The 57,671-nt window shown below is 41.5% G+C and carries 53 protein-coding genes, 1 tRNA gene and 1 other annotated feature (2 of these 55 cut by a window edge); of the genes, 17 read left to right on the plus strand and 37 right to left on the minus strand.

Translation table 11 applies throughout. The annotated features are described in order from the left end of the window. Nucleotides 1-1,046, plus strand: partial view of a GGDEF domain-containing protein gene (locus D6853_RS11680; RefSeq protein WP_158588745.1) — the 3' portion only. It extends 646 nt beyond the left edge of the window; 1,046 of the gene's 1,692 nt are visible here — the last part of the coding sequence; its start codon lies beyond the left edge, outside the window; it ends in the stop codon at nucleotides 1,044-1,046. Nucleotides 1,047-1,120: 74 nt separating this feature from the next. Here D6853_RS11680 and proS read toward each other — a convergent pair whose 3' ends face one another. From proS to murI, 6 genes are all read right to left on the minus strand, one after another. Next, nucleotides 1,121-2,554 carry a proline--tRNA ligase gene (gene proS, locus D6853_RS11685; protein ID WP_092245235.1) on the minus strand — a complete coding sequence of 478 codons (1,434 nt, stop codon included), beginning with the start codon at nucleotides 2,552-2,554 and terminating at the stop codon, nucleotides 1,121-1,123. An 85-nt stretch (nucleotides 2,555-2,639) separates the two neighbouring features. Then, nucleotides 2,640-2,849, minus strand: a binding site (T-box leader). A 165-nt stretch (nucleotides 2,850-3,014) separates the two neighbouring features. After that, entirely contained in the window at nucleotides 3,015-4,091 is a 1,077-nt protein-coding gene (locus D6853_RS11690) for a hypothetical protein (protein WP_120658190.1), read from the minus strand. A gap of 126 nt (nucleotides 4,092-4,217) precedes the next feature. Continuing rightward, nucleotides 4,218-4,889: a DNA alkylation repair protein gene (locus tag D6853_RS11695; RefSeq protein ID WP_120658191.1), complete on the minus strand. Its 672-nt coding sequence runs from the start codon at nucleotides 4,887-4,889 to the stop codon at nucleotides 4,218-4,220. A 10-nt stretch (nucleotides 4,890-4,899) separates the two neighbouring features. Next, complete coding sequence (nrdG, locus tag D6853_RS11700) at nucleotides 4,900-5,451, minus strand: anaerobic ribonucleoside-triphosphate reductase activating protein (protein WP_120658192.1); 552 nt, start codon at nucleotides 5,449-5,451, stop codon at nucleotides 4,900-4,902. Nucleotides 5,452-5,578: 127 nt separating this feature from the next. Further along, nucleotides 5,579-7,810 (minus strand): anaerobic ribonucleoside-triphosphate reductase, encoded by a 2,232-nt coding sequence (gene nrdD / locus D6853_RS11705; protein WP_120658193.1) that lies wholly within the window; start codon nucleotides 7,808-7,810, stop codon nucleotides 5,579-5,581. A 124-nt stretch (nucleotides 7,811-7,934) separates the two neighbouring features. After that, nucleotides 7,935-8,753, minus strand: a complete 819-nt coding sequence (gene murI / locus D6853_RS11710; protein ID WP_120658194.1) for a glutamate racemase — start codon at nucleotides 8,751-8,753, stop codon at nucleotides 7,935-7,937. A gap of 41 nt (nucleotides 8,754-8,794) precedes the next feature. On the opposite strand from murI, the gene D6853_RS11715 reads away from it, so the two are divergent. Beyond that, nucleotides 8,795-9,244: a hypothetical protein gene (locus D6853_RS11715; protein WP_120658195.1), complete on the plus strand. Its 450-nt coding sequence runs from the start codon at nucleotides 8,795-8,797 to the stop codon at nucleotides 9,242-9,244. Here the strand turns inward: D6853_RS11715 and D6853_RS11720 are convergent. The 3 genes from D6853_RS11720 to trmB are packed head-to-tail and all read right to left on the minus strand — an operon-like array spanning nucleotide 9,230 to nucleotide 11,147. Next, nucleotides 9,230-10,141 (minus strand): SH3 domain-containing protein, encoded by a 912-nt coding sequence (locus D6853_RS11720; protein ID WP_120658196.1) that lies wholly within the window; start codon nucleotides 10,139-10,141, stop codon nucleotides 9,230-9,232. The two genes, D6853_RS11715 and D6853_RS11720, sit on opposite strands and share 15 nt — an antisense overlap. A gap of 33 nt (nucleotides 10,142-10,174) precedes the next feature. After that, on the minus strand, nucleotides 10,175-10,495 hold the full coding sequence (gene trxA, locus D6853_RS11725) for a thioredoxin (RefSeq protein WP_120658197.1): 321 nt from the start codon (nucleotides 10,493-10,495) through the stop codon (nucleotides 10,175-10,177). A gap of 1 nt (nucleotide 10,496) precedes the next feature. After that, nucleotides 10,497-11,147, minus strand: coding sequence for a tRNA (guanosine(46)-N7)-methyltransferase TrmB (gene trmB, locus D6853_RS11730; protein WP_120658198.1), 651 nt, complete (start codon nucleotides 11,145-11,147; stop codon nucleotides 10,497-10,499). 141 nt (nucleotides 11,148-11,288) lie between these two features. Here trmB and D6853_RS11735 point away from each other — a divergent pair, with 141 nt between their 5' ends. Beyond that, nucleotides 11,289-12,698 (plus strand): D-alanyl-D-alanine carboxypeptidase family protein, encoded by a 1,410-nt coding sequence (locus D6853_RS11735; protein WP_243108346.1) that lies wholly within the window; start codon nucleotides 11,289-11,291, stop codon nucleotides 12,696-12,698. A gap of 55 nt (nucleotides 12,699-12,753) precedes the next feature. On the opposite strand, the gene D6853_RS11740 is transcribed toward D6853_RS11735, so the two are convergent. Then, on the minus strand, nucleotides 12,754-13,689 hold the full coding sequence (locus tag D6853_RS11740) for a 3'-5' exonuclease (RefSeq protein ID WP_120658200.1): 936 nt from the start codon (nucleotides 13,687-13,689) through the stop codon (nucleotides 12,754-12,756). 145 nt (nucleotides 13,690-13,834) lie between these two features. On the opposite strand from D6853_RS11740, the gene D6853_RS11745 reads away from it, so the two are divergent. Next, nucleotides 13,835-14,377, plus strand: a complete 543-nt coding sequence (locus D6853_RS11745) for a glutathione peroxidase (protein WP_120658201.1) — start codon at nucleotides 13,835-13,837, stop codon at nucleotides 14,375-14,377. Between the two features lie 4 nt (nucleotides 14,378-14,381). Here D6853_RS11745 and D6853_RS11750 read toward each other — a convergent pair whose 3' ends face one another. Genes D6853_RS11750 through D6853_RS11760 form a run of 3 tightly spaced genes read right to left on the minus strand, consistent with a single transcriptional unit; the run spans nucleotide 14,382 to nucleotide 18,296 of the window. Continuing rightward, nucleotides 14,382-15,191, minus strand: coding sequence for a YlmH/Sll1252 family protein (locus D6853_RS11750; protein ID WP_120658202.1), 810 nt, complete (start codon nucleotides 15,189-15,191; stop codon nucleotides 14,382-14,384). A 57-nt stretch (nucleotides 15,192-15,248) separates the two neighbouring features. Next, nucleotides 15,249-15,761 (minus strand): NUDIX hydrolase, encoded by a 513-nt coding sequence (locus D6853_RS11755; RefSeq protein ID WP_120658203.1) that lies wholly within the window; start codon nucleotides 15,759-15,761, stop codon nucleotides 15,249-15,251. A 48-nt stretch (nucleotides 15,762-15,809) separates the two neighbouring features. Continuing rightward, complete coding sequence (locus tag D6853_RS11760; protein ID WP_120658204.1) at nucleotides 15,810-18,296, minus strand: clostripain-related cysteine peptidase; 2,487 nt, start codon at nucleotides 18,294-18,296, stop codon at nucleotides 15,810-15,812. A gap of 201 nt (nucleotides 18,297-18,497) precedes the next feature. Here D6853_RS11760 and D6853_RS11765 point away from each other — a divergent pair, with 201 nt between their 5' ends. Continuing rightward, the gene (locus tag D6853_RS11765) at nucleotides 18,498-18,758 is read left to right on the plus strand and encodes a GlsB/YeaQ/YmgE family stress response membrane protein (RefSeq protein ID WP_120658205.1); all 261 of its coding nucleotides are present in this window, start codon (nucleotides 18,498-18,500) and stop codon (nucleotides 18,756-18,758) included. Between the two features lie 72 nt (nucleotides 18,759-18,830). Here D6853_RS11765 and D6853_RS11770 read toward each other — a convergent pair whose 3' ends face one another. The 7 genes from D6853_RS11770 to D6853_RS11800 all read right to left on the minus strand — a co-directional run bounded on the left by D6853_RS11770 (nucleotide 18,831) and on the right by D6853_RS11800 (nucleotide 27,831). Further along, complete coding sequence (locus D6853_RS11770) at nucleotides 18,831-20,477, minus strand: ABC transporter ATP-binding protein (protein ID WP_120658206.1); 1,647 nt, start codon at nucleotides 20,475-20,477, stop codon at nucleotides 18,831-18,833. Between the two features lie 2 nt (nucleotides 20,478-20,479). Then, entirely contained in the window at nucleotides 20,480-22,306 is a 1,827-nt protein-coding gene (locus tag D6853_RS11775) for an ABC transporter permease (RefSeq protein ID WP_120658207.1), read from the minus strand. A gap of 77 nt (nucleotides 22,307-22,383) precedes the next feature. Next, complete coding sequence (locus tag D6853_RS11780; protein WP_243108347.1) at nucleotides 22,384-23,787, minus strand: hypothetical protein; 1,404 nt, start codon at nucleotides 23,785-23,787, stop codon at nucleotides 22,384-22,386. 146 nt (nucleotides 23,788-23,933) lie between these two features. After that, the gene (locus tag D6853_RS11785) at nucleotides 23,934-24,701 is read right to left on the minus strand and encodes a response regulator transcription factor (protein WP_120658208.1); all 768 of its coding nucleotides are present in this window, start codon (nucleotides 24,699-24,701) and stop codon (nucleotides 23,934-23,936) included. A 21-nt stretch (nucleotides 24,702-24,722) separates the two neighbouring features. After that, nucleotides 24,723-26,426 (minus strand): sensor histidine kinase, encoded by a 1,704-nt coding sequence (locus D6853_RS11790; RefSeq protein ID WP_120658209.1) that lies wholly within the window; start codon nucleotides 26,424-26,426, stop codon nucleotides 24,723-24,725. A gap of 2 nt (nucleotides 26,427-26,428) precedes the next feature. Further along, nucleotides 26,429-27,484: an extracellular solute-binding protein gene (locus D6853_RS11795; protein ID WP_120658210.1), complete on the minus strand. Its 1,056-nt coding sequence runs from the start codon at nucleotides 27,482-27,484 to the stop codon at nucleotides 26,429-26,431. Between the two features lie 2 nt (nucleotides 27,485-27,486). Beyond that, the gene (locus D6853_RS11800) at nucleotides 27,487-27,831 is read right to left on the minus strand and encodes a phenylpyruvate tautomerase MIF-related protein (protein ID WP_120658211.1); all 345 of its coding nucleotides are present in this window, start codon (nucleotides 27,829-27,831) and stop codon (nucleotides 27,487-27,489) included. A gap of 175 nt (nucleotides 27,832-28,006) precedes the next feature. Here D6853_RS11800 and D6853_RS11805 point away from each other — a divergent pair, with 175 nt between their 5' ends. From D6853_RS11805 to D6853_RS11815, 3 genes are all read left to right on the plus strand, one after another. Continuing rightward, nucleotides 28,007-28,534 (plus strand): hypothetical protein, encoded by a 528-nt coding sequence (locus D6853_RS11805; protein WP_120658212.1) that lies wholly within the window; start codon nucleotides 28,007-28,009, stop codon nucleotides 28,532-28,534. A 12-nt stretch (nucleotides 28,535-28,546) separates the two neighbouring features. Beyond that, nucleotides 28,547-30,289 (plus strand): carbon starvation CstA family protein, encoded by a 1,743-nt coding sequence (locus tag D6853_RS11810; protein ID WP_120658213.1) that lies wholly within the window; start codon nucleotides 28,547-28,549, stop codon nucleotides 30,287-30,289. 71 nt (nucleotides 30,290-30,360) lie between these two features. After that, nucleotides 30,361-30,434: transfer RNA gene (locus tag D6853_RS11815), tRNA-Arg, on the plus strand. Nucleotides 30,435-30,727: 293 nt separating this feature from the next. Here the strand turns inward: D6853_RS11815 and D6853_RS11820 are convergent. From D6853_RS11820 to rpmH, 16 genes are all read right to left on the minus strand, one after another. Next, nucleotides 30,728-31,522: a TraX family protein gene (locus tag D6853_RS11820; RefSeq protein WP_120658214.1), complete on the minus strand. Its 795-nt coding sequence runs from the start codon at nucleotides 31,520-31,522 to the stop codon at nucleotides 30,728-30,730. Nucleotides 31,523-31,585: 63 nt separating this feature from the next. Continuing rightward, complete coding sequence (locus tag D6853_RS11825; protein WP_120658215.1) at nucleotides 31,586-31,948, minus strand: GntR family transcriptional regulator; 363 nt, start codon at nucleotides 31,946-31,948, stop codon at nucleotides 31,586-31,588. A 185-nt stretch (nucleotides 31,949-32,133) separates the two neighbouring features. After that, entirely contained in the window at nucleotides 32,134-32,841 is a 708-nt protein-coding gene (gene deoD / locus D6853_RS11830) for a purine-nucleoside phosphorylase (protein ID WP_120658216.1), read from the minus strand. Nucleotides 32,842-32,868: 27 nt separating this feature from the next. Beyond that, complete coding sequence (locus D6853_RS11835; RefSeq protein WP_120658217.1) at nucleotides 32,869-33,750, minus strand: DUF3881 family protein; 882 nt, start codon at nucleotides 33,748-33,750, stop codon at nucleotides 32,869-32,871. Nucleotides 33,751-33,794: 44 nt separating this feature from the next. Beyond that, nucleotides 33,795-35,084 (minus strand): serine--tRNA ligase, encoded by a 1,290-nt coding sequence (serS, locus tag D6853_RS11840; protein ID WP_120658218.1) that lies wholly within the window; start codon nucleotides 35,082-35,084, stop codon nucleotides 33,795-33,797. Nucleotides 35,085-35,147: 63 nt separating this feature from the next. Continuing rightward, nucleotides 35,148-35,669, minus strand: a complete 522-nt coding sequence (locus D6853_RS11845; protein ID WP_120658219.1) for a DUF4446 family protein — start codon at nucleotides 35,667-35,669, stop codon at nucleotides 35,148-35,150. Nucleotides 35,670-35,684: 15 nt separating this feature from the next. Continuing rightward, nucleotides 35,685-36,584, minus strand: a complete 900-nt coding sequence (locus tag D6853_RS11850) for a ParB/RepB/Spo0J family partition protein (protein ID WP_120658220.1) — start codon at nucleotides 36,582-36,584, stop codon at nucleotides 35,685-35,687. A 13-nt stretch (nucleotides 36,585-36,597) separates the two neighbouring features. After that, nucleotides 36,598-37,374: a ParA family protein gene (locus tag D6853_RS11855; RefSeq protein WP_120658221.1), complete on the minus strand. Its 777-nt coding sequence runs from the start codon at nucleotides 37,372-37,374 to the stop codon at nucleotides 36,598-36,600. A gap of 281 nt (nucleotides 37,375-37,655) precedes the next feature. After that, complete coding sequence (gene rsmG / locus D6853_RS11860) at nucleotides 37,656-38,399, minus strand: 16S rRNA (guanine(527)-N(7))-methyltransferase RsmG (RefSeq protein WP_120658222.1); 744 nt, start codon at nucleotides 38,397-38,399, stop codon at nucleotides 37,656-37,658. Next, on the minus strand, nucleotides 38,389-40,317 hold the full coding sequence (gene mnmG / locus D6853_RS11865) for a tRNA uridine-5-carboxymethylaminomethyl(34) synthesis enzyme MnmG (protein ID WP_120658223.1): 1,929 nt from the start codon (nucleotides 40,315-40,317) through the stop codon (nucleotides 38,389-38,391). Before mnmG ends, rsmG begins: the two co-directional genes overlap by 11 nt. 3 nt (nucleotides 40,318-40,320) lie before the next feature. After that, nucleotides 40,321-41,742, minus strand: a complete 1,422-nt coding sequence (mnmE, locus tag D6853_RS11870; RefSeq protein WP_120658224.1) for a tRNA uridine-5-carboxymethylaminomethyl(34) synthesis GTPase MnmE — start codon at nucleotides 41,740-41,742, stop codon at nucleotides 40,321-40,323. 93 nt (nucleotides 41,743-41,835) lie between these two features. Then, nucleotides 41,836-42,591 (minus strand): RNA-binding cell elongation regulator Jag/EloR, encoded by a 756-nt coding sequence (gene jag / locus D6853_RS11875; protein WP_120658225.1) that lies wholly within the window; start codon nucleotides 42,589-42,591, stop codon nucleotides 41,836-41,838. A gap of 23 nt (nucleotides 42,592-42,614) precedes the next feature. Further along, complete coding sequence (locus D6853_RS11880) at nucleotides 42,615-43,925, minus strand: YidC/Oxa1 family membrane protein insertase (protein ID WP_120658226.1); 1,311 nt, start codon at nucleotides 43,923-43,925, stop codon at nucleotides 42,615-42,617. A gap of 20 nt (nucleotides 43,926-43,945) precedes the next feature. Beyond that, the gene (gene yidD, locus D6853_RS11885) at nucleotides 43,946-44,155 is read right to left on the minus strand and encodes a membrane protein insertion efficiency factor YidD (protein ID WP_120658227.1); all 210 of its coding nucleotides are present in this window, start codon (nucleotides 44,153-44,155) and stop codon (nucleotides 43,946-43,948) included. Next, nucleotides 44,156-44,503: a ribonuclease P protein component gene (rnpA, locus tag D6853_RS11890; protein ID WP_120658228.1), complete on the minus strand. Its 348-nt coding sequence runs from the start codon at nucleotides 44,501-44,503 to the stop codon at nucleotides 44,156-44,158. Nucleotides 44,504-44,564: 61 nt separating this feature from the next. Beyond that, nucleotides 44,565-44,699, minus strand: a complete 135-nt coding sequence (gene rpmH / locus D6853_RS11895; protein ID WP_013282343.1) for a 50S ribosomal protein L34 — start codon at nucleotides 44,697-44,699, stop codon at nucleotides 44,565-44,567. Nucleotides 44,700-45,245: 546 nt separating this feature from the next. Between rpmH and dnaA the strand changes: the two genes are divergently transcribed. The 9 genes from dnaA (at nucleotide 45,246) to D6853_RS11940 (ending at nucleotide 57,173) form a co-directional block, all read left to right on the plus strand. After that, nucleotides 45,246-46,646 (plus strand): chromosomal replication initiator protein DnaA, encoded by a 1,401-nt coding sequence (gene dnaA, locus D6853_RS11900; RefSeq protein ID WP_120658229.1) that lies wholly within the window; start codon nucleotides 45,246-45,248, stop codon nucleotides 46,644-46,646. Nucleotides 46,647-46,949: 303 nt separating this feature from the next. After that, complete coding sequence (gene dnaN / locus D6853_RS11905) at nucleotides 46,950-48,059, plus strand: DNA polymerase III subunit beta (protein WP_120658230.1); 1,110 nt, start codon at nucleotides 46,950-46,952, stop codon at nucleotides 48,057-48,059. Between the two features lie 20 nt (nucleotides 48,060-48,079). Next, the gene (locus D6853_RS11910; RefSeq protein WP_120658231.1) at nucleotides 48,080-48,295 is read left to right on the plus strand and encodes an RNA-binding S4 domain-containing protein; all 216 of its coding nucleotides are present in this window, start codon (nucleotides 48,080-48,082) and stop codon (nucleotides 48,293-48,295) included. Continuing rightward, on the plus strand, nucleotides 48,292-49,395 hold the full coding sequence (recF, locus tag D6853_RS11915) for a DNA replication/repair protein RecF (protein ID WP_120658232.1): 1,104 nt from the start codon (nucleotides 48,292-48,294) through the stop codon (nucleotides 49,393-49,395). The genes D6853_RS11910 and recF overlap by 4 nt, the downstream gene beginning before the upstream one ends. A gap of 15 nt (nucleotides 49,396-49,410) precedes the next feature. After that, nucleotides 49,411-51,348 carry a DNA topoisomerase (ATP-hydrolyzing) subunit B gene (gene gyrB, locus D6853_RS11920; RefSeq protein ID WP_120658233.1) on the plus strand — a complete coding sequence of 646 codons (1,938 nt, stop codon included), beginning with the start codon at nucleotides 49,411-49,413 and terminating at the stop codon, nucleotides 51,346-51,348. Between the two features lie 26 nt (nucleotides 51,349-51,374). Continuing rightward, a complete protein-coding gene (gene gyrA / locus D6853_RS11925; protein WP_120658234.1) occupies nucleotides 51,375-53,927 on the plus strand; it encodes a DNA gyrase subunit A in 2,553 nt (850 codons plus the stop codon). A gap of 25 nt (nucleotides 53,928-53,952) precedes the next feature. After that, nucleotides 53,953-55,410, plus strand: a complete 1,458-nt coding sequence (locus tag D6853_RS11930) for a GGDEF domain-containing protein (RefSeq protein ID WP_120658235.1) — start codon at nucleotides 53,953-53,955, stop codon at nucleotides 55,408-55,410. Nucleotides 55,411-55,412: 2 nt separating this feature from the next. Continuing rightward, a complete protein-coding gene (locus tag D6853_RS11935; protein ID WP_199713031.1) occupies nucleotides 55,413-56,174 on the plus strand; it encodes an exodeoxyribonuclease III in 762 nt (253 codons plus the stop codon). A gap of 24 nt (nucleotides 56,175-56,198) precedes the next feature. Continuing rightward, the gene (locus tag D6853_RS11940) at nucleotides 56,199-57,173 is read left to right on the plus strand and encodes an AEC family transporter (RefSeq protein ID WP_120658236.1); all 975 of its coding nucleotides are present in this window, start codon (nucleotides 56,199-56,201) and stop codon (nucleotides 57,171-57,173) included. 67 nt (nucleotides 57,174-57,240) lie between these two features. Here the strand turns inward: D6853_RS11940 and D6853_RS11945 are convergent, their stop codons facing one another. Then, nucleotides 57,241-57,671: the end of an alpha/beta hydrolase gene (locus tag D6853_RS11945; protein WP_120658237.1), read on the minus strand. Its footprint extends 496 nt past the window's final position; the window shows 431 of its 927 coding nt (coding positions 497-927); the start codon falls outside the window, past its right edge — the gene reads right to left on this strand; its stop codon occupies nucleotides 57,241-57,243.

Raw genomic sequence — 57,671 nt, forward strand, 5'->3', positions numbered from 1 at the left:
TTTTGCTGGGTGTATGGCTCCTTACGAAATTTGACTGCTTCACGTTCCTACTTGATAAGTCAACGGCGACGTTTATAGGTTACTCAGCATTGTATCTGCTTGTTCCGACGATATATTCGCTGATATACTGCCTGCACAAACGCTACGACGGAACCGTCCTTACCGTAACGGGATATGGCTCGCTTGCTTTCAGCTTTTTGTTTATCGCTTTGCACCTGACAGACAAAGTTCATATTCACCACTTTATAATCCCGTATTATCTGCTTGCGGTGATAAGCTTCCTGTTCCTTGCGATATATGATTTTATCGATATAAAAGCCAAGTCCAAGAATCCGACCACTCAGATCCTTATGTTTGGTCTTACGCCTCTGTCCATATCACTGATTCTTACCGCATGTACCGATGTTATGAGGCATAATCTGGACTGCAGAGAGAGCTTCCTCATGACCAACGTAATTCCTGCAACTGCGATGTTTTTTGTTATCACGCAGCTGCTTAATCACTTCGTCTTCATGACAAGAATTTATGCCCAGAGAAAAGAGTATGCTTCTCTTGCTCAGATTGCTTTTGAAGATGCGCTTACTCAGCTTCCCAACAGAGCAAGCTCAGATAAAAGACTCGCGGATCTCGATGAATCCGATTCCGATTTCTGCATAGTGAGTCTTGACCTAAACGGACTGAAAGAAGTTAACGACAACGACGGTCATCCTGCGGGAGATAAGCTTCTTAAGAGTTTTTCATCCGCACTTTCGGAAGTATTTAAAAATATCGGAGAATGCTTCAGGATCGGCGGCGATGAATTCATGGTAATCTTGGAGTCATCAGAAAAAGATAAAGTTATTGAGCTCCTTGATCTTTTGGATAAAAAGCTTTTGGAACTCGATAAAGAAGATCCCGGCATCAACCACAGCGTTTCTCACGGCTTCGCTTTTAGGTCGGAAGCGGAAGATAAAGATACGCATACGGTATTCATGCTTGCAGACCAGAGAATGTACAACAACAAAAAGACTTATTACGCAAGAAAAAACGTAAGTAAAAATAAGTAATAAAAATAAGGCAGTGTGGAATGCTGAAACTCCACACTGCCTTTATTATTGTTATTGTCGGTCTGTTATCCGGATCAATATGCTCTTCCCCAGTAAACCATCTTCTTCGCAGGCTTGCCGCAGATAGGGCAAACGTCTGAGATGTTCTCCTGCTCGAAAGGCATACAACGGCTCGTTACGTTGAACTCTTCCTTGATCTTGTCTTCGCACTCGCGGTCTCCGCACCACATAGCCTTTACAAAGCCCTTAGTCTCCTTGAAGTTCTCTGCAAACTCTTCTTTGTTGTGAGCAACGAATGTGTGCTCCTCAAGGTGCTTCTTTGCTCTTGCAAGCATATCATTCTGGATCTGATCAAGAAGCTCTCCGACTTTAGCTGCTACATCTGAGATCGCACACTCGATCTTTTCTCTTGTATCTCTTCTTACAAGTACGCACTTGCCTGCCTCGAGGTCCTTAGGTCCGATCTCAACACGGATCGGAATTCCTCTCATCTCCTGCTCGGCAAACTTAAATCCGGGTGTTCTGTCTGTATCGTCTGTCTTTACCCTGTAATCTGAAAGGCTCTTGGCGATACCGTATGCGGCATCAAGAACGCCTTCTTTCTTCTGCTGGATAGGAATAACAACAACCTGGATAGGAGCGATCTTAGGAGGAACAACGAGTCCTGAGTTGTCTCCGTGTACCATGATCATAGCTCCGATAGTACGTGTTGTAAGTCCCCATGAAGTCTGATTTACATAGTGAAGCTGATTGTCTTTACCTGCATACTGGATACCGAATGCCTTTGCAAATCCGTCACCGAAGTTGTGGCTGGTAGCGCTCTGAAGAGCTCTTCCGTCATGCATAAGTGCTTCTACTGTGTATGTAGCCTCTGCTCCCGCAAACTTCTCTTTATCTGTCTTCTGTCCTTTGATAACGGGGATGGCCATATCATTCTCAAGGAAGTCAGCGTATACGTTGAGCATCTGTTGTGTACGCTCTTCAGCCTCTTCGAATGTTGCGTGTGCTGTATGGCCTTCCTGCCAAAGGAACTCACGGCTTCTAAGGAAAGGTCTTGTCTCTTTTTCCCATCTTACAACGCTGCACCACTGGTTAAGAACCTGAGGAAGGTCTTTGTATGAATGAATCTCGCCCTTGTAGTAATCGCAGAAAAGAGTCTCTGATGTGGGACGAACACAATATCTCTCTGTAAGAGGCTCCATTCCTCCGTGTGTAACCCATGCAACTTCAGGTGCAAATCCCTCTACGTGATCCTTCTCCTTCTGAAGAAGTGACTCGGGAATGAACATGGGAAGATAAGCGTTCTGAACTCCCGTTGCCTTAAATCTTGCATCAAGGTGCTTCTGAATAAGCTCCCAGATTGCGTAGCCCGCGGGCTTAATTACCATACATCCCTTGATGTTGGAATAGCTTACGAGGTCTGCCTTGATACATACGTCGGTATACCATTGTGTGAAATCTTCATCCATGGATGTGATCTCTGATACAAGTTTCTTGTTGTCAGCCATTTTGGTTCTCCTTTTTTTGCAATTAAGTGTTTCCGGGAACTTTGAGAGATATTTTTTCAAAAATAAAAGAACCCTCAAATCCCATAACAGGGACCGAAGATTCTCGGCGGTACCACCCTATTTAAACCAAGCATATTCTGCTGTGGTCTCACTCAATTTAACCCTTAACGCGGGATACGCCGTATTTTCATACGGGACTCCAAGGTAGGTTCGCTGTTTGGTCGTAAGAGCCTCGCACCAACGGCTCTCTCTCTGAAACGCTTACGCAGTTACTGATCCTCTTCAACGTCATATTATTTTAAAAATGATTTTATTAACATTTATGTACCTTGTCAAGGGGAGACGCTCTCCACCTATATTTCACTGCCAAGACAAAACAATCTCTTTAAATCTGGGAAGACATATTTCGCATAAGCCATATTCTTCCGTAGATACAATTCCGCCACGACCAAGCCTTCTTCTATACGGAGACATCGATTCCTACGGTAGACATGGGTGCTACTGTTGTTCCTCCTGCTGCCGCTCCGGGCATGGAGATTATAGGAGTAACTGACTGAGCACCTGCTTTAAATACAGGCGCGGAGCCTCCCGAAACCACGCTGCTTGCAGCATTTGAGGAACTGTTCTTCTTAGATTCTTCATAGGCAAAGAGCTTTTTAAGATATTCTTTGTCGGCTTCAGCTATTTCTTTCAGTTCCTTGGTACGATGCTTGATCTTGAGCATCTTAAGATCGTCTTCGGACATGTTTGGATCGGGAGCGTACATAGTTTCTGCAAGATCTGTAAGATCCATTTCTTCCATCATACTCTCCATCTCTTCCGAAAACTCACTCATAAGCTCTGTTAATGCTTCACCTTCTGACTCCGGAACATCTACCGGAACATCCTGAATTTGAGGACCTTCCATGATGAATTCTTCCTCATACTCCATATCATCAAAAGGCTCTTCGATCATTTCCTCTTCATCTATCTCCTCTTCTGATGCTTTCTCATCTTCAGAAGCACTGTCGTCTTCACGCTCTTCAAGCGCCTCTCCAATACCCACGGAGCCGCGTTCTATCATCTCTTCCTGCTCAAGGTGATGAACTTTCTTTCTGGCGACCTTTACCATGGAATTAGCATGATCTATAGCAAGCTGTATTTCTTCTTCGTCGTACTCGCCGCTTCCTTTAAGGCGCTTTAATCTCATCACTTCGCGTCTTGCGGATTGCACGGCTTTCCTTGCACTTACGCTATTTTTACTTCGTATTATCATCGAAGATATCTTTTTGAAATTATATTGGAGTTTCTTTTTCTGAAGGGATGTTGCCTTGGATTTATTTCTGGCTGCGCGCAGTTTCTCTGCATAGCACATACTCTGATCCGCTACGCTCTTTTCTCTCTCCGCTTTTCTCATCTCATATTCTAATTTCGCAAGGGATTCCTCGGGTTCAGACTTAGGCTCTGCTTTCCTATTAACCCGCATAGTGTACGCATTAGATATCGATTCAACTACTTTTTCATTTGAAAATAAGTCTCTCATGATCTCGATAGACATATGCATCCTCCTTGACGCTTTTTGGCAACTCCGTTTGTCAAAACTATCTCATATCATATATCGACATTTTTTGAATATAATTAAGGGCCATACTGATTATTATGATCAGTATGGCCCCGGTTTATCTCATCTGAATGTTTTAAGGTATTCCTTATGCTCGTCGGTAACTCTAAAACTCTCAACAGCTTTCTGAATTGCCTTTTTGTGGACCCATTCATCGAGCTTTCGATCTTCAAAATATTTAACGCTCGCGTCGTATTGTTTGGCAAGTGCTGTCGCGAAATACCAAGCCACCATCATCTTAAGGTAATAGTCTTCGCCTTTTTTGGACGCAACAAGCTCAAGATATTCCTCTTTGAAATCCTCATCCAGAAATTCATTCATAAGCATGCGCATGCCAAAACGCGCAGTGTAGACATGGTCTGACGCAATCCACTTCTTGATATACGGAAGGAGCTTTCCATGATTCTTTTTAAAGCATTTTGGCGTAGCCTGATCTGAAACCGGCCAGCAATCCACATACGGAAGGAACTTCTCCACTTCCTTGATGCACTCATCAAAATCCTTTATAAGCGAAACAACAAAGAAATGAACGAGATTCTCTTCGTAGTATTTATGCGGAAGCTTGCTTAAAAACTCACCCCTTATATCGCTCTTAAAGACTTCTTTTGCGACCTCGCGCATCTTGGGCGTTCTGACCCCGATGATTGTCTCGGGCGCTATATTGGGTACAAGCTTAGCCTGAAATTCCTTGTATTTAGAATCTTTTTCTTTTAATAGCATCTCATAAACTGTCATGATAGCAACCTCAGCTCAGTCTTGATTCCTCTTTGTCGTTATACTTAGAAAGGACAATTTCTCCTTTTTTTAGACTTTCGGGAACATCGATAACTCTTTGGTTTGACGATCCTCGGAATCTAAGAAGAAGGCTTCTTTTTTCAAGCTCGAACTTGCCGTCAACGAGAACATCGATCATTGAAAGGATTGCATCTGTATCTTCTCCGTGGCATCTCTTGTTGTCTTTATCGTTAAGCTCTTCCCATGTGTATCCGGAGTAGATCCAGATTGTGGCGTGGGGAACTTCTTTTTTCACCCGCTCGATAAGAGGTCTTATCTCTTTTTGATTTACAATCTCCATAGGCTCTCCGCCAAGGATAGAAAGACCGCTTACATACTCGGGTTTTAATGACTCTACGATCTCATCCTCTACCTCTTTGGTATATTTGTTTCCGTACATGAAATCCCAAGTCATTTCATTAAAGCAGCCCTTGCAGTGGTGCGTACATCCGCTTACAAAGAATGCCGTTCTACAGCCTATTCCGTTTGCAACATCATTAAAATATATTTGTCCGTAGTACATATCGCCTCTTCTTTTATTCAAAACAAAATCTTGTTTATGGGCAAAACAAGGTCGGATAATTCCGACCTTGCTGTTTATTGTGGTATTATTTGTTGTTCCTTTGTCAGGACCGAAACTTTGGTTTGTATCAGCACTTAGGTGTTGCGAGGTGGAGAACTCTTTCTTTGATCTCCTGGGTGCGTCCCTGGTTCCAGAACTGTGTTCCGATGTAACCACAGGTACGTCTTGCAACATTCATCTTGTTCTGATCTCTGTTACCACAGTTAGGGCATTCCCAGATGAGCTTGCCGTCTGTATCTGTAACGATCTTGATCTCCCCATCATAACCGCAACACTGGCAATAATCAGACTTGGTGTTGAGCTCTGCGTACATGATATTGTCGTAGATGTACTTCATAACTGATATAACCGCATCGATATTGTTGGTCATATCGGGAACCTCAACGTAGCTGATAGCTCCTCCGGGTGACAGAGCCTGGAACTCAGACTCAAATTTAAGCTTGGTAAATGCATCTATCTGCTCTGTTACATGAACATGATAGCTGTTTGTGATATAGTTCTTGTCTGTAACTTCCGGAATGCTTCCAAAACGCTTCTGAAGGCACTTAGCAAACTTGTAAGTGGTTGACTCAAGAGGTGTTCCGTAAAGTGAGAACGAAATATTGGTCTCTGCTCTCCACTTAGCGCACTTGTCGTTAAGGAACTGCATTACCTGAATTGCAAAATCTTTACCCTTGGCATCGGTGTGTGATACACCCTTCATGTACTTGGTACATTCGCAAAGTCCGGCATAGCCAAGTGATATTGTCGAGTAGTTACCAAACAAAAGCTTGTCTATGTTCTCGCCCTTCTTAAGTCTTGCAAGGGCTCCGTTCTGCCAAAGGATAGGTGCCACATCGGAAGGTGTTCCGAGAAGTCTCTCATGTCTGCACATAAGTGCTCTCTTACAGAGCTCGGTTCTCTCTTCCATAAGCTCCCAGAACTTGTCGATATCCTTGTTTGATGAGCAAGCTACATCTACAAGATTGAGAGTTACGACACCCTGGTTGAATCTTCCGTAGTACTTGTGCTGGCCTTCCTCATAATTGAGAGCGCCTGCCTTGTTGCCCTTGTTGCAAAGCCCCTCTGCAACCTTCTCATTGTCGGGAGTAAGGAAGCTTCTGCATCCCATGCAAGGATATACGTCGCCAGCCTTAAGCTCTCTCATCTTCTTAGCTGAGATGTAATCGGGAACAAGTCTCTTTGCCGTACATTTAGCGGCAAGTTCTGTCAAATACCAGTACTTGGAATCTTCATGTATATTGTCTTCGTCGAGTACATAAATGAGCTTGGGGAAAGCGGGTGTTATGAGCTGACCCTTCTCATTCTTTACGCCGGTAATTCTTTGTTTAAGCATTTCCTCGATGACCATAGCCAGATCTTCTCTTGTCTGACCTTCCGGGACCTCATCGAGGTACATATACACGGTTATGAAGGGCGCCTGTCCATTGGTAGTCATAAGAGTGATTACCTGGTACTGAATTACCTGACATCCTCTCTCGACCTCTTTCTTGACGCGCATCTCTGCGATCTCGTTGACCTGCTTCTTGTTGATCTTCATTCCGGCAGTCTCAAACTCGAGCGCAACTTCCTTACGGAACTTCTGTCTGCTGACGTCCACAAAAGGTACGAGGTGGGAAAGAGTGATACTCTGTCCGCCGTACTGTGAGCTTGCAATCTGTGCGATCGCCTGAGTTGCGATGTTGCATGCAGTTGAAAAGCTCTTGGGACGCTCGATCATGGTCTCGGAAATAACTGTTCCGTTCTGAAGCATATCCTCCAAATTAACCAGACAGCAATTGTGCATATGCTGAGCAAAATAGTCCGAATCATGGAAATGGATAAGCCCTGCTTCGTGTGCCTTGACTACATCCTCGGGAAGAAGGAATCTTCTTGTGATATCTTTGCTCACTTCGCCCGCCATGTAGTCTCTCTGAACGCTGTTGACTGTAGGGTTCTTGTTGGAATTCTCCTGCTTAACTTCTTCGTTATTGCACTCAATAAGAGACATGATCTGCTCGTCAGTCGTGTTGGACTTTCTGACAAGAGCATGCTTATAACGATATGTGATGTATTTTCTGGCAACCTCGAATTTACCGGATTTCATAAGGCCGTCCTCGACCATGTCCTGGATTTCCTCGACGCTTGCCGCACGAGTTAATGAAGCGCACTGCTTCTCGACTCCCATCTCGATGTCACTGATTTGGCCTGCTGTCAGTTTTTTCTCTTCAGTAACCTCGTTGTTAGCCTTCTCGATAGCCGCAAGAATCTTATTGCCGTCAAACGCCACTTCCTTACCGCTTCTCTTAATGATCTTCATAAGAACCCCCTTGCAATTTACAATCCCTTTAAATCAATCACATAGATAAAATGAACCACAACTATATCTTGTGGTTGCAAATTAATGATAATACATTATATTGATTAATTCAAGAGAATTAATATTATTTTTTTCGTACTTCTTCAAGCCTGTTATGCAGTCTTTTCAAGTGTTCCAGAGTTTTCTCATCCGAAATGCTCTTTCCGGAGAAAAAATATTCCGTATTCGACTCACACAACATCTTGTGTACGCTATCAAAGTATACCACATTATCGGGGGAATTGGTTAAGGAAAGTCCCAAAACATCCGCTAGATGTCGAATTGTCCCGTGATTTCCGTCGATCAGAAGGGTTTCTTTTCCAAAAAATTCTCTGTAAAGCGGTTTAAAATAATTAAAATGTGTACATCCAAGAACAAGAGCGCAGTAATTCTCAGTGTTGTAGTCCGAAAACTGCTCTCTTAAATATTCTCTGACATTATCTGTATCAAACTCTTCTCTTTCGGCAAACTCAACAAGTCCCGGCATCGGCAAAAGATCTACTCTGTGCTTCTCATCAACCCTGTGGAGAAGATCTCTTAATTTATCCTCTCTAATGGTAACGGGGGTAGCTATCACCATGATCCTCTTTTGCTCGGTTCCCTCAACCGCAGGCTTGACGGCGGGCTCCATTCCAAGGATCGGTACGTCGTATCTTTTCCTAAGTTCCTTGATGGCTACGCTGGTAGCTGTGTTGCACGCTACAACGATCGCTTCCGCTCCCTTGTCCAAAAGAAATTTCGTAATCTCTTCGGAATATCCCAGAATCTCTTCGGGAGTCTTGTTGCCATACGGAACGTGCTCAACGTCGGCATAGAATATGTAATTTTGCTCGGGCAAAAGATGGTATGCCTCGTGAAGAACAGACAGGCCACCTATTCCCGAATCAAAAATTCCAATCTTCATTATTTTGTCTGATTTCCTTTATATTATGTTATACTTACAGCATGAGCGATAGAAAAATAGACGAACTGCAAAAACTCTATGATAACCCAAAGGTAGGAACTCTCGTACAGGAGATCTGCGAATACTACGCAACTCAGGACGGCTATGAAGACAACTCATACCGCGATGAGATCGAACCTCACGAGATAGTCGAGTCCGTTTATGGTCTTTTTTGCCTTCAGAGCAGAGAGCAGATTCTCGACGAATTTGCCGTTGTACAAAAAAGATATCCTGCGCTCTATGAGAGCGTCAGAAATCTAAGCTCAACTCTGCTCATCAACATGGATTATCATTCTTTGGAAGAAGAATACGCCAGAAAGATTGCAGACTATGCCAAGGACACCTCCAAAGAGGAAGTCTTAAGTCACACAGATTCTTTTTCCCGTTCCAGCAAGTCTTTATCCGAAGCTGTCGATCGTTTCTATAGTTGGCTCCACTCAAGGAGTCGTTAAATAATTCATGGAAGCATACAGATATTGGCCTTCGTATTCTACGATCGCCCAGTATCCGCCGCCGTCTACAGCTACTCTCTTTAGCTGCGTGCCAACCTTGGCAACGGCAACCACTTCACTTCCCTCTTCATTCTTGGGCTTATTCCTTAGATTAAGATCATTGGTTATAACCGTCACGGTATCATCAACCTGATTGTATCCTGCGGGGATTTCGAAGGTTTTGGGCTCCTCCGCTGCTCCTTCAGGATTTTCCTGTGTTTCTTCCGTAACTTGTTCCTCCGGATCTTTATGGAGGAGTCTATCAAACACACTTGTCTTTAAAACCACGCAAACAAGCGTCAAAATAACGATTCCCGTCATAATGGACGCGATCCTTACGACGATCCTCATCATCTTATCTTCCGACTCGTCGTACTCTTCATCGTCATAATCGTCTTCGTAATCCCTGTCGTAGTCGTCCTCTTCGTAGTAGTCATAGTCTCTTCTGCGAATATCGTCTTCGTAGCGATCGTCTTCACGGACATCATCCTCGTAATAATCCCTACGAGATCTTTCTCTTCGCGGTCTTATCGGCTTCTCAGGATCTTTTTTGGGCACACTCTCCCTGCGCTCGTCTTTCACCGTTTCTTTTCCGAGCTGCTTATTACCGCTTTCAGCTTTCTGTCTTTCGCGGAAATATGCCTCTCTTTCCTCTTCCGTAAAGAAGTTGTACGGATCTTCTATCTCGATACCGTTGATTACCGTTGTCTCGCTAAGATCCGGTTTCTTTACAGGCTCCTCTTTTTTAACGGGAGTTTCCGTCTTTTCTTTAACGGGTTCTGTTTTTTCAACTTTTTCAACGGGCTCTTCTACTGATTTTTTCTTATAGTCTTCAAAATTTGTAATCTTGTCCGCCAAAACTTTGCTCCTCTTTAAAATAGTGCTGGCCTTTTAAGCCAGCACCTTATCGATAATTCCCTGTAATTTTGTTTTGTTCAGCGCTCCAACTGCCGTATCCACTACTTCGCCGCCCTTGAAGAATGCAAACATCGGTATGGACATAACGTTGTACTTCTGTGCTATATCAGGTGCCTGATCAACATTAATCTTCATTACCTTAAGCTCACCTTCGTATTCCTCGGCAAACTCATCCATCATGGGGGCCATCATCTTGCAGGGCCCACACCAGTCAGCTGAAAAATCAACCAAAACCGGTAATTTGCTTTTTAGAACTTCTTCTTCGAAGTTCTGGCTGTTTAAACTGTAGTCCATATTAGCTCCCCTTTCTGCTCACAATGTATTTAAATATCGGATTGCCCATGGAAGAGAATCTCTCTTCATACTCGGTCATCACATTGTTCTCTTTCATAACGGGATCGTTATGAAGATCGCGTGTGACTGCATCCAATGTCCAACCTGCCGGCTCAACCTCCTCGAGTGCAAAATTAAACAGGTCTTCGTTGTCCGTCTTAAACTCAACCACGCCGTCCGGAACAAGTATCTTGTCATATCTCTTAAGAAATTCTCTTGAAGGAAGGCGTCTCTTGGCGTGTCTGTCCTTGGGCCATGGATCCGAGAAATTAAGGTATATCCTGTCGACCTCAGACGGAGCGAACACGTCGCATATATTCTCCGCATCCATCCTGATAAAAATAACATTGGGAAGAAGGAGCTGTTCCTGCTTCTGGATGGCACGTAAAAGAACACTTGAATATTTCTCTATTCCAACGTAATTGATGTCGGAATGGAGGGCCGCCATGTCCATTAAAAATCTGCCCTTACCCATTCCTATCTCAATATGGATCTTATTGTCATTACCAAATACCTCTTTTTTCCAGAGGCCTTTCATCTTCTCGGGCTCTTTGACGGTGAACTTACTCTCCGCAATAACTTCTCTTGATCCCGCAATATTACGTAAACGCATTTCTATTCCTACCTGTACATCTTATAAAAGAATTTTACAACATTTGCCCTCGATTTGGAAGTATTGTATTATTTACATACGATGAACAACACAGTATACGCTAATAATAAAGGAAAATTTCATAAAATTGTTTTAGCCCTAATGGCAATCATGTTGTTATCCTCTCTTTTGGCAAAAGACGTTTATGCCGATGAGCCCGTAAAGGAAGGGGATCCGGGCAAGCTCATGGACGTCGAGCAAAGAAAAGCGCTCCCGATAGAGAGTAATCTTATCGACAGCTGGCCGCAGGGTCCTACGATAGGTGCCAAATCGGCTATTGTCATGGAAGAGAAAACAGGCACGATATTATACGCCAAGAATATCCACGAGGAGCTCTACCCCGCAAGTACCACCAAGATAATGACTTGTCTTCTTGCGGTTGAAGGTGCCAATCTAAACGATAAGATAACCTTCTCAGACGATGCCGTTTTCAGTGTTCCGCATGACGGATCAAGTATCGGAATGGATGTGGGACAATCAATAACGCTCGAGCAGGCGCTCTACGGAATCATGGTGGGAAGTGCCAATGAGGTTGCCAACGCCGTTGGCGAGCACGTAAGCGGAAGCATCGATGAATTTGTTAAGCTCATGAACAAAAGAGCTACGGACATAGGCTGTAAGAACACTCATTTTTCCAACACCAACGGTCTTCAGAGAGCCGACCACTACACAAGTGCGTATGATCTTGCGCTTATATCAAGACAGTTTTTTAATAACGAGCTTCTTTGTAAGGTCGCAAACACGCCAAGATATCACTTCACACCGACAGCAACACAGCCGGATGATTTCTATCTTAATAATAAGAATAAGCTTATTACCGGAGAGATTCCTTACTCGGGAATTATCGGCGGTAAGACCGGTTACACGGATCTGGCACAGGAAACGCTGGTCACCTGCGCGGAAAAGAACGGAATGAGACTTATCTGCGTCGTATTTATGGAGGATTCTCCCGAGCAGTTCAACGACACGGTTACTCTTCTTGATTATGCGTTCAACAACTTCACTTCGGTCAACATCGCTGACAACGATACAAGATATATGCCTGATGACTCACTTTTCTTTGAATCAGACAACGATGTATTTGGAAAGTCCGGCACGATCCTTCGTCTTAACGACGATGACTGTGTAATACTTCCCAAGACCGCTAAGATCGAAAATACCGAATATACTGTATCTTATGAGCTTACTGAAGAAGATAAAAAAGAAGATCCTTCCGCAGTCGCCAAGATCCTGTATACCTATAAGGGATGCGATGTGGGAAAAGCTCTTGTATCGTATTCGGGTCAGAGCGGTTCTTCTTCCGCTGAAGGCGGTGCGAGAAAGCCTGTTTTTATAAACGTAAAGATCCTTCTTATAATCGCTGTGGCAATTGTTATTATTTCGATCATTTCGGAATCAATGTCGACAAAGGCTATCTCCAACAGAAAGTTTGCTTCAAAGAGCGACCGCATCAGATATAAGAGGAGAAAGCGCGAATTTAAAAAATGGCGCATGGGATCCAGGAAATTCTGACAAGTATGTAATTTAAATCACATAACAAGCATATAGAAAGCCATGATCGTTAAGGTCATGGCTTTTGTCTTTTCTTTATTTTTCTTTGTTTCGCCTTCATGTCTTCGACATCCTCGGGCGGGATAAATCTGCAGGTCTTTATTACAAAAAGCCTTCCGTCCTCAGCCTTTTTGATCCTGACCTTAGCTTTCATAAATCCGTGTTTATCGCAGTATGCCACGGCGTAGTAGTGCTTGCCGTTAGGCGAAAACCACTTAACCTTCCTTCGGATATTCTTTCTGCACAGGTAGCACTTGGTGCTCATTATCTCCATGTTCTCAAGAATATCTTCTTTGGTATCAAATTCCCTTGAGATGTATTTCTCATAGTTATCAAAGATGATCTTGATCTCTTGCTTCTTGGTCTTTGGAGTCACATAGGTGTCAAAAGAAATCTTGCTAAGTATCTTTTCTCCGAATCCTTTAAAGATTTCCGCCGTATAGATAGCATCGGAAAGCGCCCTGTGAAAAGGAATATCGCTGTCCAGACCAAGCTCTGTAGCCGCAGATTCAAGAGACTTCCTGGTTCTGCCATCGTCATAGGCCAGGCTGTAAAGCTTTTGAACATCGTAAAAAGGAAGCGGCCTGTCCGAAAGAAGAGGCATTCCGAAGAAATCAAGATTGCGCTGAAACTCGGTCAGATCAAGCGGGCCCCAGCTGCAAAACTTAGGATCTTCTCCGCACCAATCAAGAAAGTCCGTCGCTGCCTCCTGAAAAGAAACACCGTTTTCAAGATCTTCCATTGTAAGGTGTATAAGCTTACCCGTTATCTTGTGCATCTGCTTGTGTATCTGTGGTTTGATAAGTCTGCTGAATTCGCCGACTTTTTTCTTTTCTTCATTAAGTTTAACTGCACCTATCTCAACGATCTCAAAAGAGAGAGTCTTGCCGTCAACCGTGACCGGTGCTTCGCCCTGATTCCATTCAAGATCAAAAATAATATAATTACTCATTCCTCATCCGCCTTATATCCTTATTAAACTATACGGTCCACCAAAAATAAATGCAACTGGTATTGACATTTTAGATTGTATGCAATATAATTTCGTCAAATCAAATGTTTGTTGTTTTTGTTTTATATTCACGGAGGTATTTACCATGAATTTTTATGATTATTCTGTTACCGATACAAACGGCAACGAGGTTAAACTCGATTCCTTCAAAGATAAGGTCGTGCTCGTTGTGAACACCGCTACAGGCTGCGGCTTTACTCCTCATTACAAAGATATCGAAGAAATGTATGAGAAGTTCCATGACAGAGGCTTTGAAGTTCTTGATATCCCCTGCACCCAGTTCGCGGGTCAGACTCCCGGAACCGATGAAGAGATTCATGAATTCTGCCAGCTTCATTACAACACCAAGTTCCCTCAGATGACCAAATCTGATGTAAACGGCGAGAATCAGCTTCCTTTATATGAATATCTCAAGTCTCAGAAGGGATTTGAGGGCTTCGGAAAAGGACCTGCTGCCCTTGCAATGAATGTAATGCTCAAGAAGATCGATAAAGATTACAAGAATAATCCCGACATAAAGTGGAACTTCACCAAGTTTGTTATAGATAGGAACGGCAACGTTGTTGCTCGTTTTGAGCCCACTCAGAAGATGTCCGATGTAGCTTCTTGCGTGGAAAAGCTCTTATAAACCGTTAGGCAAAAAGCTTTATCTTTACGAACAACCTGCCTTTCCTTGTTGTATTTGTGGTCCCCAGATATATAAACTTTCCGTGGCCTTTGGCAGACACCCTTGCGCCGGGTTTAAGATCATACCCGCCGCTATACGCCGTCTTTCCGTCGATAAACACTGACTCGGATTCTATCAGTTTCTGAGCCTCAGATCTGGAGAGATGATATACAAAGGCCAGAATTGCATCAATTCGTTCAGAAGCAACACTTCCGCTAACCTCCTCAAATCTGGGCTCCACATTGCAATCACTTACCTTTACCTTTTCACATTTTACCGAGGTGTGTCTGATGCGAATCAGCTCCTTGCAGAGCATTTCTGCAATGTCTGATGTCGCAAACAGATATGCCTCATTTTCATCTATAAGGATGTCTCCTATCTGATCACGCTCTATTCCGAGATTCATAACAGATCCAAGATAATCTCTGTGATTTAGATCATCCGCAAACTTTGCATTTACCGGCCTTATGCGTACACATTCAAGAACCGATGGTTCCTCTTTTTCTGCCAAAAGAAAACTCTCTTCGTCCAGGTAATCGGGTAAAAAACAGACCATAGCTCTCTCTGCTTCTTTTGCCCCGCCATAAACGACGAACCTGGCGCCGCAGTATATATTGCTGTTTGATGAGACTCCTTCACTTGCAAGTATCTGATAAAAGCAGGCAAGCTCCGACACCGAGAGAAAATCGGTGTGGGTGACAAAATTATTCATGTATGCCCTTGTTGCCAGATCTTTTATTCGACCTGCGAGGAAATCCCGTGTCTTTTCTTCCAAAACTTATAACCTCTTTAAATAATGCTGCGAGCGACCCGTGGGCCGCCCGCAGAGTAATTATTCGTCTATCTTATTAAGTATTGCTTTGTAATCCAGTTTTTTCCCATTAAGTACCGCTTCCTTAAGTCTGTCGTTTATGTCATAAGAAAGCTTTAGGGAAAAGAAATCTTTGCTGTCTTCCAGAAGCTTTAAAAAGATCTTGTCTCCGGCCCAGAGATTTAAATTGAATACATCACCCTTTTTGACCCATGAAAGTTCCCCTTCATCGCACTCTTTTGGCTCCGAGTCCGGGGCTTTTGCCGTGAACAGGGACATGAGCTCATAGTCGCCCTTATCGGAAATAAAAGTTACAACGGCCCTGTATTTTATCTTCTCTTCTTCGATATCATAGCCCGTCTCCTCGAAGATCTCTCTTTTTATGCAGTCCTCGGGACTTTCATTTTCCTCAAAATGACCGCCGACGCCAATCCACTTGTCTTTGTTTATGTCATTCTTTTTGGAAATCCTATGCATCATTAGGTACATGTCATCTCTTTCAAGATAACAAAGAGTTGTCAAACAGCGGTCCATGTAATTCTCCGAAATGTTTATTATGATCTGCCGGCCTTTTGGCGTTTATCAGTGCTCAAGTGCAGGTGTCCAGTAGTCCTGACCGAAGATGTCGGTAAAGCGATATGTCTCAAGCACTTTTCCCTCTCCAACGGATACGTTGCTGATCTCCATATCGGACATTTTGCCCTTTACTACCATCTGTTCTCCGAGGAGGTAACTATCTTGGTATTTCTTGTCATAAGTATAATAATCGCAGACAAAATCTATGGTATCGCCCTCTTCAAGCTCTGTGTAATTCTTGGCGATAGTCTCTGTCTCGTCGTCCTTGTAATCTCTTACCGCACCGGCAACATAGCCGTCTTCGTTCTGTGAATCAAACACGATGATAAGGTTTGAAGGCTCCTCGTTGAGAAGACAGGGAACGCGACCTGTTATCTGATATGCACTGCTGTCTCCCTGAACGTCGACAACATAGTAAGGAACAACCTGACCGTCGATCGCAAGCCATGTCTTGTCATTCTGTGACTTAAGGTTTCCTTTGTCATCAAACTCAAAGACATTATCCATTCCAAGGTCGATATAGCCCTCGCCGTCATCATAGAACATATTGAGTGCGAGGTTCTCAACTTTGGACCACTCATCCTCCGTCAAAGAAATTACATCTTCGCCGTTATCGTTGGTTGTCCAGATGAGTGCTTCGGGATCAAATCTGTTGTCTGCTATATACTGTGCGGTCTTTTCAATATCAAGGTCTCTTCCGAAGAAGTCTGTGTTTGAAGATGAAAGACCTGAAATGCTGCTAAAGTCACTTGAAAGGAAGGTTGAAAGGAGCTGTCCTATAAGCTCCGCTGAAGATCCGCCGCCTGAACTGCTTGGCATATCTCCGAAAAGAGACGGCATCGGGCTCTGCGTTCCGCCGCCTGCAACCTGTCCTGCGGTTCCGAGCTGCGCAAAGTTCTGAATGCACTTTGCATAATCTTCGTCCATTCCAATAACCTGGTAAGTATTTACCATCGAATCAACCTTACTTCCTGTCTTGTAAGGGAAGTAGATGGAAAGACCGTAGGCATTTGTCATGTTACTGCTTGTCTTATTGTATTTGATGGCACCGCGAAGAACTTCCGCAAGTTCCTTGGCTTCTTTTGTATCCATCTTGTTTGCGAAGTCGATAAGATCAACCTGATCTATCCTTGACTGCGCAAATTCCCTCGTGCTGCTTCTTGCCTTTGATACAGTAGCAAACTCATTTTGCTTGATAAGGTTTGTTGTATCCTTGGAGAAATCGGTAAGCTCCGAAGGAACCGTCTGCGAAAGCTCAGCAAGATCTATCATTGAGAGCGTTGTCTTTTGTCCGGGACATGTCTGAGCACACGCTGCCGTAAAGGAATCAATGATATTCTTACCTATATCAAGAGTATCCATTGATGTGTTGCTTCCAAATGCCGTAAGCCAATCCGTATAGTACCAGCCTACTCCGGGCTCCGTCTCCTCTGATGCGATGAGGTAATCCGCATAGTTGGAAACTACAAGAGCGTTCTCTACCGTTGCCATAAGGCATGTATCAAATCCGACAAAGTCAAAATTTACTCCGCCGTCTTTAAGTGCTGTGTTAATACCTGCAAGTGACATTGCTCCCGCTGAAACGAAGCGCTCATCATAGCCATAGCCGCCCGTTGATCCTCCGCCGTGATTCCAGAAAATAAGCTCATATCTGTCTGCGGGGAAATTCTTTGCAGACCATTTGATATATGACGAAAGAGTATCGGGCTTGGTCATCGGAAGGTTTCCGACATTATCAGCCAAAAGAGTCATCTTTCCGCCCTTGATCTGATAAATCTGGTTAGTTTGGCTGGATACAACGTTGTTCTGCCACTGTCTGCAGCCACCTGTGTATACAAGGAGGTTAATGTTATCTCCGAGGTTGGCCTTTAACATCTCCTGAAGATCCTTGGATGCCATGCCGCCTCTTGACTCAAGATCCGCTCCGCACATGTACATCATGATCGTAACGGTATCCTGTCCGTTTCCTTTGATAACAGTGCGTTTAGCTCTTGCCTTGGGATCAACCTCTCTGTTGAGAACACCGGTATTGGACTCGCCGCTCCATGCCGCAGAGCTTACATTTGCTCCCGAATATGAACCCATTCCGCCGCCAAAAAGCTGCGCAAGAGTAGAAAGACCCGAGCCCATCTGTGATGAGTCGCTTGGTGTCGTTGCAACGTTGGGTGTATTTCCCGTACCTGTTCCCTGCTGGGTTGTTACAGCCTGTCCCTGTCCCGGCGTAGTTCCTGTTGATGAACCGCCTCCAAGGAACGAGCCAAGTCCGCCGCCTCCACCGAGCACGAGTACCAATATGACTATTATCATGAAAAGAGGACTTCTTCCCGAAGAGCGTCTCATTCCGCCGTCATCACCCGAGGATTGCGGTCCCTGCGAATATCCTCCGCTCTGTCCAACAGGACCTGTACCCAGGCCTTCTCCTCTTTTATGGACACCTGTCCCACCTTCGGTAACTCTCTTTTTTCTTCCAACGGGTCTGTTATCGTTATCCATGTTATCCTCCAAAAAAGTTGATCATACACGCAAACCATAAATCATATATGATATACGGATTGCTCCGCTTTTTCTTTTTGCCCCTATATCATACATATTATCACAATTTTATGCTATATTTATCTATGAAATGACATGATTTAAGCGTTTATGCTATTATCATTTCAAAATAATAATTTAGGTTATAGGAGGAGCATAAAAATGTTCGCAGTAAGTTCTTTTGTTACATCTATTATCATGGCTATTATTATCGGCGGCATTGCAGGTTGGGCAGCAGGACAGATCATGAAGTCCAACGGAAGCCTTGTAAGAAATATTATTCTTGGTATTGTCGGTGCTTTTGTCGGTAATCTTGTTCTTGGACTCATCGGTATTCACGGTTCAGGTTTCCTTGGTTCGATAATCGTTTCAACCATTGGTGCCTGCATCGTTATCTACCTTGGAAGAGTTCTGTCCAAATAAGTTGGAATATAAAGCAATCTAAAAATGCGCTGTTCATATAAGAACAGCGCATTTTTTGCTAACGCAAATATCTTACATTTCCAGCTTACCTGCACAGATAAGCTTTCCGGAGCGGCGATCGAAGAGAAGGATATCGTTTCCGTTTATACTGATCTTCTCTTCCTGTCCGATCTTGTAGATAACTCCGCCGAAGATAACTCCCGTAAGGAGATACTCACCGATGCGAAGCTTAAGTGTTGACTCCATTCCGGTAGGCATCGCACCGTAAACGGTTGTGTCGAGCTTTCCGTTTGGATCTATGTCTATTGCCTCGGGACGAATGCCGATAACGAAATCTTCGTCTGTTATCACCGGCTCGTCCATGATGCTGTCATCCTCTTCCTCAACCTTTTGGATGTGATACTTAAATACCTCATCCTTGTTGCTCTTTTCAACAGCACCCTTTTTCATAAGTCTCTGTCTCTCAAGCTCGAGCTTATCCTCAGCTTCTTTATCTCTCTGAGCTCTCCACTCATCAAGGTTAAGACTTTCGTTCGGAACGAATCTTGCCTTGATTCCTCCGAGGATATCGAGAGAAACGCTTCCGTCTGCCTGCTGGCTTCCTTTTCCGTCAACAAAGTTCATTGAAGGATTTCCGACGAAATCTGCTACGAAAAGATTTGAAGGTCTGTTGTAAACTTCCAGAGGTGCCGCGTACTGCTGAAGAACGCCGTTGTTGATAAGGCAGATTCTTGTTGCAAGTGTCATGGCTTCCATCTGATCGTGTGTTACATATACGAAGGTGCTTCCTGTCTCGACATGAAGTCTTTGAAGCTCGTATCTCATCTCAAGACGAAGCTTGGCGTCAAGGTTTGACAAAGGCTCATCCATGAAAAGAACCTGTGGCTCGGGAGCAAGTGTACGTGCGATCGCAACCCTCTGCTGCTGTCCACCCGAAAGCTCCGCGGGATATCTGTCCATGAACATTCCGATCTTAACTATTCTTGAACAAGCTCTGACTCTTGAATCTATCTCTTCTTTTGAAAGCTTCCTTACTTCTTCGACAACTACTCCGTTCTTAACCACTTCGAATTTGTCATTAAGCTCTTTTGAATCCTTGCTGTATTTTTCTTTGATTGAAGAGAGCTTAGCCTCGTATTCGGAGAGCTTGGATTTTGCTGCCGCAGCTACATCCTGCGCCCCCTGAATATTTAATCCGTACAGTTCTTTTGCGGTAAAAATTGAAAGGCTGTAATTATCGATAAGCTTAACGTAAGCTTTGTTTTCATCAAGCTTTCCGTTCTTATCCCTGCACTCTTCCACAATTTCTTTTACCTTGTTACCGTTCTGAAGAGCTCTTATCATGTCGGCTGTCTGCTTAGCTTCGATATCAACGACGGGCATTTTCTCGTTGATGTTCTTAAGGCCGAATGCGATGTTCTCATATACGGTCATGTTTGGCCAGAGCGCGTAGTTCTGGAAAAGGAAGCCGACTCTTCTTTTGTTGGCGGGAACGTTGATGCCCGCATTAGAGTCAAACACAACCTTGTCTCCTATTGTGATCTTTCCTTCGGTCGGAGTCTCAAGACCTGCGATCATTCGAAGGATCGTAGTCTTACCGCAGCCCGAAGGTCCAAGTAGTGTGATAAAAGAGTTGTTTGGTATATTAAGGCTTACATTATCTACGCCAAAGAATTTTCCCCAGCGTTTTGTTATATTCTCTAAAATGATTTCCGGCATGATTACTTTCCTCCTATGCCACTGTCAAGGCTTGCGCCCGTCAGCTTATTAACCAGTGTGTTAAATACTAAGATTGTCACGATAAGTATCAGGTTGATCGCACTTGAGAATGCGTATAGTCCCATCTCATCGAAATAGTCGAGTGTTGTCGAAAGGATAAAGCCTTGCGTGCAGAGAAGAAGGAACAATGACAACTCTCGAAGGCACGTCATGAACGGAAGCAGATATCCGCTTATGATCGACGATTTCTGGATAGGAATGATGATTCTTGTCATTCTCTTTATCCAAGGTGTGTCCATGATGACCGCAGCCTCTTCAAGCTCGTTGCTTATCTGGAGCATGGAGTTAAGTGAGCTCCTCGATGCAAAAGGAATGTACTTAACCACACCTGCGATGATAAGCAGTGTGTATGTGTTAAAGAGGTTGATGTGCTCATTGGAGAACAGGATAAAGAATGCTGCTCCTACCGCTATTGATGGCATAAGGTAAGGCAAAAATGCCACGTTGTTAACGTAGTTGGCCCACTTGCTTCTTCTCTTTTTGGCAACTGCGTAGCCGATAAGTGTTCCGATGGTTCCTGCGATGAGTGCACAGACAACTGCAAGGAACAGGGTTCCGAAGAATGCATGCCATATTGTATTGTTATACAGAATTCCGGATTGTCCGTACATTCCGTTTTCAGTCACGTTTTCGTTTGTAACCCACCACTTTGTTGTAAGATGAGCCAAGTTTCCTGTGTAAAGGAAGCTGTAATCACCGGGGTTGGGAAGGAAGGTCTCAAGTGCAAAAAGAACTATCGGCCAAATACTTGTAAAGAATGTAATGAGAATAAATACGATTCCCACAATGTATTTTCCCATCTTTCCGATGGTGAGCTTTGTGAGCTGTCCGGATTTTCCGGTAACCGTTGTATAGTTCTTGCGACTCTTTAAGCTCATCTGGTTCATTCCAAGGATCAGCACACCGAATACCATCATGATGATCGCAAGGATACTTGCCTCACCTGTATAGGTGCTGTTCATTGAAATGTACTTGGTTGAAAGTGTTGTAAGGTTTAAGTAGTGCGGAACGGGATAGCTTCCCATTGCGCTTCCGAATACCAAAAGTATTGTTGAGAGAATGGCTGGCTTGATCATGGGAAGCGTTACTTTGAACATTATCTTCCACTTGGGTGTATCAAGAATTGTTGCCGCCTCTTCAAGGTTTGCATCCATGTTCTTGAATATTCCGCCGATCAGGATGTAAGCAAAGGGTGCATAGTGTAGGCCGAGTACCATTGCGCTTGGGAATACTCCCTGACACCACCATGTCGGGAAATAAACATGGAATATCGCTGCGAGAAGTCCGTCACTTGTTCCCGTCACTTTGTTGGAATAGAACATGTGCTGCCATACTACAGCGAGTGTCCACTGCGGCATGATATAAGGGAAAATAAAGATCGAACTTAAATATTTTTTGAATTTCATGTCGGTCCTTGTTACCAAGAAGGCAAAAAGGCCGCCGAACAAGATCGATATCACACAAGTAAGAACCGAAAGGATCACTGTGTTAAGAAGCGGTGTCCACAGATTGGCTCTGGCCAGTCTGCTGGTGAAAAGGTCGATGTAGTTTACTATCGTATAGCCCGAAACTTTTTTGGTCAGATGCTGATCGATCGTTCCGGGATGGATACTGAACGTATCTTTTACAATTGCTATGATAGGTGCGACAGTACTAAAGGTTAAAACAATCCCAAACAGCAAAAGTATTATGTTCTGAGGTTGGGAAAACCAAGTCTTTACCTTATTTTTGAAAATCGCACTTTTGTCTGGTTTTGCGATTGCTTGCATTTTTTACCTCTTTTCCTTAAAAGGGGATGCCACCTCTTTTTATAAAAGCGGCATCCCTTTTGTTATTTAACTAAGGATCACTCTCCGGGTGCATAGTGGTCGAGAACGTCGATCCAGCTTCCTACTGAGAAGGATACTTCTGAACAATATACGGGATCCTCAAGTACGAGCTCTCCGTTTGTTGTCCACCAGTCATATCCGCGGTCGTTCTTTGCAGGGAACTCATCTCCGCCGCCCTGTGAGTGATGGAATGTAGCTTCGATCTCTTCTGCAACCTTAGGATTGGATGAATATCCGCCCATGTCTTTGCCCCATGCTTCAAATCCCTGCTCTGTGCAAGTCATGAAAGCGATGAATGCGCATGATGTCCAAGGAAGAGGACTGTTCTTTGTAAGGAAGAGGTAGTGGCAATAGCCGTATCCGCCGATTCCTGTGTAGCCGTCTTCGTATGCTGCAACTTTGATGTTGTTAACAGATACTGTTGCTGACTCTTCTACAGAGCGAAGCTTGGAGTAAACAAGAAGTCCTGCCTGATCCTTTGCGGATGCATCTACAAGTGTGTTGCAGATAGGGCCGTCATCTGTCTGCTCGTTGTAGCTGTTAACCCAGAGCTTGATCCATGCAAGAGCGTATGCTCCGTTTGCGCCAAGACCAAGGTCGTTGGCGTCAGCCTGCATAGCCTTGATTGTAGGCTCGAAGTATGCCTTCTTGGTATCGTCGAGCTTGTCGTAAGCTTCTTTGAGCCATGTAGCGTACTTGTCTTCTGTGAGCATCATAAGGAAGTTCTTTCCTACGATCTCGGAATCAACACCCATGAAAAGAGGATGTGCTCCGTCATATACGAAGTCCCAACAGTTGTTGTATGTTGCGCTTCCTGTGCTGTTGTACATAAATACCTTGTTAAGTGTCTGAAGAGGAAGGAATCCCTCATAAGAATCCGCAGACGTATTATTTGCTTCAGCCCACTCCTTAGGAATAAAGGTCTTTAAGATATCTGTGTCGACCATCTTGGACTGAATCTGATTTCCGTCCTGGATAAGTGTCATAGCGAATGTACCTTCGCTCTTAAGTGAATCTGATGTGAGCTGCTCGAAGATCTTGTTGTTCTTGGGCTGCTGCCACTCAAATTCCATTGAATATGAAGAATCGATTGACTGTAAGTACTCAATAAATAACGGAAGAGCTGATTTTCCGCGGCTGGAATTACCTACGCCGTAGAATGTCTTGCCGTTAGACTCTTCAATAGCCTTAGCTGCAAGTTCTTCCATTGTCATTGTCTCTGCCTCTGCGATGATGGCATCAATGCCTGTAAGCTCAGCTGCGGGAGCTGCGCTGTCTGCTGCTGTGTCAGCAGGTGCGTCTGCCTCAGGTGCTGCCTGATCGCCTGCAGGTGCTGTGTTTGCTGCTGTATTTCCGCAGCCTGCGAGAGCCGTTACTACCATTGTGAATGTCAGAATAGCTGATAATACTTTCTTTTTCACGTTTCTTCCTCCTTTGATTCCAATTAAAAAATGGATGCATCAAGCGTGTGTTTACTTGATACATCCATTTTAGTTATGCATATTAATCATTTATATAAGACAAATCTGATATTATTTGTTGAATAATGACATCTTTCGTTTTTGGCTTATTCAAGCCCTTTTGCCTGGTAATCCGAGGGAGATTTTCCGACCAGTTTTTTAAACGTGTTGGAAAAATATGCTATATCCTGATATCCAACCTTCTCGGCAACTTCATACACTTTGACCTGAACGTTCTTAAGATGGTTCATGGCTTTTCTTATGCGATATCTTGTGAGGTAGTTTCCGATACTGATGTCTGTCTCCGCCTTAAAAAGTCTGCTGATATGACCTTCGCTCACGCCCATGGACTCCGCAAGTTTTCCAAGCGCAAAATCCGCATCCGAAAAATGATTTTCGATGTATTCAATCGCGCTCTGAACGTACCTGTTTGAGATGTCCTCTTTTTTCTTAAGATTTATAAGCTCATCTTCTAGCTGGGCATCGTCTGCATTCGAAGTCATCGGATGAAGGTGAAGGAGCTTTTGAACGGAGCCTTCGAGCTCACCGTCCTTAAAGGGTTTCAAAAGATAATCCGAAACGCCGAGTTTTATCGCTGCTCTTGCATACTCAAATTCATCATATGCCGTAAGGAATATTATCTTGGTATTGGGAAATCTTTCGTGAATCTTTTCCGCAAGTTCTATTCCTGTCATCTTGGGCATCTTGATGTCTGAGATTATAAGATCCGGTCTGTGCTTGATCGCCAGCTCATACGCCATCTCGCCGTTGGATGCCTCAGCCACAACTTCGCAGCCGATAAGGTCCCAGTCGGTTTCCGTTATTATGCCTTGCCTTACATATTTTTCATCATCTACTATCATTACCGATGTCATCGTTTTCTCTTTTCTCCATTGTTATGGCTGATCCTCTGAGTAGGGAAGCGTTACTATCATTACGGTTCCGCCCTCGGATGGCCTAAATGCCATGACTCCGTATTCTTTTCCGTAGTACAATCTTATGATTGTGTTGACATTGTTTAGTCCAAGGTGCCCTTTTAATGTTTCAACATCGTCGTTGTTGAGCGCATTGAGCATCTCATCGCTGATTCCTTTTCCGTTATCCTGAACGGATATCTTAAGAAGGTTGTTTCCGTTTGCGGTGTCGTGAACCGCGGCAACGTAAATATGTCCGTCGTCCATCTCTTCCATTCCGTGGATGATGGCGTTTTCAACGATAGGCTGCAATATCAGTTTTGGAATGACTGCGTTCATAACATCTTCCGGCACATCTATCGTTATGTCAAATTTATCATCAAATCTTATCTTCTGAATATCGCAGTAATTCTGAACAAGTTCAAGCTCATTTGATAATTTGCAGAACTGTTTTTCGGAAATTCCCGTCCTTAGTATTCCCGCAAGTGACGAAGAAAGAGTGGCTACTTCGTTTACTCCGTGCGCCTTGGCAACCCACTTTATGGTATCGAGGGTATTATAAAGAAAATGCGGATTTAACTGCGCCTGCATCATCTTTATTCTTGTCTCGTTTACGTTTCTTTCAGCCTCGACTCTCTCTTCCATCGTGGTCTTAAGCTGCGTGGTCATTTTGTTAAAGCCCGTCGCGAGCTGCTCGAATTCATCGTCTCTTTCAAGCTCTATCTTTGTATCAAAATCACCTTTTCTAAATCTCTTCATTGCTGAAGAAAGCGCTGCTATCGGCTTTGAGAAGTACTCGCTCATCCTCGATGCGACCAACAAGCATACAAGTACGCTTATGATAGAGAGTATAACGACGATCTGGTATCCGGCTCTTGCCGCTCCTTCGCCTAGCGCGGGCGGTGTAACATATATGCACAAAAGACCTGTATCCGCAAGCTCCGTGATATATATGTTGTTTGTGCTTCCGAATGTATATTTCTGTCCTATAAGGAAATTCTTCCTGATTCCGGAAAGCTCGCTTCCGTCTTCCGCCGTTCCAAGCAAACATATGGGTCTTAAGAAACCTGTTGTCAGCATGAGACCGTCTTTGGAATTAATCTCTTTGCTAAGTCTCTCTTTTACCGCGTTTTGTTCTATTCTTATTACAATATATCCGTTCTCAACGCCTTCCGTGATCTGTCTTGCCATCAAAAGAGCCGCTCCTCTTTCCGATGAGGATCTCGGATCAAGCGAATAGACGGTTTTTCCTTTTTGAGTTTGTGCCTGTCCAAGAACTGAATAATTCTGGGGAAGATCTTTGCTTCCCGTATCTGTCCATGTGCTGTAAAGGCACCGGCCGCCCTTGTATATTCCGACTCCCGCAAAATCTCTTATCCCTCTTGAGGCTTCGTAGAGAGATGTGTATATATCAAGAGAATTGGCGTAGTCGTTTTCAATCGTCGCTTTTATGACTCTGCTATTTGAGAGCTTATCAAGCGCTTCCTCGGACATCTTGAGGTCGCTTTCCATATTCTTTTTTATCACGGAAAACTGATCGAGATCTCTTTTTTCATAATCGGAAGACAGTTTTGTAAGGAATCCCTGTATCGTAAGTATTCCGCCGATGATGACAAGTGCAAGTGTTACGGTCAGGAATATCACAAATATCTGCCTTTTGAAGGACTGTTTTATCACACCTTTCATACTCAGTCCTCCCCGCCTTCAAGCTCATTCCAGATCTTGAACACTTCTTCCTCTTTGGCCGCCGACTCTTTTATATCCAATCTTATAAAAGAAGCTTCTCCAAAATCTTTGGTAAGTTCAACGTCTTTTCGCACGGGTCTTCTGTAGAAGTTTTCCATTGCGTATTTCTGCGTATCGTAGCCGACAACAAAGTCTATGAATTTTCCGGCATTGTAGCTGTGCGGCGCATTCTTTACCATCGCACATCCGTCGGGAATGGCGCTGGTTCCGTCTTCGGGATAGATAAGTGCTATGTCGTATCCGAGCGCCATGTATTTCTTGGCTGTCTCTTCGAGCGTTATTCCTATAAGAAACGTTCCGTCGGAAACATCGGGAATAACTTCTCCCGAAGAATCAAGGATGTTTCCTCCGAGCTGCTCGTAAAATCTTGGCACCAGTTCTTTTGACTCTTCTCCGAGTATCTGTTCCATGGTAAAAAGAATGGTATAGCTGGTTCCGGAATTTTTAATGTCGGCAAATGCAATCTGACCTTTCCATTTCTCGTCAAAAAGATCGCTCCATTTTCTTGGAACTTCACTGGGACGGACAAGCTTTTTATTATAGATAAATACTATCGGTAGCTCCGTGAAGACCGTCCAGGAATTATCGAAAGCAGCGTAGGTTCTATCGAGCGCCTCACTACTCTCTACCTTATATGGCATGAAAAGATCTTTCTGCGCTTCGAAGCTTTCGATTCCGCCGCCAAACATGATGTCACACTCTCCGTTTTCGGAAGCTTCTCTCGCCTGTCTCATCATCTCGGTTGTTCCGCCTGCGTGAACGTCGACCCAGATGCCGGTCCGGCTCTCGAATTCTCGGATGATGGGAAGGTAGACTTCTTCTTTATGCGACGTGTACACTATAAGCTGGTTGTCTTCCGGGACGGCATATTTCTGCGATATGTACTCAATGCTTTTGTCCCTTGTGCTTTGCGCGCATGCCGAAAGCAGCAGTGTTACCACTGCTGTCAGAAGTGCTATCGCCGGCTTATGTAAATGTCTGATTACTTTTTCATACACTTTTAGAAGTTACTTCCGTTCCATCCCCAGTCGTCTGCGGGAGTATATTTTACGTATATATTATCGGGCGCGATTGAAAGAACCTGTCCGAATATTTCCGTTATCTTGGCTGTGAGTTTATTAAAGGCATCTTTATTGGGTCCGCCAAACACCATTACTTCTACAAATGCCATGGGCTTTGAATTGTCGCCTTTGAAATAAAGATGGTATCCGTCTTCAAATCCTGTCATGAGCCAGCTTTCGCTCTTTCCGGGGATTATCGAGATGGCCTGTCCGAGCTTTTCCTTAAGCTCTTTTTCCTGATCGGGTGTAATCTTAACGCTTATCTTTGAGTTTATAAAAGGCATTTTCTTTTCTCCTGTATTTTTTTATTTTCATTTTACTCACTTTTTTTGTACATTACAAAATTAATGTTTTATCCATGATATTAATTTTGTTATCTTGCAATCACACGTTATCGTGGTAAAGTAAAAAGTGGACTATCTTTTCCACATCCATAAATTTGACCTGAAAGGTGATGAGATGATTTCATCAGACATGTATTTGAAGGAGCTTCTGCTCCGATATCAGGCAAGTTTCGATATCACAGAAAACTTTACTATAGGAGATTGTACATTTCCTGCATATGCATGGTTTCATTCTCTGAGCGAGAAATACGTTCTTAAGAGAGAAGCTCAGCTTTGGGCTGTCACGATTTTCGAGCACGTCTTTTTTATAAAAAAAGAGTCCGTTGATCGCGCCGATCTTGAGAAGCTGCTCGATTTAATAAGGGAGTCGATCGAGCCTGTTCTCGTTAGGAAAAATGAAAAATACCCGGAGAAGGACCATATGTGTTCTTATCTGACTTTTGTCATTATCAGTGATAAAGCTCCTGATGCTACCACACAAAAGGCTATCAAGAGATTTAAGTTTGATAAGGGTTACCTCTTTAATTTCAGAGGACACAGCGAAGCCAGGCTTGCGGTCACATCGACCGATACGCAGGAAGTGTTCACAAATTATGGCGGAAAAGAGCTAAAAAGTATGTTGTGTGATATCTACAAAAATTAGGAGGAAAAAAGTATGAATGCAGCAGTATTATTAATCATCAGCATTGTCGTTCTTGCTGTGGGATATGTTCTCTACGGCGGATGGCTTGCTAAACAGTGGGGTGTTGATCCCAGTCGTAAGACACCTGCACATGAGCTTGAGGACGGTCTTGACTATGTTCCCGCCAAAGCGCCTGTGCTTATGGGTCACCACTTCTCATCAATCGCCGGAGCAGGCCCTATCAACGGACCTATTCAGGCAGCCGTTTTCGGATGGGTTCCTGTTCTTTTATGGGTACTTATCGGCGGTATCTTCTTTGGTGGCGTACATGATTTCGGAGCTCTTTTTGCTTCACTTCGTCACAAGGGTCAGTCAATCGGTGAGATCATCGATGATTCAATGGGTAAGACAGCAAAGAAGCTGTTCATCACATTTGGCTACCTTACACTTCTTCTTGTAGTTGCAGCTTTCTCATCGATCGTTGCTAGTACTTTCGGTGTTACGACAGCCGCAGGTGCCGCAGTTGAAGGTGCTACTTTGGCAGCTAACCAGTCAACAGCCATGATCTCTATTTTATTCATTCTTTTGGCTATCGTTTTTGGTTTCTTTGTATACAGAAAGAACGCTCCTATCGGAATCTCTTCCGTTATCGGATGCGTTGGCATTATTGCCGTAGTTTTCATCGGACTTAACTTCCACCCCATTGCACTTACTTACAATCAATGGATGTGGATTCTCGGAGCATATATCCTTATAGCTTCCGTAACTCCTGTCTGGATTCTTCTTCAGCCTAGAGATTACCTTAGCTCATTCCTTCTTTATTTCATGATCGGCGCTGGTATAATTGCTATTATCGGTGCTACGGTTACAGGTCATGGAAGCTTCGCTATCCCTGCTATGGGAGATGCAGCTCTTAAGGGAACAGGCGTATTCACAACAGGTACTGCTTTCCCTGCTCTTTTCGTAACCATCGCTTGTGGTGCTATTTCAGGATTCCACTCACTTGTTTCTTCAGGTACAACCGCTAAGCAGCTTGATAACGAGAAGGATGCTAAGCCCGTTGCTTTCGGTTCAATGCTTATTGAATGTATCGTTGCCGTTATCTCTCTTTGCGCTATCGGCTTTGTATGGGTTGCCGCTTCAGACGGAACATACGCAAGCCCTACACAGGTATTCGCAGGCGGTCTTTCAGCAATGATTGGTTCTTTCGCACCCGGCATGCAGGATATCATGTATCAGCTTCTTATCCTTGCTGTTTCTGTATTCTGTCTCACATCACTTGATACAGCTACTCGTCTTGCAAGATACATGTTGCAGGAGTTCTTCGTAGAGAATGGACAGACAGCAAAAGATCTTACAGGCTATAAGAAAGTTATCGCTAATCCTTATGTTGCAACAGCAATCACCGTTGTACTTGGCGTAAGCCTTGGTATGACAGGATACACCAAGATCTGGCCTCTCTTCGGAGCAGCTAACCAGCTTCTTGCAGCTATCGGACTTCTTGCAGTTTGCACATGGCTTGGCGCTGTAGGAAAGAACAACAAGATGTTCTATATTCCTATGACTTTCATGCTTGCTGTTACAATCTGCTCACTTGTTCAAACAATCAAGGCTAAGCTTACTGCTTACACAACAGGCGCTGCTGATATTTGGGCTCTTATCCAGGCTCTCATCGCAGTTCTCCTCGTTGTTCTTTCTATCATCCTTGCTGTTATCGCAGGAAAGACTCTTGTTAAACAGTTCAAAGAAAAGAATAAGGGTAACGCAGCAGCATAAAAATACCAGCTCATCAGCCTCATCTCATTTATTGATTTGAGGCTGATTTTATGCTAATATACATAAGTCATGTTTCCGTAGCTCAGCAGGATAGAGCGTCCGCCTCCTAAGCGGAAGGTCGTGCGTTCGAATCGCATCGGGAACATTATTTCAGGCCGGCAGTCTATCGCTGCCGACCAAAACGCACAAGGTCGTGCGTTCGAATCGCATCGGGAACACTCGCGAAAGCTATAAGCCATGCAAAAAAGGATACATAAAGCTCGACGGGAATTTACTCACGAGAGAGCTTTTATGTATCCTTTTTTATAGGGCGCCAGCCCGTGGAGAAGGAAGCCTTGCTTCCTTTTCCGCGCATGGCCATGTTTCTACATGGCTGAATTCATGCATTGCTACCATAAAAAAGAAAGCCTTTGTTTGAGGCTTTCTTTTTTATTCCTATTATAATTTCTCAATCATAAAACGCGCTATGATAAGGATCCATATATGAAGCGGGAAAAATACGTAGAACAGATACTTGGTAAACTTGGTGTTTTTTCCTCTTTCGCCATTATAAGCAAGTATGAATGGTATGACTGTAAAAACAGCCCATTCGCTGTCCATACACAATCTGTTATAAAGAGATACGCCCATTTCTGCATCTATAGTGAAGTGCGTTTTAAGGGCCATTATGAATAAGAGCAAGCTGTAAATAAATATACCGATACATTGCTTATTTTTTCTTCCATAGAAGGCCCATATAATAATGGGCATCGGTAAAAATACAATTAAACCTCCTGCGAGAAGAGATGCAAATGCAATTACTATCGCAAGTAGAACATTAATAATTATATGGTTTTTGCGTTTAATATTATCCAAACACCATATAAAGGCGAACATAAGCGCAAGCAACGTAAAAATATTATAATCCACTAAGAACGTTATATAACTATATTTAGTAAAATAAGTTTTGTCGAAAAACTGGTAAATAATAGTGGTGCCGGCGAACATGATCAATGCTGCAGTAACAAGCCTTAGCAGGTATTTTATACGGCTGCGCGTGTGATAAAATCCATCTATCATAAGGTATATGAATAATGGCCAAACAAATCGTGTGATCAAAGATATCCAACCCGGCATAAGCGGCCAATTTAAATTATCATATGCCGCATAACTAAAAATCGAATAAATATGATCCAGTAACATAAAAGGTATTGCAATTAGTTTTAATTTATAAGCGTCTAATCCTCTTTCCATTTTTTCTCCTTTTTGCGTTATTGCTTATTCATTCCTCTCTTCTTTTAATATTATTTATTTAGTTCACTTATTCGCAAACTGTTCTACAAGCTGTATGATCTGTTCTTCATCAAATCCAAGTCTCTTCATATTGTTGAAAAAATCTTCTATTTCCATATCAATAAGTGCTGTTCTTAAATCTTTAATCATATTCTCGTCCTCCGTAATAAAACGACCACTGGTTCTTTCTGAGTGGACAAGTCCTGTCTGTTCGAGGTCACTGAGCGCTTTCTGCATTGTGTTGGGATTAACTCCGGCTTCTGCAGCAAGGTCGCGAACACTTGGTAGCTTATCACCGCTGTTATATTTTCCTGTTACAATGTCGTTTTCTATGTGCTCAATAATCTGTACAAAGATGGGCCTGTCTAAATTAAGGTTCAATGGCATAATACTCTATTCCTTTCTACAGATTTTGTTATTGTACTACTGTACTAGTCACTTAGTACAATAATACAATAACTCCATCCTCCTAACTTTGTCAACACTTTTTTTCAAAAAAATTTACAAACACAAAAAAGAAGGCCTGTGAACTGCGTTCACAAGGCCTCCTTACATATTATTTATTATTATGATCAAAGCTGTATTGCTGTCTTAAGCGCGATCTCCATCATGTCGGTAAAGCCTGTCTCTCTTTCTTTTGCGGAGAGCTCTCCTTCTTTGAAGAGGTGATCTGAAATGGTAAGAATTGTAAGTGCGTTCTTCTTGGCTTCAGCAGCGTTCATGTAGAGTGCAACTGTCTCCATTTCAACGGCAAGTGCTCCCATATTTCTGTAAAGCTCACTCTCGTTACACTTCTTGTAGAATGCATCTGAAGAAAGAACGTTTCCTACGTGATACTTTACATTCTTTTCCTTTGCGATAGCTACTGCTTTCTCAAGGAGATCGTAGCTGGCTGTCGGACAAAATGTTCCGGGAAGTCCGTACTGGAAACCGTAATTGGAATCTGTATGTGCTCCCATTGCAAAGATGATGTCCATTACGTTGACATCTTCCTTTAGTCCGCCCGCGCTTCCAACTCTTATGATGTTATCTACATCATAGAAATTGAACAGTTCGTATGTGTATATTCCTATTGAGGGAATTCCCATTCCGTGTCCCATTACCGACACTTCTTTTCCCTGATATTTTCCTGTAAATCCAAGCATTCCTCTTACTTCGTTGAAGCACTTTGTATCTGTAAGAAATGTCTCGGCGATAAATTTTGCTCTTAAAGGATCACCGGGCATAAGGACGGTCTTGGCTATATCTCCTTTTTCGGCGCTGTTATGTGGTGTTGCCATACTCTGTTCTCCTTTCTTATCTCTATTTTATTTTGGAAAATTGATGTATCCCTGCATCCAAATATTTCCTTTAAATCTTCTTCCAACAGCCGGTTCTCCGAGAAGATCCGCCTCGTTTATGCACAGATCGAATTCCAGGTCGTTACAATTTATGCGCATTATGTGCACGGTCTCCTGCGTGAGGGAATTGACTGTTTTTCTGACTTCAGTTATCTCGCCAAGTACGGAGTAATGATCGCACTCAACTCCATACGGCATAAAATAGGTATCAACCAAGCTGTACACATCCTGCTTTCTGATTTTTCTTGAAAGCGTCGTGTAAAGGTCCATATCATCAAGTGTCAGTGATTCGATAGCGCTCTCGTCACCTTTCCTTGCATTGTTGATAAGCCTGTTTCTGTAATTTGTTTTTTTCTTGGCTACCTGTTTCTCTTCTTCTGTCTTGGCAATCGGCATAAGTATCTGCCCTTTTATCGAAAGCGCCGACAAACTTAAAGTTGTTCCCCTTATCGGGAAATGATCTTCGTTCTCATATTTCATATAAGAGATCATGTTTAGAAGGTAAAAAACAAGTGAAACTCCGATTCTGTTTTCATTACATATTCCGGCATATGAATGCTGCGCCGCGTGTCTTTCTACGGATATGTCTTCTTCGGTGCTGACTCTTGATGGGATCAGATAAGGATAATAGTATTCGTAAACGAATTTATCTTCCTCATCAAACTCACCGCATACGGCAAGTCCCATTCCCTCGGAGTAGTCTTTCATAAATTCCGCTATTATCTCATTGTCTTTTGACGAGGCATAATTTCTGCTCGTCGGATGTTGAACTGAACTGACTATAAGCTGTGTCATTTCTTTTCTGTTCTTGATGTTTGAAAAGCCCACTGCTCTTAGGAATTTATGCAACTACTGTTTCACCTCTTTTCAGTTTCCGATGTTTATCTTTGTTCTTATTTCTTTGTGGGAATAAGAACTTCTTTTCCTCCCATGTAAGGACGAAGAACCTCAGGAATCTTAACGCTTCCGTCTGCCTGAAGGTTGTTCTCAAGAAATGCGATGAGCATTCTCGGAGGAGCTACTACTGTATTGTTAAGTGTGTGTGCAAGGTAATTTCCGTCCTTGCCCTTAATTCTGATCTTAAGTCTTCTTGCCTGTGCATCTCCGAGGTTAGAGCAGCTTCCGACCTCAAAGTATTTCTGCTGTCTGGGTGACCAAGCTTCTACGTCGCAAGATTTGCATTTAAGGTCCGCAAGATCTCCTGAGCAGCACTCAAGTGTACGTACCGGTATATCCATAGATCTGAAAAGATCTACTGTGTTCTTCCAAAGCTTGTCGTACCATGTCTTTGATTCTTCGGGCTTACAGATTACAACCATTTCCTGCTTCTCAAACTGGTGAATTCTGTAAACACCTCTCTCTTCGATTCCATGTGCACCTTTTTCTTTTCTAAAGCAAGGTGAATAACTTGTAAGCGCCTGAGGAACCTGCTCCTCGGGAATGATCTGGTCGATGAACTTACCGATCATTGAGTGCTCACTTGTTCCGATGAGATAAAGGTCTTCGCCTTCAATCTTGTACATCATAGCTTCCATCTCAGGGAAACTCATAACACCCGCAACTACATTTCCATGGATCATGAAAGGAGGAACGCAATATGTAAAGCCTCTCTCTATCATAAAATCTCTTGCATAAGAAATAACTGCCGAATGAAGTCTTGCGATATCACCCATTAAATAATAGAATCCGTTGCCGGCAACTCTTCTTGCGGCATCAAGATCTATTCCGTTGAAACTCTCCATTATATCTGTGTGATAAGGGATCTCAAAATCAGGTACAACGGGATCTCCGAATTTCTCGATCTCTACGTTCTCAGAATCATCTTTTCCAACAGGAACTGAATCATCGATTATCTGAGGAATGATCATCATCTTGTTTGTAACTTCTTCATCAAGTTTTCCTTGCTTCTCTTCAAGCTCAGCAAGTGTCTGGGCATCTTTTGCAACCTGCTCCTTAAGAGCCATTGCCTCTTCTTTTTTGCCCTGTGCCATAAGGCCGCCGATCTCTTTTGAGATCTTGTTTCTGTTTGCTCTAAGCTCGTCAGCCTTCTGCTGGTTTGTTCTTCTCTCTTCATCAAGCTTAATTACTTCATCCACAAGAGGAAGCTTTTCATCCTGAAATTTTTTCTTGATGTTCTCTCTTACTACGTCCGGATTCTCACGTAAAAATTTAATGTCTATCATTCCGTTTATTCCTCCAAAAATTTCTATGGTAAATAGATTTTTTACAATTTAATTTCAATAAACTTATCTACTTGTGTTTGCAAGTGCTTTTTCAAGTGCCGCTCTCTCGTCTTCACTGAGTTCAACATCTGCAACTCCGCCATTTATTTCTTTTGAATAGCAGTAATTGAGTCCGTCTGTGCTGTGAACCGAGTTGAGCAGATATCCGTTATCGTTCTCATCAAGCATGCAAAGAGCGAAGCTGAGCTTTCCGCCCATCTGATTAAATGCATCATACTTCTCAAGTCCGATCTTCTGGAATGTTTTCTGCATTCTCTTGTTGATGTCTTGAATATCTTTTCTGTTCTTTTCGTTCTCTGTTCTGATAAGTCTGTTGTCATGGAAAAGACCTACGATCTCATCTTCAAGAGATTCTGCTTCTTTTCCCTGCATGAATTTGTTGTATCTTTTCTCAAGTTTCTTTACTCTGGATGTCTGTACTATTGATACGATGATCATTATGAGCAGTGCTCCGATCAGTACAAAAAATAAAATTGCGGGGTCAAGATTTCCAAGACCCAATGAATTAAATATCTGGCTCTCCATATTTATTATCTCCGATTATCCTCTACATAGTCTATCTGTAATTTTCTCTAAGTCGTCATTGCTGTAGAACTCGATCTCTATCTTTCCGGTTCCGTCTCCCTTGGAGATAATATCTACCTTTGTTCCTACTGCCTGTTTGCATTTCTCAGAGAGTGATGCATAAATCGCATCAATGCTTTCGTTCTTAACTACTTTCTTACCGGGCTTCTTGGTTTTTCCAAGATTCTTTACAAGCTTTTCTGTCTCACGTACACTGAGCTTCTCATCAAAAACTTTCTGCGCAAGATTTATCTGCTCTTCTTCGTTATCTACAGGAATAAGTGCTCTGGCATGTCCGGTGGAAAGGAGTCCTTCAACAACCATCTCCCTTACTTTGTCACAAAGCTTAAGCAGTCTCAAAGAGTTTGTTATTGTAACTCTGCTCTTTGATACCTTCTCTGCGACAACATCCTGTGTGTATCCGAAATCATCAATGAGCTTCTTGTACGCGATAGCTTCTTCAATTGGATTGATATCCTCTCTCTGAATATTATCGATAAGTGCTATCTCAGCAATTTCCTGCTCATTGAGATCTTTTATTATAACCGGTACTTCTTTGAGTCCGGCTTTCTTTGCTGCACGCCATCTTCTCTCACCGCCGACGATCTCATAATGATCCTTCTTGTCGGTAACTATGATGGGATTTATGATTCCGAACTGCTTGATTGATTCTGAAAGTTCTATGAGACTGTCTTCATCAAATGTTTTTCTGGGCTGATTTCTGTTTGGTTCAACCTTGGTGATGTTGACCTTTACTACCTGTCCTTCAATGTGTTGTTCAACAATCTTTGTTTCTTTTGCTGAGGATGATACCTTTGCCGGTATTATGGAATCAAGTCCCTTACCTAATCCTCTTTTCACATTCTTAGCTGCCATGTTCCCCTCCGGTTTAATCAAACTTTCTATCTATTACCTCGCCCGCGAGAAGTCTGTATGCTTCTGCTCCCGCTGACTTGGGTTCATACACATTTATTGGCATTCCATAACTGGGCGCCTCTGCAAGACGTATGTTTCTTGGAATGATCGTCTTATAAACATTTTCCTGAATATGTTCCTTTACGTTCTCAACTACCTGAAGTGATAAGTTCGTACGAGAATCAAACATAGTAAATACTACACCTTCCATCTCGAGTTCAGGGTTCAGTCTGTCTTTCACAAGATTAACCGTATGAACAAGCTGACTTAATCCTTCAAGAGCATAGTACTCACACTGAATAGGAACAAGAACTGTGTTGGCTGTTGTCATAGCGTTGACAGTCAACATACTCAAAGAAGGTGGACAATCTATAACTATATAATCATAGTCATCTTTTACTTTACCGATTGCTTCCCTTAAGATAAATTCCTTCTGCTCTGCATCGATAAGTTCTATCTCTACAGCAGCCAGGTTTACATTTGACGGAATGATATCTACTCCGTCTATTTCTTCAACGACATTTTTGATGATAGCATCATTGGTTTCACACTCACCTATCATGAGTTCGTAAATGGTATTTTCTAATTCATTTTTATCAAGTCCGAATCCGCTGGTGGTATTTCCCTGTGGATCTGTATCAATGACTAGAACTTTCTTTCCTTTTTCTGCCAATGCTGCTGACAAATTAATAGAAGTAGTGGTCTTTCCGACCCCACCTTTTTGGTTTGCGATTGCAATTACTCTACCCATTACTCCTCCAAGCTATTTAAACACTAATCTGATTTTACCACATTATAATGCTTATGGTATTACAAATCGGTTTGATCGTATGTGTTTATGATTATTATTTCTATATATTGTGTTTGAAATTGTTTTGTTTCACCACACAATTATATTATTGCGTTGTATGTTTCACGGAGTTTTTTACTACATTTAGTGTTTCGATGTTTCACGTGAAACAATTTTTTGTATTATGAATTGTGTCTGAGTTCAATGTTTCACGTGAAACATAATAATCAATAACACAATATCTATGATAATGGTTTCTTAGATGGAACTCCTGCCTTTCGAGGATATTGTTTAGAAGTCTTTTCTCTCTTTTCAATAATACAGATAGTTCTACTGTAATCTGAATCAGGAAGAACAAACTCCGGACTGTCTATAAGTTTTCCTCCAAGGAGATGGATTGCTCCTTTTGCCTTGGATAATTCTTCACCGGCTTTTTCACTTTTATAAGCAATAAATCTTCCACCAACTTTTACATACGGTAGACAATACTCGGATAAAGTAGAGAGATTAGCAACTGCTCTTGAAACAGCAATATCAAAAGTTTCTCTCAAAGAATCTTTATTACCAAAAGAAGAATAGTCCTCTGCTCTTCCATGTAAGGTTACTATACTACCTTCGTCATTAAGTCCAAGCTCATCGATCACATCATTTAAAAAGTTAAGTCTCTTATTAAGAGAATCAAGAAGTGTGATCTTAAGTTTTGGAAAAACAATCTTAAGCGGAATTCCCGGAAAGCCTGCTCCGGTTCCTACATCAATAAGCGAATACTTTTCTTTGGAAAAATCAAAATACTTATAAGCAGAAATACTGTCTACAAAATGAAGTTTGCACACACTGTCAAACTCAATGATGGCAGTAAGATTCATAACCTCATTCCACTTTATTAGAAGTTCATAGTATTTATCAAATTGAGTAAGCTGTTTATCACTTAGTTCAACACCCAAAGACTTGAAGTCATTGATCATATCAGAGTATTTAATTCTCATCGGCACTTCCTCTTCTAAGTGAATCAAGGTAAATAATGAGTACTGAAATATCGGCAGGATTAACTCCTCCGATTCTTGAAGCTTGTCCTATATTAGTCGGTCTAAATCTTTCAAGCTTCTGTCGTGCTTCCAATCTAAGACTTCCGACATCATCATAATTTATATCAGCAGGAATTTTCTTCTTTTCAAGTTTCTTGAACTGCTCAACTTGTCTTTCCTGTCTGTTGATATAACCCTCATATCTGATTGTGATCTCAACCTGTTCTATTACATCATCGGGAATAGCTTGTCTATCAGGATCAATATCTTCTATAAGCTTGTATGAAAGTTCGGGTCTGCAAATAAGTTCCGCAAGAGAAGTTGCCGTCTTAAGAGATGGCGTACCAACCTTCTCCATAAATTTCTGGATAGTTGCATTGGCTCCGACCACAGTATTTTTTAATCTGGTAACTTCTTTATCAATAAGATCAATCTTGGTACAAAGCTTGTTATATTGCTCTTCGGAAATAAGACCTATCTCATATCCTTTTTTACGAAGTCTGATATCGGCGTTGTCCTGCCTGAGCAACAATCTGTACTCTGCTCTTGAAGTCATCATTCTGTATGGCTCAAGATTTTCCTTAGTAACAAGATCATCTACAAGAACACCTATATATCCCTCAGATCGATCAATGTATAAACTCTCTTTATTAAAGATCTGCATTGCAGCATTGATTCCGGCATAAAGTCCCTGAGCCGCAGCTTCTTCATATCCACTGCTTCCGTTAAACTGACCGGCACTGAACAAACCTCTTGTAGTTTTGATCTCAAGATTTGCATGAAGCTGACCGGGACATAAGCAGTCGTACTCAATGGCATATGCATTTTTTACAATTCGACAATTCTCAAGTCCGGGGACAGTTCTGTACATAGCTATCTGAACATCTTCAGGCATGGAAGAAGACATTCCGTCAATATACATCTCATTGGTAAATGTTCCTTCAGGTTCAACAAAGACTTGATGTCTTTCGTGATCTGGGAACTTAATAACTTTATCTTCTATAGAAGGGCAATATCTCGGACCAACACCTTCTATGATTCCTGCATAAATAGGTGATCTGTCGATATTGGCCTTAATTATCTCATGAGTTTTCTCGTTAGTATATGTCAACCAACATGAAACCTGTGGACGCTGTACATCTTTTGGATCCGTATCAAAAGAAAAAGGAACAACGGGAGTATCTCCAAACTGCTCAGACATTTTAGAATAGTCAATTGTATTTCCATCCATCCTTGCAGGTGTTCCCGTCTTAAATCTTCTAAGTTCAATTCCCGCATCAATAAGTGAAGCGGAAAGAAGGTTAGAAGGAAGAAGTCCGTTAGGTCCGCTGTAAGTAATCGCTTCACCTGTAAGACAGCGGCTCTTTAAGTAAGTACCCGTACAAAGAATAACTGCCTTAGCCTCATAAATTATTCCGGAGAAAATCTTTACTCCGACAATCTTATTGGTATAGCCTTCTTTTTTAAGATCATCGGAAACTTCCTCAAAAAGAATCTCAGAAACTTCAGCCTGTTTAATACAAAGATGTTCCTGAGCTTCAAGAACTTTTCTCATCTCTTTGGAATATTCCATCTTGTCTGCCTGACATCTGAGCGAATGAACGGCGGGACCTTTGGAAGTATTAAGCATCTTAGATTGCAAGAAAGTCTTATCTATATTTTTACCCATCTCTCCACCAAGAGCATCAATCTCTCTGACAAGATGACCCTTGGAGGATCCTCCGATATGAGGATTACAGGGCATAAATGCAATGTTGTCGGCGCTCATCGTAAAGACAATAGTTTCAAGACCGAGTCTTGCACAAGCAAGAGCGGCCTCGCAACCGGCATGTCCGGCACCTATAACAACAACATCAAATTTCTCTTTAACAATAGTCATAAATTATTTACCCATACAAAACTTGGAGAAGATTTCCTCTACAAGATCGTCGCCAATCTCTTCGCCAAGTATTTCTCCGAGTGCTTCATACGCACCTGTCAGATCAACAGTGTAAAAATCCTCGGAAAGATTCTTAGAAATACTATCAAGAACAAGCTCCAAACTATTAAAAGCTTTATTCAAAAGATCTTTATGTCTTACATTGGTAATATATATTTCCTGCTTGGGAACAATATCACCGTTGAAGAATAATTCAGATATAGCATCTTTCAATTCTGAAATGCCATTTCCTTTTAACATAGAAGTTCTTATTATAGGCAAATGATCGTTTGAAGAGTCTGAAAAATGCATACGAATAATATCTTCTGTTATTTTAATATTATCAGAAAGATCGTTTTTATTTAAAAGAACTATCGTCTTCTTGGACTTACATAGTTCTATAATATCTTTGTCTTCACTATCAATTTCATTGGTAGAATCAAGAATATACAAAATAAGATCAGCTTCTTCGATCTTACTCTTTGCTTTATCAACACCGATCTTTTCTATGATATCTTCTGTGTCTCTGATACCGGCCGTATCAATAACATGAAGAACAATATCCCCAAGTCTGACCGTTTCCTCAATAACATCACGTGTTGTACCGGCGATATCTGTTACAATAGCTCTTTCATCGCCGGTAAGAGCATTTAAAAGAGATGATTTTCCGGCGTTAGGTTTTCCTACAATAACGGTTTTTATACCGTCTTTTCTGATCTTACCTTCATCGGCGGTCTCAATCAAAGATGCAATCTCTTTTTTCATCGGATCTACAATTGCTTTTAATTTTTCGGGATAACCGGTAAGGTCATAGTTCTCTGGATCATCAAGAGCAGACTCGATAAAAGCCATCTCATAAAGTATCTTTTCACGAAGGCTTCTAATCTTGGAACTGAGCTTACCCTGAAGCTGTCCTTTGGAGCTTTCAAACGCAAAATTATTTTGAGCGCTGATGATATCCATAACTGCTTCAGCTTTAGTAAGATCAATCCTACCATTTAAAAAAGCTCTCTTTGTAAACTCACCAGGCTCAGCAAGTCTGCAGCCCTTATCCAATAAAAGATTGAGAATGCTGTTCATCACAAGCATTCCGCCGTGAGAATTGATCTCAATCACATCTTCCATAGTGTAGCTGTGAGGAGCCTTCATAAAAGAGATCATTACTTCATCAATAATTTCTTCTCCATCACAAATATAACCAAACTTGATCGTATTTGGTTCATGAGATAAAAGAGTATGTTCTTTTTTTGATGAAAGGTAAACAGTATCACAGATAGAAAGTGCCTGCGGTCCGCTTACTCTGATAATACCTATTCCGGCATCAGACATAGCCGTAGCAATGGCACAGATCGTATCATTACTGAAAGTCCTTAGTACTCCTGGCATTTCAATCCTCCGATAAAACTACCGTGAAGAAACAAGCTACATATTACTCAAATAATCCCCCTCAAAGCATTTGCTCGGAGGGGGATCTTATAATTATTTCTTTAAAGTAACCACTACTCTTCTGAATGGTTCTTCACCCTCACTATGAGTAGTAACGTATCTGTCACCCTGAAGAGCTGAATGAATTATTCTTCTCTCATAAGGATTCATGGGCTCCAAAGCTACTGACTGTCTTGACTTTCTAACTTTATAAGAAATATTCTTAGCAAGATTTTCAAGAGTAGCTTTTCTTCTTTCTCTGTAGTTTTCTGTATCTACCTTTACGTGAATGTAATCGGCAGATTCCTTATTAACTACCAAAGAAACAAGATACTGAAGAGAATCAAGTGTCTGTCCTCTCTTACCAATGAGAACTCCCATCTCTGCTCCGCTAAGCTCGATATCTAAGATATTATCTTCTGCGTTGAATTTCGATTCAATAGCAACTTCCATTTTCATAGCATCGAATACTTCCTTAAGGAAAGCATCTGCTTTAGATGTAAGCTTGCCGGCATCGATATCAGAAACCTTTGAAACCTTAGGCTCTTCGGCAGCTTTCTTGGTTTCCTTCTTTGTCTCGTTCTTTACTTCCTTCTTGGGCTCGGAAGTTTTAACTTCTACCTTTTCTTCAGGCTTATCTTCTTTAATTCTTGCTTTGATAACGGCGGGCTTTGCATTGATTCCAAGGAATCCTGATGAACCGCTCGTTATAACTTCATAATCAAGTCTGTCACTTGTAACAAGTAAAGCTTCGCATGCCTCTGTAATGGCATCGTCAACGTTTTTTGCCGTAAACTCTCTATATTCCATTTTTCCCTCCCCTATAGGAATTATTATTTATTGTTTTTCTCGTTAAACTCTTTTACCATGTTTGCTTTAGCAAGAAGAGAATCCTTTCGGATTTCTTTATTGGAATAAACATCTCTTACTTTCTGAAGCTCAGCTTCTCTCTCCTCCATAGAAACAGATGATTTAGAAGCTACTGAAGAAATGCTTCTAGTATTCATGTTGGCATATCTGTTCATGGAAGGTGTTGCCTTCATCTTCTCTTTTTTCTCGTTGTACTTCTCGATATTCTTGGCAATCTGAGCATCAATGTCTGTCTTATCAATATGCTTGTTGATAAGAACCTGCTGAATTGCTCTTACAACAGCACTTGCAATCCAGTAAATACCCATACCTGCAGGAAGACTGAAGCAAAATACCGCAGACATAAGAGGCATCATAACATTCATAGTCTTCATTGACTGCTGCATCTGAGCTGTAGGATCGTTCTGATCGGCCTTGCCATCTGCCTGTGCAGGCTGAGGCATAAGTTTAACGGAAACCCACTGTGTAAATGCAGAAAGAACAGGAATAGCAATTGCTCCGAGAAGAAGTAAAAACTGCTTATTTGCAAAAGCAGTCTGAAACATAAATCTTGGTGAATCACTGATGTTAAGTCCAAGGAATGAATTGTACTTACTTAATAAACTATGTGTACTTTCTATAGAAGAAGAAAGTCCTGAAAATTTCTCAGTAAAATTGGACCAGTCTGCTGATGAAGCCTTATTTAAAACATCAATAAGAGTATTCTCAACGTACTGAACATCGCCTTTTACAAAAAGCTCATTACTGAACTGTCCTGAAAATGACTTAGCGCTGGAAATTGAATTTTGTACAAAATCAATTGCACCGTCAGTTGTGCGGATCTGCTCTACCAAAGGATAGAAAGCATTTTTAACAATGGTTACATAGCCCGGAATAGCATAAATAACACGATAAAGTGAAATAAGAATAGGCATCTGAATTAACAGCTGCAAACAACTTCCGGTCTGAGATACGCCATACTTGGCATAGACCTCTTTGGTCTCCTGCTGCATAGCCAGCATAGAATCGTTGTCTTTTTTACCTTTGTACTTTTCCTGGATAGCCTTGAGTTCTGGGCTCATCTTAGACTGAAGTTTAGAAAACTTCTGCTGTTTGTATGTCAAAGGAAGCAGACAAAGATTAATTACAATAGTGAAAATAATAATTGCAAGGCCGATATTAGGAATGCCGATTGCATTTAATGCATTAAAAATTGCATTCATTACCTGGCCAAGCAGCCAAACGATGGGCTTAAGAAGTTTTCCCTTATCCTGGGAAAAATATAATGCTAACAAATTTAACCTCCTCCTAGCACTTACGGAACCGGATCATATCCACCGCTTGAAAAAGGATTACACCTTAAAATTCTCCAAGCAGCCAGTAGTCCCCCTTTAAGGGCTCCGTACTTTTCTATTGCTTCTAGTCCGTATTCCGAACATGTAGGAATATACGGACATTTTGTTCTTTTTAACGGAGACAGATATTTCCTATACAATTTTATTAGATAGATCAATATCTTTTTCATTTAAATACCGCCATTTTTTATTATGCGGGCCTTCCCTGCCAAGCTTAAAAGAGAATCTTTTATATCAAAAAAAGTTGCCTCTTTTGCACAGGCTCTGGCAACGACTACTATGTCCAAACCACTATTGAACATATCTTCGTGTAGCCGGTAACTTTCTCGAACAAGTCTTGCAAATCTGTGCCTTACAACACTGTTCCCAATCTTTTTACTGCATGAAATCCCAAGTTTATTGGTAGAACCGTTATTTTTCCACACATAAAGAACTATGTATTTATTGGCATAGCTCTTACCGTTACCATAAACATTGCGGAATTCACTTGTCTTTTTCATTGATTCTGAAAAAAGCATCTGTTTATCCTTTATAATTTCGGAAGAAGAAAAAAGGCCACATCATTTGTGACCTTTACTATCAAGCAGATAATCTCTTTCTTCCCTTTGCTCTTCTGGCTGCGAGAACTTTTCTGCCGCCCTTAGTAGCCATTCTTGCTCTGAAGCCGTGAACTCTGGCTCTCTGAAGCTTATGAGGCTGGAATGTCATCTTCATAGTCGGAAACACCTCCTTCTTACACAAACTAAATAAAAACTAAGTATATATAATTACTCAGAAACTATCTAAATAATTACAGATTACATCCTGTGTGGAAAAAATCTTTATAATTATAATAAATAAAAAGATAGCAGTCAACCCATAAAACCTCAGAAAATTGGGCTTGGATATTTCAAAAAAAATCTAAAAAAAATATTTGACAATATATTGTGTCGATAAAAGTTATCCACATCAAAATGTTGATTTTGTGGATAACCTGTTGATTAATATTTCAAACCTCTTTTTATCCACATTTTTCCTGAATTTTGTGGAAAACCTAGGGCATAATTTGGACACATTTAAAATAAAAGCCCATATTTAAGCCATTTATAACGGTAGATAGTTTTAGGTGGAAAAACAATGTTTTTTCCACAAGAAAAAAATAGGGTGTTTTGCAAAATTTTTTTCACAAAAGTTATCCACAAAATGTGCTTGTTTGATATTTGACACTATTTAATATAAAATAGTAAAAGTCTATAATCTTGCTATTTTGGGGAGTTTTTCATGCAATCTACTACTGAAATCACAGAAAAATTAAAAGCTAATTGGGAGTCAATTAAGCACACTATCAAGATTGAATCAGGTATTACGGAGATATCTTACAAGACTTGGATCGATCCTCTTACTGTATACAGTATGGAGGACAACAACGTCATAATTCTGATTCCATCCGATAATTCAATGGCCCTTCAATATATAATAGGCCACTATATGGACTTTATTAAAGTTGCCATCTCTGAATTTCTTGAAGATATGGTCGACGTATCTTTTATTCTCAAAAAAGATGCTATTAATAATGAAGAAACACTTGAAAATGATCTGGTAAAAGATCAGGAAAACCAGTATTCAAGCAACATTAACTATGAACATTCAAATCTTAATCCAAAATATAGATTTGATACCTTTGTAGTAGGAAGCAACAATAAGTTTGCACACTCTGCTTCTCTTGCTGTTGCCGAATCACCCGGAACATCTTACAATCCTCTTTTCCTATACGGAGGACCGGGACTTGGTAAGACTCACCTTATGCATTCAATCGGTCACTTCATAATGGAGCATGATCACAAAGCAAAGATTCTCTATATAACTTCAGAACAGTTTACCAATGAAGTTATTGAATCAATCAGAAGTGGTAAAACTGAGAGTATGTCCAAGCTCAGAGAAAAATATAGAACTGTTGATGTACTTATGGTCGATGATGTTCAGTTTATTATAGGTAAGGAATCAACTCAGGAAGAATTTTTCCACACTTTCAACGAGCTTCATCAGGCCGGTAAACAGATTATTCTTTCTTCCGATAAACCACCTAAGGAGATGGAAACTCTTGAGGAAAGATTCAGATCAAGATTCGAGATGGGACTCATCGCAGATATTCAGTCTCCTGATTATGAGACCAGAATGGCAATTCTTCGTAAAAATGCGGAGAACTACGGTAAGAGTATTGATGATGAAGTAATAGATTACATTGCTACCAATATTAAGTCCAACATCAGAGAACTTGAAGGTGCATATAATAAGATAATTGCTTATTCGAGACTCTACAACGTTGATGTTACTTTGGAAAATGCAATGGAAGCGTTGAAGGATATTATTTATCCTGACAAGACCAAGGTTATTACACCGCAGCTCATCATTGATACAGTATGTGAACAGTACGGAACAAAGAAAGACGACATTATATCCAAGAAGAGAAATTCAGAAATTGTTCTTCCAAGACAGATAATAATGTATCTTTGCAGAGAACATACCGACGCTTCACTAGAAGAGATAGGTAAGATTCTTGGTAAAAAAGATCACACTACCGTAATGAGTGGAATAAATAAGATTAGACAGAAACTATCGCTTGATGATGAACTCAATAAAAACATAGATATTATAATGAAGAAACTCAATCCTTCTTTATAATAAACACAATCATTATGGATATTTGTGGATAACTATGTAAATCTGTGTGTATTTGTATCTGAATTAATTGTTATTTGAGGGTGGATAATATTTTATTGGCTGATATGCCAAAATTTGGCTTGTTTATAACTTTTATTTTTTCAACATCTAAATTTTTATTATCAACACCCAAAAATTTGTAAAAAAGCCTCACAGATTGTATAATAGAATAGGTTTTACACTTATCAACAGCTATTATTAATTCTTTTATTATTTATTTATATTATTTTTATATTTGCATGCACGAAGGGAGTAATGACTTAAATGAAATTTGTATGCTCAAAATCTAACCTAGTGAGTGGATTACAGATTGTGTCGAAGGCTGTTCCTTCTAAAACAACAATGTCTATTCTTGAATGTATATTGGTTGACGCTACAGAAGGAATGATCAAATTCATTGCTAACGATATGGAGTTGGGAATACAGACTGTAGTGGAAGGAAACATTGTAGAAAGAGGATTTATAGCTCTTGATGCCAAGATTTTCTTTGACATTATTAGAAAACTTCCTGATAACGACGTTACAATAGAATCCGACAGTTCCAACAAAGTTACGATCAGCTGCGAAAAAGCTAAATTCAACCTCATCGGAAGAAAGGGTGATGATTTCACTTATCTTCCTTCTATCGAAAAAATCGACGGAGTAACTGTTTCACAGTTCACTCTCAGAAATGTAATTCAGCAAACAATCTTTTCAATATCTGAAAGCGACGCAAATAAAATGATGTCAGGTGAGCTTTTTGAAGTAGACGGAGAAAACTTAAAGCTCGTATCCCTTGACGGACACAGAATTTCCATCAGAAAAGTTAAGCTTGGAGGATCTTATTCCTACAAGAAAGTTATAGTTCCCGGAAAAACACTCGGAGAGATCAGTAAGATTCTCGGCGACAGCACAGAGAAAATGGTAAATATCTATTTTACCGACAAGCATGTTCTCTTTGAGTTTGATAAGACTATTGTTGTTTCTCGTCTCATTGAAGGTGAGTATTTCAGCATTGATCAGATGCTTTCAAGTGACTACGAAACAAAGATGAGCATTAACAGAAAAGAGTTCCTTGATTGTATAGACAGAGCAACTCTCCTTGTAAAAGAGGGAGATAAAAAGCCTGTCATCATTTCGGTTACTGACGGAAAGATGGAGCTTAAGATCAATTCAGCCATAGGAAGTATGGATGAAGAGATTGATATAGATAAGCAGGGTAAAGATCTTATGATCGGATTCAATCCCAAGTTCCTTATCGATGCGCTCAGAGCGATTGAGGATGAGACAGTAGATATCTATCTTGTTAATCCTAAAGCTCCTTGCTTTATCAGGGATAAAGATTCAACATACACATATCTTGTACTCCCTGTTAACTTCACCACAGTAGATTGATTTTTAGGATATAACAAGCGATGGAAATTATAAATTTAAGAGCACAGGATGAATTTATTAAACTTGGTCAGGCTCTGAAAAAAGCCGGACTTGAAAGTTCAGGTGTTGATGCCAAGATGGACATTCAAGCCGGAATGGTTAAGGTGAACGGAGAAGTCGAGACAAGAAGAGGTCGTAAATTATACGACGGAGATATTTTTGAATACGACGGCCGTCAGGTTAAGATAGAAAAATGATAATAAAATCACTGGAACTTGCTGATTTCAGAAATTATGAGAATGTAAAGATTGATTTCAGCAGCGGTACAAATATTTTATACGGTGACAATGCTCAGGGAAAGACAAACATTCTCGAAGCAATTTTTGTTTCTGCAACCACTAAGTCACACAAGGGTAGCAAGGATAAAGAAATAATAAGATTTGGCAAAGAAGAAGCCCATATCAGGACAATTCTTGAAAAAGATAACGCAGAATATCGCGTAGACATGCATCTTAGAAAGAATAAATCCAAAGGAATTGCTATTGATTCTCAAAAGATCAAGAGAGCATCCGACCTTATAGGAAAACTAAATGTAGTATTTTTCTCGCCTGAAGATCTTAGTATTATCAAAAACGGTCCTTCAGAAAGGCGCAGATTCATGGATATGGAGCTGTGTCAGCTGGATCAGATATATCTGAATAGTCTTTCTAAGTACAATAAGTTAGTAGTCGAAAGAAACAGAGTTCTAAAGGATCTTTTTGAACATCCCGAAAACAGTGTTCTTTTGGATGTTCAAGACAAGCAGTTATGCGAGTATGGATCCGTCATAATCAAAACAAGAGAAAAATTCATCAAAGATCTTAATGAAATAATAAGACCTATTCACAGTAAATTGACGGGAGAAAAAGAAATCCTGTCCGTTTATTATGAGCCAAATGTGGAAAGTGATGAATTTGAAAAAAAGCTCACTGCTTCAAGGAAAAAAGATATGTATTCCAAGCAGACTACAGTTGGACCGCATAAGGACGATTTTTCTTTTATCGTCAGGAAAAATCCTGATGAAGAAGGAATAGATATCAGGAAATACGGCTCGCAGGGACAACAAAGAACGGCATCTTTATCACTAAAATTATCAGAGATAGAGATAGTCAAAAGAGCTAAAAAAGAAAATCCGGTACTTCTTTTGGACGATGTATTGTCGGAGCTTGACAGCAACAGACAGAATTATCTTTTAAACACCATAGGAAATATACAGACAATAATAACCTGTACCGGACTTGATGAATTTGTAAACAACAGATTTGAAATAGATAAGCTGTTCAAGGTAACAGAAGGAACAGTAAGTAGCGAAAACTAAGAAACGGAGCTTAAAATGGGAAACGAAGAAGTAAAGTATGGCGCTGACCAAATCCAGATTCTTGAAGGACTTGAAGCGGTTAGAAAAAGACCCGGTATGTATATCGGAACGACAGCCAGCAGAGGTCTTCACCATCTTGTTTACGAGATAGTGGATAACTCGGTTGATGAAGCCCTTGCGGGTTTTTGTAATCATATCGAAGTAACCATCAATGAGGATAACACGATCATTGTAAAAGATAACGGAAGAGGTATTCCCGTTGATGTTAACCACAAGTCAGGTCTTACCGGAGTTGAGGTTGTATTTACAATCCTTCACGCCGGCGGTAAATTCGGCGGTGGCGGTTACAAAGTTTCCGGTGGTCTTCACGGCGTAGGAGCATCTGTAGTTAACGCGCTTTCAGAGTGGCTTGAAGTTCAGGTAACAAGAGACGGCAAAGTATATGAGCAGAGATACGAAAGAGGAAAAGTTTGTTATCCTCTTAAGGTCGTAGGTGATGCACCCGAAGGTGCTACAGGAACAAGAGTATACTTTAAGCCTGATGCTCTTATTTTTAAAGAGACAACAATTTACGATTATAACATTCTTAAGCAGAGACTCAGAGAGATGGCATTCCTTACCAAAGGTCTTAGGATCACACTTACAGACCTTAGAGTGGAAGAAGGCGAAGAACCTACAAGCCAGACATTCCACTACGAAGGAGGAATCAAGGAATTCGTTGAGTATCTCAACAAGAGTAAGACATCTCTTTATGATGAGATCATGTACTTTGAAGGAAATAAAAACAACGTACAGGTTGAAGTTTCTCTTCAGCACAATGATTCTTATACAGAGAGTATCTATACATTCGTAAACAATATCAATACTCCTGAAGGAGGAACTCATCTTGAGGGCTTCAAGGCTGCTCTTACCAAGACTTTTAATGACTACGCAAGAGCAAACAAGATGCTCAAAGATAACGAGGACAACCTTACAGGTGAGGATATAAGAGAAGGTCTTACGGCTATCATTAGTGTTAAGATTGAGGATCCTCAGTTTGAAGGACAGACTAAGCAGAAGCTTGGAAATTCCGAGGCAAGAGGAGCAGTTGCAGGTATCGTAGGTGAACAGCTCACATATTTCCTTGAGCAGAATCCTAACGTTGCCAAGCAGATCCTTGAAAAAGCTATCCTTGCTCAGAGAGCAAGAGATGCAGCTAGAAAGGCTAGAGATCTCACAAGAAGAAAATCAGCTCTTGATGGACTTGGACTTCCCGGTAAGCTTGCGGATTGTTCCGATAAAGATCCCAAGAACTGCGAAATTTTCATAGTTGAGGGAGATTCCGCCGGCGGATCCGCTAAGACAGCAAGAAGTCGTGCGACACAGGCTATCCTTCCTCTTCGAGGAAAAATCCTCAACGTAGAGAAGGCCAGAGTAGATAAGATCTACGCCAATAACGAGATCAAGGCCATGATCACTGCTTTCGGAACCGGTATTCACGAAGACTTTGATATTTCCAAGCTTCGTTACAACAAGATCATCATCATGACCGATGCCGACGTAGACGGTGCTCACATTGCAACACTTATGCTTACTTTCCTCTATAGGTTCATGCCCGAACTTATCAAAGAGGGCCATGTATATCTTGCACAGCCGCCTCTTTATAAGCTTGAGAAGAATAAAAAAGTCTGGTATGCATACAGCGATGAAGAACTTAATAAGATTCTTCAGGATGTTGGAAGAGATCAGAATAATAAGATACAGCGTTATAAGGGTCTTGGAGAGATGGATCCCGAGCAGCTTTGGGAGACAACAATGGATCCTGAGAGAAGAGTACTCCTTAAAGTAACGATCGATGAAGAATCAGAATCAGACATTGATGTCACATTTACAACTCTCATGGGAGATAAGGTTGAGCCCAGAAGAGAATTCATCGAAAAGAACGCTAAATTCGTTAAGAACCTGGATATCTAAAAAACCGGTATAAACAGAGGAAAAAAATGGCAGATAATAATAACAATAACAACAATAATAACCTGTCAGATGACGTTTTTGAGAAGGTTACGATAGACAAAATAAAAGAGGTTGATCTTCAGAAGACCATGGAATCGGATTATATCGATTATGCCATGAGTGTTATTGCATCTCGTGCGCTTCCCGATGTAAGAGACGGTCTTAAGCCCGTTCAGAGAAGAATCCTGTATTCCATGATAGAGCTCAACAACGGTCCTGACAAGCCGCATCGTAAGTGCGCGCGTATCGTCGGAGATACAATGGGTAAATATCACCCTCACGGTGACAGCTCTATTTACGGTGCTTTGGTTAACATGGCACAGCCTTGGTCCATGAGATACTGTCTTGTAGACGGACACGGAAACTTTGGTTCCGTGGACGGTGACGGCGCTGCCGCTATGAGATATACAGAGGCAAGACTCACCAAGATCTCAATGGAGATGACGGCCGATATCAACAAAGATACCGTAGATTTCACTCCAAACTTTGATGAAACGGAGAAAGAGCCTACAGTACTCCCCAGCCGTTATCCCAACCTTTTGGTTAACGGAACAACAGGTATTGCGGTAGGAATGGCAACAAATATTCCTCCTCATAACCTTCGCGAAGTAATAAATGCGGTAGTTAAGATGATAGACAACCGCGTTCTTGAGGATAGAGAAACAGATATTGAGGAGCTTCTTCCCATCGTAAAAGCTCCCGACTTCCCTACGGGAGGAATAATCCTCGGAACAAGAGGTGCCGAGGAAGCATACAGAACAGGACGCGGCAAAGTAGTAGTAAGAGCCGTTACAAATATTGAGCCTATGTCAGGCGGTAAGAACAGAATCGTTGTAACAGAGCTTCCTTACCTTGTAAACAAGGCTAATATGATTTCCAAGATTGCCGAGCTTGTTAAGCTCAAGAAGCTTGACGGAATCACAGCTCTTCGAGATGAGTCTGACAGAGAAGGTATGCGTGTTGTAATCGAGCTTAGAAATGATGTTAACCCTAACATCATGCTCAACAAGCTCTACAAGCATACTCAGATGCAGGATTCCTTCGGAATCATCATGCTCGCACTTGTAAACAATCAGCCCAAGGTGCTTGGACTTACCGAAATGCTTAAGCATTACATCAAGCATCAGGAAGAGGTAGTTACAAGAAGAACTCAGTATGATCTCAACAAGGCAGAAGAGCGTAACCATATTTTGGAAGGCTTGCTCATTGCCCTTGATAATATCGATGAAGTAATCAAGATTATCAGAGGAAGTGAAACAGTTGCCATTGCAAAAGAGCAGTTGATGGGTCGTTTCGGACTTTCCGATGCTCAGGCACAGGCTATTGTTGATATGAGACTTCGTACTCTCACAGGCTTGGAAAGAGACAAGCTTGAGCAGGAGCACGCAGAACTCTTAAAGAAGATTGAAGAATTAAAGGCAATTCTTGCAGACAGAAAGCTCCTTCTTGGAGTAATCAAGACTGAGATCACAGAGATTTCCGACAAATTCGGAGATGACAGAAAATCTCAGATAGGACATGACGATTCCGACATTGATATGGAGGATCTCATTCCCAACGTCAATACTGTTATCGCAATGACTAACTTAGGATATATCAAGAGAATGTCTATCGATAACTTTAAGGCTCAGAACCGCGGAGGTAAGGGAATCAAGGGAATAACCACGATCGACAATGACTTTGTGGAAGATATCCTTATGACGACGACACATAACTACGTTATGTTCTTTACCAACACGGGAAGAGTGTACAGATTAAAGGCTTATCAGATTCCGGAGGCATCCAGAACATCAAGAGGAATGGCAATCGTAAACCTCCTTCAGCTTGCGCCCGGAGAAAAGATAACGGCCATGATCCCGGTTAAGGATTTCGAGGACAAAGATAAGTGTCTGTTCATGGTTACCAAGAAGGGTACCGTAAAGAAAACTCCTATAGTTGATTTCTCAAATGTCAGAAAAACAGGACTAGCAGCCATCAACTTAAGAGACGATGACGAGCTTATAGAAGTAAAGACACTTAAGCAGGATACAGAAGTATTCCTTGTTACCAAAAACGGAATGTGTATCCACTTTGCAGAGAGCGATGTCCGTACAACCAGCAGATCTTCGATGGGTGTTAGAGGAATGATGCTTGACGACACAGATGAGATTGTCGGAATGCAGCTCAATACACAGGGAGATTCACTCCTTATCGTTTCCGAAAAAGGCTACGGAAAGAGAACAACACTTGATGAATTCCACAGCCAGTTCAGAGGCGGAAAAGGTGTTAAGTGCTACAAGATCACTGAAAAGACAGGATCTGTAGTCGGAGTAAAGGCTGTAAACAGCGACAATGAGATCATGATGATAACAAGTGCGGGTATTATCATTCAGCTTCGAATGGATGAGATTACCGTACACGGAAGAGTTACATCCGGTGTTAAGATGATCAACCTTGATAAGGATGTTACGGTTGCCAAGATAGCCAAAGTCAGAGAGAAAATCTCCGACGGAGATAAAGAGCTTGACGATATCGAAGATGTAAGCGAAGAAGAAGTTTAATATACTTTGATTGTGAGGGGACTCAATGAATATTGGACTGTTAATCTCTGAACCGGAAGAAGAAATAGTAAAAAGAATCTGCATGGGTGCAGTAAAAGCGGCTAATGACAAGGAAGTTACCCTTGTCATTATGCCGGGTAAAAAAATCTGTTCCAAAAAAGGCAAAGAAAAAGAGGATGATTACGATTATCAGTACAATGCCCTTTTTGACTATGCCAAAGAGATGAATTTTGATGCTCTTTTAATTGATATAGAGAGAATAGGCAAAGAGACGACTATTCTGAGAAAAGAAGCATTCTTAAAAAAGTTCAAAGATATTCCCGTACTCACACTCACGGAACAAGAAGGATATTTATCTGTAAATCAGGTAGAAAATGAGAAAGAGCATTTCGAGCAGCTTGGATATGAGGCTGTTTGCGATGCGATTTTCTATGTAAAGAACCAGGTACTTCCGCCGCTTGAAGCCGATCAAAAATTTGGTTTCGATCCCGAGCCCGATTATAAGGCGCTTATCACCATAGCCGATATCGGAAGGAAGATCCTTCACAGAAAATACGAATCCGAAGCCTCTTATAAAGCAGTTACCAAAATAGCTTTAGACAACGGATTAAAGGATTGCGGAATCTTTCTCTATGACAAAAAGATCAAAAACAACGAGAAAAACAATTGGGCAATCCCGGAGAAAATCGGCGTAAAAGCTGCGATAATAAACGGTAAAGAAGCGCTTTTTGAAGACGGTAAGCTTGAAACGGATACGAGCGAAGTAATATCTTTGTTTACCAGAGACGAAAACAAAGTGCTGATCATGGGAAATCTTTTTGTAGGAGACTGCCAGCTTGGTCTTATTATTGTGGATTTCCATAAAAAGTTTTTGATAGATCATTTTTTTGACAGCATCACAGGTATACTTACCGGAATTTCAAGACTTTCATATCTTGAAAGACAGTTGCAGGAAACAAGAGAAGAGCTGTACGATGTGCAGGAAGAGCTTGCAAGAGACGATTCAGTGCTTGATCATATAGGAGATCAGGACTATCTCACGGGAGGACTCAACAGAAGAGGATTCTTTGCGAAAGCGTACGACCTTCTGAAGGAGAACTTCAGTGAAGGAAAATATGCGATCGTTGCGTACATTAACATGGAATCGCTCAAAAATATCAACGATATTTACGGACACGACGAGGGAGACCGCGTCGTTAAGAAGGTTGCGGACATACTGCAGACGGTATTTGATGATTGCATAATCGGAAGGATCCGAGGTGATGAATTTGCGGTCATAGAGATTACCGCCGATGAAGATCGCTCAGAGGCACTTCGCGAGGAAATGTCCGTGCAGAACACCAAGCTCTTTAGCGAATCCAAGAGATATATAAATCATCTGCAGTATTCAATCTGCGAATTCAGCTATGAAGAAAACCTCTCGCTCCGCCAGATGCTAAAAGAGACGGATGAGAGCTTACAACGAATTAAAGGAAATATCTAAGCATGGGAATCAAACTTGTATCATGGAATGTTAACGGACTCAGAGCCTGTGTATCAAAAGGCTGCTTTCAGGAATTTATGGAAAAAGAAAATCCTGATGTGATATGCCTCCAGGAAACAAAGCTTCAGGAAGGTCAGATCAAGATGGACCTCCCGGATTATGAAGAATACTGGAACTATGCAGAAAAGAAGGGCTATTCCGGAACAGCAATTTTTACCAAAGAAAAACCTTTATCCGTAACTTACGGACTGGGAATAGAAAAACATGACCACGAAGGAAGAGTAATAACAGCAGAGTATCCGGATTACTATCTGGTAACGGTCTATGTTCCAAATGCCAAAGAAGACCTTTCAAGACTTGAATACAGACAGGTTTGGGAAGATGATTTTCTTAAATACATCAAAAAGCTCGAAGAGACCAAACCCGTTATCTACTGTGGAGATCTCAACGTTGCACATAAAGAGATCGACCTCAAAAATCCCAAGTCTAACAGGGGTCATGCGGGATTTACCGATGAAGAAAGAGCAAAGTTTGATAACGTAGTTTCTTCCGACCTTGTAGATTCTTTCAGATATTTTTATCCTGACCTTGAGGGTGCATATTCATGGTGGTCTTACAGATTCCATGCAAGGGAAAAGAACGCCGGCTGGCGTATTGACTATTTTATTGTATCCAAGGATCTTATGCCTAAGGTTGAGGATGCAAAGATTTACAGCGAGGCTCTGGGCTCTGACCACTGCCCTGTTGGGATTATATTAAAATAAGACTGATTAAGATTACGTAGGACTATGGAAAACTTACTTTTTAGTTTAAACGTTACATTACCAATATTTCTCCTGATGGTGCTGGGTTATATCTTCAATAAACTCGGCATCATAGATGAGAAAGCCGCATCGTGGATGAATAAATTCGTATTCAAGATCGCGCTCCCCGTATTGGTGTTTAAAGACCTCGCAAGCCAGGATTTTGCAGGGACTTGGGACGGCAAATTCGTACTGTTTTGTTTCTTTGTAACAGCGTTTAGTATTGCTGTTATATCAATTATTTCCAAATTTATAGTAAAAGAAAAAGCAAAAAGAGGAGAATTCATACAGGGTGCTTACAGAAGCAGCGCCGCCCTTCTCGGAATAGCTTTTATCCAAAATATATATGGAGAGATGAGCTCCGGAATGGGACCTCTTATGATACTTGGAAGCGTTCCTCTCTATAACGTATTCGCAGTCATAATCCTTATGGTTACAGCAAATGACAGCGAAGCAGCCATTTCGGAAAAAGAAAACGAAAAGAGCAAGTTTATAAAAAGTACTCTTGTCGGAATCATAAAAAATCCCATAATCATAGGGATCCTAATAGGACTGATATGGTCCGTGCTGCACATTCCTCAGCCAAAGATATTTGCTACGCTTGTGGGAGATATAGCAAAACTTGCAACTCCGCTTGGACTCATGGCGATGGGCGCTGCATTTGATGTAAAAAAGGCAGTGAATGAAGTAAAACCCGCATTTATAGCAGCTTTTATCAAACTCTTTGTCCTTGTGACAATATTCCTTCCAATCGCAGTAAAGCTTGGCTTTTCGGGAGAACAGCTTATAGCAATACTTGTAATGCTGGGATCGGCTACGACCGTAAGCTGCTATATAATGGCCAAAAGCATGGGACATGACGGCGTATTAAGCAGCAGTATAGTAATGCTTACGACCTTCGGATGTTCTTTTTCACTGACTTTCTGGCTCTTTATATTAAAAACATTCGGACTTGTCTGATAATAAAATAATCAAAAATTAAGGCGTAGCCATTAGGCTACGCCAATTTAATGTAATTAAAAATTACTTAAAACTCAGTCGATTCAAGGAAAGTACGAATCTTACCCCAGAAATTATCCGGATCTTTTACTACAGCTTCGATATGACCGGAGCCAAGTATCATACAATATTTCTTCGGACACTTTGCAGCTTCGTAAAGAGTCGAACACATATGAGGATCGATAAGCGTATCGTCGTCTCCGTGTATAAAGAGTGTCGGTGTCTCGGATCTTTTAACAGCATCGACGGGATTAACCTTATTGATGTCAAAGCCCGAACGAAGAAGAATAACTATTCTTGAAATAAAAAGAGCTATCGGAAGCGGAACAAAAGAGCCTTTAAACAATTTGTAGGAAGAAGCAAACTGCTCAACAAGTCTTGAATAAGAACTGTCTGAGATGGCAGCCTTAACATTGGAAGGAAGCTTCTCTCCTGTAGTCATGAGCGTTGTTGCAGCGC

The sequence above is a fragment of the Butyrivibrio sp. X503 genome, from assembly GCF_003625475.1.
Taxonomy (GTDB): Bacteria; Bacillota; Clostridia; order Lachnospirales; family Lachnospiraceae; genus Butyrivibrio.

Bases quoted from the DNA above. Each gene is read 5' to 3' on its own strand.
- dnaA (WP_120658229.1), top strand. From the start codon at position 45,246: ATGCAATCTACTACTGAAATCACAGAAAAATTAAAAGCTAATTGGGAG.
- D6853_RS11790 (WP_120658209.1), bottom strand. From the start codon at position 26,426: ATGAAAGGTGTGATAAAACAGTCCTTCAAAAGGCAGATATTTGTGATA.
- D6853_RS11745 (WP_120658201.1), top strand. From the start codon at position 13,835: ATGAATTTTTATGATTATTCTGTTACCGATACAAACGGCAACGAGGTT.
- D6853_RS11940 (WP_120658236.1), top strand. From the start codon at position 56,199: ATGGAAAACTTACTTTTTAGTTTAAACGTTACATTACCAATATTTCTC.
- D6853_RS11785 (WP_120658208.1), bottom strand. From the start codon at position 24,701: ATGACATCGGTAATGATAGTAGATGATGAAAAATATGTAAGGCAAGGC.
- serS (WP_120658218.1), bottom strand. From the start codon at position 35,084: ATGATAGACATTAAATTTTTACGTGAGAATCCGGACGTAGTAAGAGAG.
- recF (WP_120658232.1), top strand. From the start codon at position 48,292: ATGATAATAAAATCACTGGAACTTGCTGATTTCAGAAATTATGAGAAT.
- proS (WP_092245235.1), bottom strand. From the start codon at position 2,554: ATGGCTGACAACAAGAAACTTGTATCAGAGATCACATCCATGGATGAA.
- yidD (WP_120658227.1), bottom strand. From the start codon at position 44,155: ATGAAAAAGATATTGATCTATCTAATAAAATTGTATAGGAAATATCTG.
- D6853_RS11770 (WP_120658206.1), bottom strand. From the start codon at position 20,477: ATGCCGGAAATCATTTTAGAGAATATAACAAAACGCTGGGGAAAATTC.
- rsmG (WP_120658222.1), bottom strand. From the start codon at position 38,399: ATGAGAATTAAATACTCTGATATGATCAATGACTTCAAGTCTTTGGGT.
- trmB (WP_120658198.1), bottom strand. From the start codon at position 11,147: ATGCGTTTACGTAATATTGCGGGATCAAGAGAAGTTATTGCGGAGAGT.
- nrdG (WP_120658192.1), bottom strand. From the start codon at position 5,451: ATGTACTACGGACAAATATATTTTAATGATGTTGCAAACGGAATAGGC.
- rpmH (WP_013282343.1), bottom strand. From the start codon at position 44,699: ATGAAGATGACATTCCAGCCTCATAAGCTTCAGAGAGCCAGAGTTCAC.
- rnpA (WP_120658228.1), bottom strand. From the start codon at position 44,503: ATGCTTTTTTCAGAATCAATGAAAAAGACAAGTGAATTCCGCAATGTT.
- D6853_RS11850 (WP_120658220.1), bottom strand. From the start codon at position 36,584: ATGGCAGCTAAGAATGTGAAAAGAGGATTAGGTAAGGGACTTGATTCC.
- D6853_RS11735 (WP_243108346.1), top strand. From the start codon at position 11,289: ATGGCAATCATGTTGTTATCCTCTCTTTTGGCAAAAGACGTTTATGCC.
- D6853_RS11930 (WP_120658235.1), top strand. From the start codon at position 53,953: ATGAATATTGGACTGTTAATCTCTGAACCGGAAGAAGAAATAGTAAAA.
- trxA (WP_120658197.1), bottom strand. From the start codon at position 10,495: ATGGACTACAGTTTAAACAGCCAGAACTTCGAAGAAGAAGTTCTAAAA.
- deoD (WP_120658216.1), bottom strand. From the start codon at position 32,841: ATGGCAACACCACATAACAGCGCCGAAAAAGGAGATATAGCCAAGACC.
- D6853_RS11935 (WP_199713031.1), top strand. From the start codon at position 55,413: ATGGGAATCAAACTTGTATCATGGAATGTTAACGGACTCAGAGCCTGT.
- D6853_RS11855 (WP_120658221.1), bottom strand. From the start codon at position 37,374: ATGGGTAGAGTAATTGCAATCGCAAACCAAAAAGGTGGGGTCGGAAAG.
- mnmE (WP_120658224.1), bottom strand. From the start codon at position 41,742: ATGCCAGGAGTACTAAGGACTTTCAGTAATGATACGATCTGTGCCATT.
- D6853_RS11755 (WP_120658203.1), bottom strand. From the start codon at position 15,761: ATGGACCGCTGTTTGACAACTCTTTGTTATCTTGAAAGAGATGACATG.
- D6853_RS11825 (WP_120658215.1), bottom strand. From the start codon at position 31,948: ATGCCATTGAACCTTAATTTAGACAGGCCCATCTTTGTACAGATTATT.
- jag (WP_120658225.1), bottom strand. From the start codon at position 42,591: ATGGAATATAGAGAGTTTACGGCAAAAAACGTTGACGATGCCATTACA.
- D6853_RS11800 (WP_120658211.1), bottom strand. From the start codon at position 27,831: ATGCCTTTTATAAACTCAAAGATAAGCGTTAAGATTACACCCGATCAG.
- D6853_RS11695 (WP_120658191.1), bottom strand. From the start codon at position 4,889: ATGACAGTTTATGAGATGCTATTAAAAGAAAAAGATTCTAAATACAAG.
- gyrA (WP_120658234.1), top strand. From the start codon at position 51,375: ATGGCAGATAATAATAACAATAACAACAATAATAACCTGTCAGATGAC.
- D6853_RS11765 (WP_120658205.1), top strand. From the start codon at position 18,498: ATGTTCGCAGTAAGTTCTTTTGTTACATCTATTATCATGGCTATTATT.
- D6853_RS11715 (WP_120658195.1), top strand. From the start codon at position 8,795: ATGAGCGATAGAAAAATAGACGAACTGCAAAAACTCTATGATAACCCA.
- D6853_RS11760 (WP_120658204.1), bottom strand. From the start codon at position 18,296: ATGGATAACGATAACAGACCCGTTGGAAGAAAAAAGAGAGTTACCGAA.
- D6853_RS11810 (WP_120658213.1), top strand. From the start codon at position 28,547: ATGAATGCAGCAGTATTATTAATCATCAGCATTGTCGTTCTTGCTGTG.
- dnaN (WP_120658230.1), top strand. From the start codon at position 46,950: ATGAAATTTGTATGCTCAAAATCTAACCTAGTGAGTGGATTACAGATT.
- D6853_RS11690 (WP_120658190.1), bottom strand. From the start codon at position 4,091: ATGTCTATCGAGATCATGAGAGACTTATTTTCAAATGAAAAAGTAGTT.
- D6853_RS11845 (WP_120658219.1), bottom strand. From the start codon at position 35,669: ATGGAGAGCCAGATATTTAATTCATTGGGTCTTGGAAATCTTGACCCC.
- gyrB (WP_120658233.1), top strand. From the start codon at position 49,411: ATGGGAAACGAAGAAGTAAAGTATGGCGCTGACCAAATCCAGATTCTT.
- D6853_RS11820 (WP_120658214.1), bottom strand. From the start codon at position 31,522: ATGGAAAGAGGATTAGACGCTTATAAATTAAAACTAATTGCAATACCT.
- nrdD (WP_120658193.1), bottom strand. From the start codon at position 7,810: ATGAAGATCATTAAGAGAAGCGGTAAGGAAGTGGCGTTTGACGGCAAT.
- D6853_RS11740 (WP_120658200.1), bottom strand. From the start codon at position 13,689: ATGAGTAATTATATTATTTTTGATCTTGAATGGAATCAGGGCGAAGCA.
- D6853_RS11910 (WP_120658231.1), top strand. From the start codon at position 48,080: ATGGAAATTATAAATTTAAGAGCACAGGATGAATTTATTAAACTTGGT.
- D6853_RS11775 (WP_120658207.1), bottom strand. From the start codon at position 22,306: ATGCAAGCAATCGCAAAACCAGACAAAAGTGCGATTTTCAAAAATAAG.
- mnmG (WP_120658223.1), bottom strand. From the start codon at position 40,317: ATGACTATTGTTAAAGAGAAATTTGATGTTGTTGTTATAGGTGCCGGA.
- D6853_RS11805 (WP_120658212.1), top strand. From the start codon at position 28,007: ATGATTTCATCAGACATGTATTTGAAGGAGCTTCTGCTCCGATATCAG.
- murI (WP_120658194.1), bottom strand. From the start codon at position 8,753: ATGAAGATTGGAATTTTTGATTCGGGAATAGGTGGCCTGTCTGTTCTT.